We start from the raw sequence: 55498 nt of genomic DNA on the forward strand, positions 1-55498 counted from the left end.
CCCCCGCAACCCCCTCCAACAACTCCCGCGCCGAATCCGCCCCCGGCCGCAACTCCGCCCGCTTCTCCAGCAGTTGCCGCAGAACGGGCCCGAGCCGCCCCGCCCGCCGGGGTTCCGGCAAGGGCTCGGAGACGATCGCCGTGAGGGTGGAGTACGTGGACGTGCGGCGGAACGGGGACGCGCCCTCGACCGCCGCGTACAAGGTCGCGCCCAAGGCCCAGACGTCCGACGCCGGGCCCGGGTCCGCGCCCTGCGCCCGTTCGGGGGCCAAGTAGTCCAGGGAGCCGATGAGTTCGCCGCTCCGTGTGAGGTGGGTGGCGGAGCCGTCGCCCGGGTCGTCCATCGTCGCGATGTCGAAGTCCGTGAGGACGACGCGGCCCGAGCGGTCCAGGAGGATGTTGCCGGGCTTCACATCGCGGTGCAGGACGCCGACGGCGTGGGCCGCGGCCAGCGCCTCCATCACCTTCGCGCCGATCCCGGCCGCCTCGCGCGGATCGATCGGGCCGCGCTCCGCCAACACGTCGTCCAGGGACGGGCCGTCGATCAACTCCATGACGATCAGCGGGCGTCCGTCGACCTCCGCGATGTCGTGCACGGCGACCACGCCGGGATGGCGGATCCGCGCCGCCGCCCGCGCCTCGCGCTGCATCCGCAGGCGCAGGTCGGCCAGTTCGGGTCCGTGGGCGTCGGTGAAGGTGCGCAGTTCCTTGACGGCGACCTCGCGGCCGAGGACCTCGTCGACGGCCCGCCAGACGACGCCCATGCCGCCACGCCCGAGTCGGTCCACGACGCGATAGCGCCCGGCCAGCAATCGGTCGACCCCGTCCACGCGTCCGCTCTCCCCCGAAGGCACCGCCCGCTCCGTTCCTGTGGCACATCCATGAACGCCGTACAGCCTACGGGGCGGCGGTGACAACAGAAGCCGGCGCCAACACCTGTGACAGGTCCGCTACTTGGCGGATGCCGTCAGGTCACCCCGGCGCGGTGCCGCGAAGCCCTCCAGGTCCATCCGGGTCAGCCCGGTCGCCCTGGCCACCTCGGCGATGTCGAGGGCGCCGCAGTCCAGGCCGCGCAGCAGATAGCCGCTGAGTGCCTTGGCGGTGGCGGGCTCGTCCATGACGTCGCCGCCGGCGTGGTTGGCGTAGCGGGAGAGGCGGGCGGCTGCCTGCTCGAAGCCCTCGCGGTAGAAGGCGAAGACGGCCGCGTAGCGGGTGGGGATGTGGCCGGGGTGCATGTCCCAGCCCTGGTAGTAGGCGCGGGACAGGGCGCGCCGGGTGAGGCCGTAGTGGAGCCGCCAGGCGTCGTGGACCTTGGCCGTGGGGCCGACGGGAAGGACGTTCGTCGAGCCGTCCGAGACACGCACCCCCGTCCCCGCCGCGGCGACCTGCATGATCGCCTTGGCGTGGTCGGCGGCCGGGTGGTCGCTGGCCTGGTAGGCGGCGGAGACGCCGAGGCAGGCGCTGTAGTCGAAGGTGCCGTAGTGCAGGCCGGTGGCGCGGCCCTCGGCGGCCTGGATCATGCGGGCGACGGTCGCCGTGCCGTCGGTGGCGAGGATCGACTGGCTGGTCTCGATCTGGATCTCGAAGCCGATCCGGCCCCGCTCCAGCCCGCGCGCCTCCTCGAAGGCCTCCAGGAGGCGCACCATCGCGGTGACCTGCTCGGCGTACGTGACCTTGGGCAGGGTCAGGACCAGCCCGTCGGGCAGCCCGCCTGCCTCCATGAGTCCGGTCAGGAAGATGTCGAGGGTGCGGATGCCGCGGTCGCGCACCGGCGCCTCCATGCACTTCATCCGGATGCCCATGTACGGCGCCGCCGTGCCCTTCTCGTACGCCTCGGTGATCAGGCGGGCCGCGCGGGCGGCGGCCTCATCCTCCTCGGCGTCGGGGCGGGGGCCATAGCCGTCCTCGAAGTCGACGCGCAGGTCCTCGATGGGCTCGCGCTCCAACTTGGCCCGCACGCGCGCGTGGACGGGCTCCGCGAGGTCGTCGGAGAGGCCGAGGACGGCGGCGAAGGAGGCCGCGTCGGGGGCGTGCTCGTCGAGCGCGGCCAGCGCCCGGTCGCCCCAGGTGCGGATCGTGTCGGCGGCGAAGGCGTCACCGGGGACGTAGACCGTGTGGACGGGCTGGCGGGTGCCGGGGTCGCCGGGGTAGCGGCGCTCCAGTTCGGCGTCGACCGGTGCCAGGGAGGCGCTGATCTCCTCGCTGACCGCGCCCGCGAGGCTCGTCGCCACCTTCTCCTGCTCGCCGTGACCCATTCCCACACCCTCCAGTTTTCCGCTCTACGGAATCAACAATCCGTAGAGCGAAGTTATCCGTGGAGCTTCCCGCCGGTCAACACCCTGTCCACGCCGTGAACCCGGGCGTTCACTGCCGCCCCGAGGCCCTCTTCCGTCCAGCCCTTCGCCCCTTCATCCTGACTCGCAAGGGGAGGGGACGCACATGCCGACTGTCAGGACGGTTACCCGTCGCGCGGGACTCACCACACTGGTCGCGGCCGCCGTCGCCCTGCCACTGATCGGAACCGTACGCTCCGGCGCCGTCCGGAACGAGATCCGCCTGCTGGACGTCATGACGTTCAACCTGCGTTTCGCGAGTACCGACGAGCCCAACAGCTGGAAGGTCCGCCGCCCGGTGATGCGCGATCTGCTGCTCCGCGCGGCCCCCGACATCATCGGCACCCAGGAGGGCCTCTACGCGCAGCTCCAGGACATCAAGGAGGACCTGGCGCCGCACTACGACTGGATCGGCGGCGGCCGCAAGGGCGGCAGCTTCGACGAGGAGACGGCGATCTTCTACGACACCCGCCGCCTCGCCCCCGTCGAGTACGACCAGTTCTGGCTCTCCGACACGCCCGCCGTGATCGGGTCGAACACCTGGGGCGGCGCCCACCCGCGCATCGCCACCTGGATCCGCTTCCGCGATCTCGGGGACGGCAAGCGGGAGTTCTACGTCCTCAACACCCACCTGGACAACGCGAGTCAGTACGCACGCGAGCGTGCCGCCACGCTCATCGCCGAACGCATCGCCACCCTGGACAGCTCCCTGCCGCTCGTGGTGACCGGCGACTTCAACACCGCCGCGTACACCACCTCGGTCTACTCCACGATGCTGGACGCGGGCGCGGGCCTCAGGGACACCTGGGACGCGGCGGCCGCGCGGGGGCAGCTCTACGGCAGCTTCCACGGTTACCGCGCGCTCGTGCCGGGCGGTCCGCGCATCGACTGGATCCTGGTCACCCCGGGAGTCACCGTGCGCCGGACGGCCCTCAACACCTTCTCCGAGAACAGCCAGTTCCCGAGCGACCATCTGCCCGTGCAGTCGACCATCAGCCTGGGATGAACGAAGGCTCCCGCGACCACATGGGTCACGGGAGCCTCGTACGGCCTGAAAGGCATCGGCCAGAGATCAGCCCTTGCGGGAGTTGACCTCTTCGGTGAGCTGCGGGACGACGTCGAAGAGGTCGCCGACCACGCCGTAGTCGACGAGGTCGAAGATCGGGGCCTCGGCGTCCTTGTTGACGGCCACGATCGTCTTCGAGGTCTGCATGCCCGCGCGGTGCTGGATCGCGCCGGAGATGCCGTTGGCGATGTACAGCTGCGGGGACACGCTCTTGCCGGTCTGGCCGACCTGGTTGGAGTGCGGGTACCAGCCGGCGTCGACGGCGGCACGCGAGGCGCCGACGGCCGCGCCGAGGGAGTCGGCGAGAGCTTCGATGATCGCGAAGTTGTCCGCGCCGTTCACACCGCGGCCACCGGAGACGACGATCGCGGCCTCGGTCAGCTCCGGGCGGCCGGTCGACTCGCGGGGGGTGCGCGCGGTGACCTTGGTGCCGGTGGCCTTGTCCGAGAAGGTGACCGCGAGGGCCTCGACGGTGCCGGCGGCCGGGGCGGCCTCCACGGCGGCCGAGTTCGGCTTCACGGTGATGACCGGGGTGCCCTTGGAGACACGGGTCTTGGTGGTGAAGGAGGCGGCGAACACCGACTGCGTGGCCACCGGGCCCTCGGCACCGGCCTCCAGGTCGGTGGCGTCGGTGATGATGCCGGAGCCGATGCGCACCGCGAGGCGGGCGGCGATCTCCTTGCCCTCGGCGGAGGACGGCACCAGGACGGCGGCCGGGGAGACGGCCTCGTAGGCCGCCTGGAGGGCGTCGACCTTCGGTACGACGAGGTAGTCGGCGTACTCGGCGGCGTCGTGGGTGAGGACCTTCACCGCGCCGTGCTCGGCGAGCGCGGCGGCGGTGTTCTCGGCACCGGGGCCGAGGGCGACCGCGACGGGCTCGCCGATACGGCGGGCCAGGGTCAGCAGCTCCAGGGTGGGCTTGCGGACGGCACCGTCCACGTGGTCGACGTAGACGAGAACTTCAGCCATGGGAATGGTCTCCTGCGTGCTTGCGAAGTCTGGAAGTCTGAGGGGCGGTAAGCGAGTTGGGCCTTGACCCGGGGGCCTTAAATGAACTTCTGGCCCGCGAGGAACTCGGCGAGCTGCTTGCCGCCCTCGCCCTCGTCCTTGACGATCGTGCCGGCGGTGCGCGCGGGGCGCTGGGCCGCGGAGTCGACAGCCGTCCAAGCGCCTTCGAGGCCGACCTCGTCGGTGTCGATCTCCAGGTCGGAGAGGTCCCAGGCCTGAACCGGCTTCTTCTTGGCGGCCATGATGCCCTTGAAGGACGGGTAACGCGCCTCGCCCGACTGGTCGGTGACGGACACGACGGCCGGCAGGGACGCCTCGAGCTGCTCGCTGGCGGTGTCGCCGTCACGGCGGCCCTTGACGACGCCGTCCGCGACGGAGACCTCGGAGAGCAGCGTGACCTGCGGGACGCCCAGGCGCTCGGCCAGCAGGGCGGGGATCACACCGGCGGTGCCGTCGGTGGAGGCCATGCCGGAGACGACCAGGTCGAAGCCGGCCTTCTCGATCGCCTTGGCCAGCACCAGGGAGGTGCCGATGACGTCGGTGCCGTGCAGGTCGTCGTCCTCGACGTGGATCGCCTTGTCGGCGCCCATGGACAGCGCCTTGCGCAGGGCGTCCTTGGCGTCCTCCGGGCCCACGGTCAGGACGGTGATCTCCACGTCGTCGTCCGAGTTCTCGGAGATCTGCAGCGCCTGCTCGACCGCGTACTCGTCGAGCTCGGAGAGCAGACCGTCCACGTCGTCCCGGTCGACGGTCAGGTCATCGGCGAAGTGCCGGTCGCCAGTGGCGTCGGGCACGTACTTCACAGTGACAACGATCCTCAAGCTCACGCCGGCTCTCCTACTGCATCGTCATTTTCGGCTGCCTACTTCCAGGCAGCATAGGCGCCCTGAACGGCCGTTCCCGGTGGGGGCGACCGGTGCTCCGAGCGAAATATTACTCGCCAGTACGCACTCCTACGCTCCCCCAAGGGGTGCCCGCTAAGCAAGCGCTTTGAACTGTGACCTGTGCAACGCAGCGTAATCGGAACTCGACGCTTCCGCAGGGTGGCCCGTCACCCACCCGGAGTGGCCTCAGTCACGCAGCCCGTTGAAGCGGCCCTGGTGGTAGAGGAGCGGGCGGCCGGAGCCCGCGGGGTCGCCGAGGACGACCTCGGCCAGCACGATGCGGTGGTCCCCGGCGGGCACGCGCGCGACGACCCGGCACACCAGCCAGGCGAGCACGTCGTCGAGGACCGGCACACCCTCGGGACCCTCGCGCCAGACGGTGGGCTCCCCGAACCGGTCGGCGCCGCTGCGGGCGAAGGTGGCGGCCAACTGCTCCTGGTGCTCGCCGAGTATGTGGACACCCACATGGTCGGCCCCGGATATCGCGGGCCAGCTGGAGGCGCCGGTGCTGATCCCGAAGGACAGCATCGGGGGCTGCGCGGAGACGGAGCTGAGCGAGGTGGCGGTGAAGCCGACCGGGCCGTTCTCACCGCGCGCGGTGATCACCGCCACACCGGCCGCGTGCTGCCGGAAGACGGAACGCAGCAGGTCGGGAGAGGCGTGCTGAGGGGAACGGGTGCCGAGGTCGGGCGTGGCCGTCATGGAACTGTCCTTCTGCCGAGGGGACGAGCGGGGTCCGTCGCTGCTCAACAGCCCGGACAGCGCGCGCTCGCGGTGCGGGCCAGGTCGACGTGCACCCGCCCGTAGAGAAGGAGTTCCGAAGGCATACGGTCAGGCTGACGATAGGTGGTGCGCACAGTCAAGTACGTTCCGATATATGGGAGATGACTCACCGTCGTCGTCACGACCGTCAGACCGCCTCCCCCAGAGCCGCGATGACATCCGCCTTGCGGGGGAGGCCGGTGGCACGCCGTACGACCCGCCCGTCGGCGTCGAGAACCAGCACGGTGGGGGTCTTCAGGATGTCGAGTTCCCGTACGAGGTCCAGGTGGTCCTCGGCGTCGATCTCGATGTGATGGACACCGGGGACCATGCCGGCCACCTCACCCAGCACCCGGCGCGTGGCCCGGCAGGGCGCGCAGAAGGCGCTGGAGAACTGCACCAGGGTGGCCTTCTCGCCGAGGTCGCCGCCCAGCTCCGCGGCGCCGAGCCGTTTTCCGCCGTCGCGCCCACGCACGCGTACTCTCCCGCTCCGCCGCCGATGCAGCACTCCGTAGGCGCTCGCCGCCGCGAGCACCACCACGCACACCACAAGTCCGCTCATCGACCCTTCCAGCGTTCACGAGACTGCAAAGATTCCCGGCACCACGAATCCTTTCCGTTGCGGAATCCTTGATTCATGGACATCGACGTAAGAGGACCGCGTTTCGGAGCGGCCCTGACGACCGTGGTACTGGCGGTCGTGCTGATCACCGGCAGCTTCTGGCTGCTGGCCTGGCAGACCCTGGCGTTCGCACTGGGCGCGGCGGGGGGCGTGGGCCGTTCGCCGTACGGCTGGCTGTTCCGGAAGGCCGTACGGCCCCGGATCGGGCCGCCGACCGAGTTCGAGTCACCGGAGCCGCCGCGGTTCGCGCAGGCGGTCGGGCTGATCTTCGCCGGGGTGGGTCTGGTCGGTTTCGGCCTGGGTCCCGACTGGCTCGGGCTCGCGGCGACGGGGGCCGCGCTGGCGGCCGCGTTCCTCAATGCCGCGTTCGGGTACTGCCTGGGGTGCGAGATGTACCTGCTCGTGCGTCGGGTGGCGGTACGCGCACAGTAAAGGCCGCTTAAAAGGCCGAGGTGGATCAAGCGATCGACGTGACGAGGATCTCGCCGTTCTGCGGCACGAGGACTGGCCACTCGTTCGTTCTTGGGGCACGATCTGCGCAATGCCGTAAACCTACGGCTGCGTAGCTTTCCCGCCCGGAGAACCCCTTCCAGGCAGAGAGAAGGGTCCACCCCGTCCATGGCTGAGCTTGTCTACCGCCCCGTCATCGGTCTCGCCCAAACGCTGTTCAAGGCCTGGGACCTCAAGATCGACTGCAAGGGGTCGGAGAACATTCCGCGCTCGGGCGGCGCCGTGCTGGTCAGCAACCACATCAGCTACCTGGACTTCATCTTCGACGGTCTGGCCACCCTGCCGCAGAAGCGCCTCGTGCGCTTCATGGCGAAGGAGTCGGTGTTCCGGCACAAGATCTCGGGTCCGCTGATGCGCGGCATGAAGCACATCCCGGTGGACCGCAAGCAGGGCGAGACCGCGTACCAGCACGCGCTGGAGTCGCTGCGGTCCGGGGAGATCGTCGGCGTCTTCCCCGAGGCGACGATCTCCCAGTCCTTCACCCTGAAGAGCTTCAAGTCCGGTGCGGCGCGCATGGCCCAGGAGGCCGGCGTCCCGCTGATCCCGATGGCACTGTGGGGCACTCAGCGCCTGTGGACCAAGGGCCACCCGAAGAACTTCAAGCGCAGCCACACCCCGATCACCATCCGGGTCGGCGAGCCGGTGGAGGCCCCCCAGGACCAGTACGCGGGCGCGATCACCCGCCGACTGCGCGAGCGCGTCCAGGAGCTGCTCGAAGCCGCCCAACGCGCCTATCCGGTACGGCCCAAGGGCCCGGACGACACGTGGTGGATGCCGGCCCATCTCGGCGGCACGGCACCGACCCCCGAAGAGGTCAAGGCGGCCGAGGCGCGCTGAATCGTCACGCCGGGGCGTGGACGGTGATCCGCGCCCCGGGGCTGAACTTCTCGAGCAGCTCGGCCAGTTCGGCGCCCGCACGCTCGACCTCGGCGACGGGCATCGGCGCCAGACTCTCCAGCAGGAAGACGGCGGAGGCGGTTTCCTCCGTGAGCCTGGTGCGCGGCCCCTGCCGCCAGTTCCAGCGGCGGCACGTGACACCGGCCGCGTCGCGCCACACGACCTCACCCGCGTCGGGATGTTCGACGACCTCCTCGCCGCCCGCGACGGTCACGAACTCCTCGTCCCCGGCGGCCCGTTGAAGGGTCATCGCACCCTGGATACGGTCGGTGTCCTCTCCCCCGACGGGGATCAAGTGGGCGACGCTGATGGCGTTGTAGAGGTCGACCAGCACGTTGATCCGGGGCAGCCCGCCGTCGGAAAGCGCCCTCTTGGCCAGCGCCTCAGCCGAGTTGCGGGTCCGTGACGGCTTCGACCCGAACGCCGTGTACACCTCGCGCCAGGCCACCATGTGCGGATCCTCGTGCGGCGCGCGCCCGTCCAGCCGTACGGCCAGTCGGCGGGCCGCGTCGTCGAGGAGCGCCGAACTCGCGTCGGTGCTCGGCCCGTTGACCAGTCCGGTCGCCTCGATCGCCACGTGGGTGAACCCGGGGGCGAGGGCGCGGACTTCGTCGGACACAGTAAGGGTGAGGGTCATGGTCTGCCTCAGAGTGCGGTCGGGAGTGTCTGCCACAGGTGCGGCCGGTCGGTGGCGACCTTGAGGGCACTCAGCACGACCGGGTGTGGTTCAGCGTACAGGACCGGATAGTCCAGCTCATTGAACTCTGGATCGGGTACGAAGGCCAACCGCTCGCCGTCGAGGGAGAACTGTGCGTCCACGCCCGGCTTGTTGCCGCGCGGATCCTGCCGGTGCCAGGCCCCGTTGAACCGCACGGCGACCAACCCGTGGACCACATCGAACTTCTGATAGCAGAACGCCGTAGGAATGTCCTCGGCCCGCAGCAACGCGGCCAGCGCGTGCGCCTTCGCGTAGCAGATGCCGGTGCCCTGCTCCAGGACGTCGGAGGCCCGCCAGGTGACGCGCGGATCGCCGGAATCCTGCGAGTGCGGGATGGTGTCGCGGACGAACTCGAACGCGAGGCGTGCATAGCCATACGAGTCCGTGGCGCTTTTGGCGAGACGTGCGGCCGTCTCCCGTACGAGGGGATGGTCATGGTCGATGACCTCGTCAGCGGCCAAGTAGGCGGACAGGTCGGGGGTGTTCTGGATCAGCTCCATGACCGCAGAGCATAGGAAAGCGATCACCCGAGAGTCAATGACTTTTCAGGCAATCGCATACCTATGCACAGAGGGACTTGGAGTCGGTGGGCCTAGCGGGCCATCTCCTCCTTGAGCGCCGCCACGAACGCGTCCACGTCGTCCTCGGTCGTGTCGAAGCCGCACATCCAGCGGACGTCGCCGGCGGCCTCGTCCCAGAAGTAGAAGCGGAAGCGCTGCTGAAGGCGCTCGCTCACGTCGTGCGGGAGGCGGGCGAAGACGCCGTTGGCCTGCACCGGGTAGAGGATCTCCACACCGTGCACCGCGCGCACGCCCTCGGCGAGGCGCTGGGCCATCTCGTTGGCGTGGCGGGCGTTGCGCAGCCACAGGTCCTTGGCGAGCAGCGCCTCCAACTGCACTGATACGAAGCGCATCTTGGAGGCGAGCTGCATGGACAGCTTGCGCAGGTGCTTCATGTGGCTGACGGCGTCCTGGTTGATGACGACGACCGCCTCGCCGAACAGCGCACCGTTCTTGGTGCCCCCGAGGGAGAGGATGTCGACGCCGACCGCGTTGGTGAACGTCCGCATCGGGACGTCCAGGGAGGCGGCCGCGTTGGCTATCCGGGAACCGTCGAGGTGCACCTTCATGCCGTGGGCGTGGGCGTGGTCGCAGATCGCGCGGATCTCGTCGGGCGTGTAGAGGGTGCCGAGTTCGGTGCTCTGGGTGATCGAGACGACCTGCGGCATCGCGCGGTGCTCGTCGTCCCAGCCGTAGGCCTGCTTGTCGATCAGTTCGGGCGTGAGCTTGCCGTCCGGGGTGGAGACCGTGAGGAGCTTCAGCCCGCCCATGCGCTCGGGGGCGCCGCCCTCGTCGACGTTGATGTGGGCGCTCTCCGCGCAGATGACCGCGCCCCAGCGGTCGGTGACCGCCTGGAGCGCGACGACGTTGGCGCCGGTGCCGTTGAAGACCGGGAAGGCCTCGGCCGTAGCCCCGAAGTGGCTGCGGATGATGCCCTGGAGGTGGTCGGTGTAGTCGTCCTCGCCGTACGCGACCTGATGGCCGCCGTTGGCGAGGGCCAGGGCTGCGAGCACCTCGGGGTGGGCGCCGGCGTAGTTGTCGCTGGCGAAGCCGCGGATCTCCGGGTCGTGATGGCGACGGGCGTCGGTCTTCGGAGGGTTCACGGCTTCTCGGTCAGCCACAGACGGTTTCCGTTCACTTCGGCGGCGGGCTTGTCCCAGACGCCGGCGATGGCCTCGGCGAGGTCCTTGACGTCGGTGAAGCCCGCGAACTTCGCGTTGGGGCGTTCGGCGCGCATCGCGTCGTGCACCAGCGCCTTGACCACCATGACGGCGGCCGCGGAGCTGGGCCCGTCCTCGCCGCCCGCCTTGCGGTAGCCGTCGGCCATCGCGAGGGTCCACGCCTCGGCGGCGGCCTTCGAGGCGGAGTACGCCGCGTTGCCCGCCGTGGGCTTGCTGGCGCCCGCCGCGCTGATCAGCAGGTAGCGGCCGCGGTCGCTGCGCTCCAGGCCGTCGTAGAAGGCCAGGGAGGTGTGCTGGACGGTGCGGATGAGCAGCTTCTCCAGCAGGTCCCAGTCGGCGAGGTCGGTGTCGGTGAAGGACGCGCTGCCGCGCCAGCCGCCGACGAGGTGGACCAGGCCGTCGACGCGGCCGAAGTCCTTCTCGATGTGCTCGGCCCAGTCGCGGGTCGCCTGCGGGTCGAGCAGGTCGACGGTGTCCCCGACGACCGTGGCGCCGCCGTGCGCGTAGCGGGCCGCGTCCACGGCCTCCGCCAGACGTTCGGGATGCGCGTCCGCGCCGACGACGGTCGCGCCCGCCTCGGCCAGCCGCAGCAGCACGGCACGCCCGGCGGGCCCGCCCGCTCCGGCCACCGCGATCACCGCGCCGTTGAGCGCCCCGTTCCCCATGGTCCTCGCCTCCTGAGCCAGTTCTGTGGTGCGGCCGCTCACGCGGCGATCCGCTCGGCGCTCTCCGCCGTGATGCCCCGGGTCGACGCGATCACGTTCTTCAGCTTCTTGGAGAGAGCCTCATAGAACATGCTCAGCGGAAACTCGTCCGGAAGCACGTCATCCACGAGTTTCCGCGGCGGCTGGCTCAGGTCGAGGGCGTCCGGACCCTTGGCCCACTTGGAGCCCGGGTGCGGGGCGAGATAGGTCGCGACCAGCTCGTAGGCCTTGAACCAGTGGACGAGCTTGGGGCGGTCGATGCCCGCGCGGTAGAGGTCCTCGATCTCGGCGCACAGCTGGTTGGTGACCTCGGGGGCGCGCCGCCAGTCGATGTGCAGCTTGTTGTCGGTCCAGCGGACGACGTCGTGCTTGTGCAGGTAGGCGAAGAGGAGCTGGCCGCCGAGTCCGTCGTAGTTGCGGACGCGCTCGCCGGTGACCGGGAAGCGGAACATGCGGTCGCAGAGGACCGCGTACTGCACGTCACGGGCCTGCGGAACGCCGTCGGCCTCCAGCTTCACGGCCTCCTTGAAGGCGGTGAGGTCGCAGCGCAGCTCCTCCAGGCCGTACATCCAGAACGGCTGGCGCTGCTTGATCATGAACGGGTCGAAGGGCAGGTCGCCGTGGCTGTGGGTGCGGTCGTGGACCATGTCCCACAGGACGAAGGCCTCCTCGCAGCGCTTCTGGTCGTCGACCATCGTGGCGACGTCCTCGGGCAGTCGCATGCCCAGGATGTCTACGGCGGCCTCGGTGACCCGGCGGAAGCGGGCGGCCTCGCGGTCGCAGAAGATGCCGCCCCAGGAGAACCGTTCCGGCGCCTGCCGTACGGCGATGGTCTCCGGGAAGAGCACGGCAGAGTTGGTGTCGTAGCCGGACGTGAAGTCCTCGAAGGTGATGCCGCAGAACAGCGGGTTGTCGTAGCGGCTCGCCTCCAGCTCGGCCAGCCAGTCGGGCCAGACCATGCGCAGGACGACCGCTTCGAGGTTGCGGTCCGGGTTGCCGTTCTGCGTGTACATCGGGAAGAGCGCCAGGTGCTGGAGTCCGTCCCGGCGGTTCGCGGCGGGCTGGAAGGCCAGCAGCGAGTCGAGGAAGTCGGGCACCTGGAAGCCGTCGTCGGCCCACTGCACCAGATCCCTGACCAGGGCGGCGTGGTAGGCCGCGTCATGCGGGAGCAGCGGGGAGAGCTCCTCGACGGCGTCCGTCACGCGGCGCACGGCGGACTCGGCCTCCGCGCGGCCCGGGGCACCCTCGGCCGCGAAGTCGATCGACCCGTCCTTCGACTGCCATGGCCGGATCCGCTCCACGGCATCCTTGAGCACGGGCCACGCCGGATGCTCCACCACCCTGGTCACGGGAGGAAGCCGCTCCTCGAAACCCACCTGCACAAGAATTTCCGTCATGTCCCATCCTCCACGGGAGAACCTCGCGTATGGACACCGTATGCGTTCATGGTTTCCCCTAGCAAGGCGGGCCCAGCAAATTATCCTGCGCCTCCTATCCGTCACCGCCCTTTTTCCTGCCGGACACAAAGAAGGCGATTACTTCCGCCGTGGCGGGGTAGGCAGACGGATGCCTATGACCTAGGGACACCGAGGGCCGGTTTCGGTCAATGGCCGCCGGACTCGCCCACGGCAGAGTGACGACAACGGGCAGTCCGCTCCCGGCATTCCCCGTCCGTCGCCCCCAATCCCCGTGTACGCGCGGGTACATCGCCGGGCCCGGCCATTAGGCTGCGGATCTGCCGCGTGGACGCCGGTGTCCGGCCGCGCCCACGCGCGCGTGCCGAGCCGCCGTCGACGGAAGCGAGTTGAACCTTGAACTTCCTTACCATCGGTCACCGCGGAGTCATGGGTCTCGAACCCGAGAACACTCTCCGTTCCTTCGTCGCCGCCGAGCAGGCCGGCCTCGATGTCATCGAACTCGATCTGCATCTGAGCAAGGACGGCGCCCTCGTCGTCATGCACGACGCCGACGTGGACCGTACGACCGACGGGACCGGTCCGACCGCCGAGCGGACCCTCGGCGAGCTGCGCACCCTGGACGCTGGCCGCGGCGAGCGCGTGCCCGTCTTCGAAGAGGTACTGGACGCGGTCGGGTCGCCGATCCAGGCCGAGATCAAGGACCTTGCGGCGGCACGGGCGCTGGCCGAGGTCATGCACCGGCGGAACCTGGTCGAGCGGGTCGAGGTGTCCTCGTTCCACGACGAGGCGATCGCCGAGATCGCCCGCCTGGTGCCCGGCGTACGCACCGCGCTGATCGCCAGCCGCTTCGGCCCCGACGTGGTGGAACGCGCCACCGAGGCCGGTGCCGAGACGGTCTGTCTCAACATCCGCAGGCTGACCCTGGAGGTCGTCGAGGCCGCCCGCAAGGCGGACCTGAAGATCATCGGCTGGGTGGTCAACACACAGGACCAGCTGCGGCTCGTACGGGCCCTGGGGCTGGACGGCGCGACCACCGACTACCCGGAGATCAAACGCACCGGCCGCTTCACGGCGTAGCAGGCTGAACAACCTTAGGAATCAGGCGAGTTCCTTGACCAGCAGCTCGAACTGAAGGTCGTCGCGCTGCGGAATGCCGAACCGCTCGTCGCCGTACGGGAACGGGGTCATCCGGCCCGTACGGCGATAGCCGCGGCGCTCGTACCAGGCGATCAGGTCGTTCCGTACGGAGATCACGGTCATGTGCATCTCCCGCACACCCCAGGTCTCCCGGGCCGCGCGCTCCGCCTCCGCGATGATCACCTTGCCGAGACCGGCGCCCTGGAGCTGCGGGCTGACGGCGAACATCCCGAAGTAGGCGTGCGCGCCCCGGTGTTCGAGCTGACAACAGGCCACCACGCTGCCCTCGCGCTCGACGGTCAGCAGCCGGCTGTCCGGCGACTTGATGACCGCCAGCACGCCCTCGGGATCGGTCCGCTGCCCTTCGAGGATGTCCGCCTCGGTGGTCCAGCCGGCCCGGCTGTCGTCACCCCGGTAGGCCGACTCGATCAGCACGACGAGGGCGTCCACATCGGCGTCGGTGGCGTCGCGGAAGGTCAGTCCGGTGGCGGCGGTGTCCATGGTGCACAACTCCGATCAGGGCGCGGCTCAGGCAGAGACGAGGGTAACGCGGCCCCGGAGGCTAGGGCCTGTCCGGCGGATCAGGTCGCAGGAAGACAGCGGTACCTGATCGGTGCCGGTGAGCGGTGCGTGGTGCGTGCAGCTGCAAGGCGGAGGAGGGAGGCGACGCGGAGCGTCGGCGACCGACGACAACGCCGCAGATGTGCGTGCCACGCCCCGCGTCTGCGACAGGATCCGCCGGACAGGCCCTAGGCTCCGGCCGCATGGTGCACGTACTGAGCAGCCGCATCCTGCTGCGCCCCACCGATCCCGAGCGGTCCCGCGCCTTCTACGGCGAGCAACTGGGCCTGCCCGTCTACCGCGAGTTCGGCACGGGCCCGGAACGCGGGACCGTCTACTTCCTCGGCGGCGGCTTCCTGGAGGTCTCCGGGCGCTCCGCCACCCCGCCCTCCCCCGCCGTACAGCTGTGGTTGCAGGTCGCGGACGCGGGGGCCGCGCACGAGGAACTGCGGGCGAAGGGGGTCGAGATCGTGCGGCCGCCGGTGAAGGAGCCCTGGGGGCTGGTGGAGATGTGGATCTCGGATCCGGACGGGACACGGATCGTGATGGTGGAGGTACCGGCGGACCATCCGCTGAGGTACCGGCCGGGAATCTAGGTCTACGGCGGTCAGGGCGCCCTCCTCCCTGCCGGATGGCCGGGGTCGCGGCCCGGGCTTAGCGTGCTGGGAGGGGAGCTTTCTGCGGAAGGAACGCCATGAAGCTCGACAGGCCGGTGACCGGTGGGCCCTGCTGGACCGAGCTCGGGACCAGTGATCTGGAGGCGGCCAAGCGGTTCTACTCGGACGTGTTCGGCTGGCGTCCGGAGACCGATCCCCGGCCGGAGGCGGGCGGTTACACGGTCGCGCACATCGGGGACGCGGCGGTCGCCGCGCTGACACCGCTGTTCCAGGAGTCGCAGCCGGTGGCGTGGAACGTGTCGTTCGCGGTGGCGGACGCCGACGCGACGGCCGAGGCGGTGCGGACGGAGGGCGGGACCCTCCTGATGGAACCGATCGACGTGTTCGACATCGGGCGCTTCGCGGTCGCCCTCGACCCGGGCGGCGCCGCGTTCCAGATGTGGCAGGCGCGGACCTTCCCGGGCGCCGGGCTGTTCAACGCGCCCGGCGCGCTGGGCTGGGTGGAGCTGCTGACGCGGGCACCGGAACGGGCGCGGACCTTCTACACGACGGTGTTCGGCTGGACCGTCCGCCCCTCGGAGCACTACCCGCAATGGGGCATCGACGGCGCCGACTTCGGCGGCATGATGACGATGGACGCGAAGTTCCCACCGGAGGTGCCGCCGCACTGGCTGCCGTACTTCGCCGTGTCGGACGTCGAGGCCACCGCCGCGTCGGCGACGGACGCCGGTGGCGCGGTCCTCATGGAGCCGGCGTCCATCGGCGACGTGCGGCGGATCGCGGTGCTGCGGGATCCGCAGGGGGCGATGTTCGGGGTGTACGCGGAGAGTGGGGAGGGCTGAGGCGGTGCCTCGCCCGCGGGACGCCATCTTGCGTTGAAGTGCGCTCCAGCTCCTAACGTCGTCCGCACGACCTGCCTGAAGGGGAACTGATCGTGCGGTACACACTGTTCGGCAACACCGGTCTGCGCGTGAGCGAGCTGAGCCTCGGCACCATGGTCATGGGCGACGACCCCGCCTACGGCTCCGACAAGGAGACCAGCGCCAGGCTCCTGGACGCCTACGCCGACGCGGGCGGCAACTTCGTCGACACCGCGGACATCTACTCGGGTGGCGAGTCCGAGCGCATCCTCGGTGAACTGCTCGAAGGACGGCGCGAGGAGTTCGTGCTGGCCAGCAAGTACACGTGCGGGACCCGCGCGGGGGACGTCAACGCGGCCGGCAATCACCGCAAGAACCTGGTGCGGTCGGTGGAGGCGAGCCTGGACCGGCTGCGCACGGACCGGCTCGACGTCCTGTGGGTGCACGCCCGTGACAACTTCACCCCGGTCGACCAGGTGATGCGGGCGCTCGATGACCTCGTCCGCGGCGGCAAGGTGCTGTACGTCGGCGTCTCGGACTGGCCCGCGTGGGAGATCGCTCAGGCCAACACGCTTGCGGAGCTGAGGGGTTGGACCGCGTTCGCCGGTTCGCAGCTGCGCTACAACCTGCTGGAGCGGACGCCGGAGCGTGAACTGCTGCCGCAGGCCCGGGCGTTCGACCAGGCGGTGCTGGCCTGGGCGCCCCTGGCGGCCGGGAAGCTCACCGGCAAGTACCGCCTGGGTGAGGCGGGCCGGCTCGACAGCTGGGGCGACAAGCCGAACCCGCGCGAAGAGGACGTCATCACCGCCGTCCTGGAGATCGCCGAGCAGGGCGGCTGGAGTCCGGCCCAGGTCGCACTGGCCTGGCTGCTGGGCCGGCCCGGCAACGTCGTCCCCATCGTCGCGGCCACCAAGGAGCACCAGCTCGCCGACAACCTCGCCTGCGTCGATGTCCGCCTCGACGCCGACGCCGTCGCCCGACTCGACGAGGTGAGCGCCGTGACGCTCGGCTTCCCGCACGACTTCGTACGGGAGCCGGCCGTCGTCCAGACCATCTACGGCGACCGGTGGGCCGACATCGACGACCGGCGGTCCGGCCACCGCCGTACGGTGACCGAGGTTCTCTAGCGCCTCGACGTCCGGTGCGCCGTCAGGCCAGCGCTGTCACCGTCACTCGGTCGATCACCGGGGCGTACGCGGAGCGTTGGCCGTACTGGTTCCTGGAGTGCCCGTCGTGGTCCGGGAGTTCGTCGGCGGTGAAGGTGAGGGTGTTGGTGCCCTGGTCGAGGGTGACGGGGACGGAGAGGTCGTGGAAGTTGTTGAAGTGGAAGGTGGTGGGGAACAGGACTCGGTGCGGGGCGGCCCCGTTGACCGCGATGTCCGCGTGGCGGCAGACCGGGTCCGGGTTGTAGTGGGTGGCGGGTGCCTGCTCGCCGTTGGAGTAGCGGATCGTGAGCGCGTGGCGGCCGGCCCGCTCCGCCGTCACGGTGAGCGTGAGGGCGTTCGCGGGGCCGCCGCCGATGCCGTCGACGGACTTGCCGCCCGTGGCGAACGTGTGGGCGCCGGTGGTCCTGGCGCTGCCGGTCGTCGTGCCTTCCTCGGCCGGGTGCGTCGAGGTGGGGAGGAGGCCGCGTGAAGGGCCTACCTGGAGGCGGTCCAGGACGAGTTGGTCCGAGGCGCCGGTGACGGTGATCTTGTTGATGCCTGACATGAGGAACAGGGGCATGGAGGATCGTTCAACAATCCTCATGTCACCTCCGTCGATCATCCCCACGTTCTCGCCGTTGATCACCCCCACGTTCTCGCCGTTGATCGTCAACTCGCCCTCCCCGGGGCCGATCCGGTCGATGGTCACGGCCGCCTCCCTGTCCTCCGCCGCGTGCACCCAGAAGGTGGCGGTGCCGCCCCTCGGCAGTACGACGACACCGGGACCCGAGGCTCCGGACCACCCGTAGTCGACGCGAGCACCACCCCCCAGGGCCGCGAACTCCGCGTCGTACAGCGCGGGTGCGGTCACCCGGTCGTCGCGCAGGGCGAGGTCGAGCCGGTCGACGACCGCGTCGCCCCGCGTGACACCGAGGTCGGGGTCCTGGGCGGCGAGGGTGATGGTGTGCGCGCCGGCGGTCAGTTCGACCCGGGTGTCGGTGTGGCCCCACACCGCCCACTTGTAGCCGAGCGGCAGCCGGAGTTCCCGCGGGTGCCGGCCGTCGACGCGGAGGAAGACATTGGTGGGGCCCTGCTCGCGCACCGCGTCGGCCAGGTTGTGGGAGTTGGCGAAGACACGTACGTCGTACGTCCCGTCCGCCGGGACCTCCACGGAGAACACGAGCACGCCGTCGGAGCCGGTCCGGAGTCCGCCCACGTGGTAACCGGTCGAGCCCGCGAACCTGTCGACGTCGGACGGGGACCCCTCGGGCCCGCTCAGGGAGTGGCCGTCACCGATGTAGGCCGCGTCCTCCGCCTGGTACGAGCGCCGCCAGCCGGTCGAAGGCGGCAGCGCTACGGCACCCTTGCCGCCCGGGGACAGGATCACCTGGTACGCCGACATCTCCTCCAGGTCCGTCAGACGCACCGTCACTTTGCCGTCAGCCACGGGGAGTTCGCGATCGGCGAGCCTCAACGGCTGGGCGGAGGCCCCGACTTGACCCGTCCAAGGGATCTCAAGGAGCCGGGCATGGACCGTCGTACCGAAGATTTCAGAGTCGACGTGCTCGAACACGACGTCCGCGGAGCCGCCCGCGCCCCCGAGCAGCACCCGCGCCTGCCGCTTGGCACGGTCGAGCGCGGCGACGCCCTGCAATGTGTACTGGACGTTGGGGTGGGGCGCGGTGACCTGGACGGTGTGGCCCGTGAACTGCCCGTAGGCGTTGAACAGCCACCACTGGCCGTTGCCCTTGTTGGCCTCTACCACCGAGTCGTTGAGGTTGCCGTCGATGTTCCAGTACGCCATGTCAGCGTCGACCTTGGACTCCTCGATCGCGGCGATCCACTGGATCATCTGGCCCGGGACTGACAAGTGGTAGTTGTGGGCGTACTCGTTGATGTTGACGGGCAGCGGACCGATGCCCAACTCCCTTTCCAGCGCACGGTACTTGGCGACGCTCGTGCGGATCTCGTCGGGCGAGGACAGCTCGTGCCAGGTGATGACGTCGGGCAGTACGTCCTCGGACTTGGCGAACTCCAGGAAGCCCCTGACCTCGTCGTACAGGAGGCAGGTGTTGGGGCCGGCGATGCGGGCGCCGGGGTCGAGTTCCCTGATGAGGCGGTGGATGTCCCGCCAGGCGGTGAAGTAGTGGGCCGGGTCGGTGCGCCAGGAGACCTGGTCGTAGCCCCACTCTCCCGTGCCGAACATGTTGCCCTCGGGTTCGTTGAACGGGACGTACACGACATGGGACTTGTACGCGCCGAGGGTCAGCACCTGCTCCACCTGGCGGCGGACGCGGGCCGTGAAGCCGGCGAGGCGTTCGGCTCCGGTGTCGCCGGGCCATTCGTAGGGGAAGCCGCGGTAGATGTCGGTCATGTAGACGTAGACGTCCTTGCCGCCCGCCTCGACGAAGGGGCGCAGGATCTCCAGGGCGTCGGCGCCCGGATGCTGGGTGCCGTCCTGGGCCTTGGTGGAGACCGTGCGGACGTACATGCCTTCGACGGCGTTGCGGCTGGGGACGCCGTCGCCGTACAGGCCGTAGAGCGTGCCGCTCGCGCCGCCGTGGAAGGGGCCCGTGTCGGCGCCGAGGTCGATGGTGAGGTTCCCGGAGGTGGGCGCGGCGGAGGCTGCGGCTGCCACGGCATCAATCCCTTGTTCGACATGTCGTACGTCAGTCGGCGTCCCGAACCGGCTTGATCGAACGTAGGGAGATCACGCGACTCGCGTCAACGGTCCGTCGGCGCGCGCGTACGACGGCTCAGACGCGCAGCATGCCCAGTCGACCTTCCAGCTGGACCAGCAACTCGCCGAGCAGGGTGGCGAGTTCGCCCTGTCCGGGGGTGTCGAGACCGGAGAGCACGGTCGTCTCGTAGGCGAGTTGTTCGGGCAGGATCGCGTCGACGAGGTCGCGGCCGGTGTCCGTGAGGCGGACGTGGGCGACGCGGCGGTCGCGGGTGTCGCCCCGGCGCTCGACCAGCCCGCGTTCGGTCAGCAGCTTGAGGCGTTTGGTGACGGCGGCGCCCGAGGAGAAGGTCTCCCGGGTCAGCTCGCTCGGCGTCAGCTCGTGCCCGGTGCGGCGGAGCGCGCCGAGCAGGTCGAACTCGGGGCGGGTGAGCCCGGCCCGGCGCAGCGGCGCGTCCTCGGCCTGCTGGAGCAGGGCCGCGCATCGGTTGATCCGGCCGATGATCTCCATCGGGCCGGTGTCGAGGTCGGGGTGCACGGTCTGCCACTGCCCGACCACGGCGGCGACGGTGTCGCGCCGGGTCGCACTCGGAGGGGCCTGGCGGGCCGCGCCGTCCCCGTCAACCGGCCGTCCGTTCATTGCCGTCATCCCCGTACGCCCTCCGTCTTTCCGCCCGTGCGCCGATCCACGGTCGGCCAGGAGTGCGACTCCCGGCGTCGTACCGTCGCGGCGAGCGTACGGTGTCCGGACTGTTCGGCGAGCACGACCCGCTCCTGCGGCAGGGCGCGTTGCCACCACTCGCCGGACGCGGCGTCGGCGGTGGCACGCAGTTCGACCAGCGCGGCGGCGAGCGCGCGGTGGGCGGATTCCAGGGTCCCGCGCGCGGGAGCCTGCTCCGCGAGAAGGCGCGCGGCCCGCTCGCGGGCCCGTTCCACCGCGGTCAGCGCCTCCTCGATACGGTCGGTCGCGCGCCGGTTGGTGACGACGGCCGCGGCGACGAGGCCGACCAGCGCGCCGACGAGGGTGTCGACGACCCGCTCGGCGATCAGCTCACCGGGCTGCTGCGTCCGCGCGAACTCCGTGATGAGCAGCGCCATCGGGGTCACACAGACGCTGCCGAGCCAGTAGTTGCGGCCGATCAGCGCCTCGGCCCCGAAGTTGAAGGCGAGGCAGCACAGCACGAGGGCCGCCGGGTGCGCGTGGGCGAGCGGGGCGACCACGGCGAAGACCAGTACCCCGGCGAGGTTGCCGACGACCCGTTGCACACCCCGGCCCCAGGTGAGGGTGATGTTGGCCTGGTAGAGGGAGGCCGCGGTGACGAGGGCCCAGTACGGCCGGCCGACACCGAGGGCGAGGGAGACGTATCCGGCGAGCGCACAGCCGAGCGCCGTACGCAGCACGAGGGGGGTGAGCGGACCGAGCCTGGTCCACAACGGGCGGGCGGGGGCGGCGAGTTCGGCATCCACGCCGAGGAGCTCGTCCACGGCGCCCGCCGGGACGTCGGCCTGCGGGACCGGACCCCTGCCGCGCAGTTCGCGGGCCCAGGTGCGCAGCCGCTCCGGATCGGCGTCGGCGGGCGCGGCGAGCGCGACCTCGGCACGGACGACGAGGCGTTCGAGGGCGCGTCGGGGTGGGGTGCGGGTGCCGGTGGCGAGGAGGGACTGCCAGGCGGCGTGGACGGCGGCGGCTGCTGCGGCACGCGCGCGTGGGTGGTCGTCATCGGCACGCGCGCGTGCATGGCTCTTTCCGGTGCCCTGTGTGGCGGCGTACATGGCGGCGGCGTCGAGGGCGTGGGCGGTGGCGCGGCGTTCGGGGCCGTAGGGGCGGACGAGTGCGGGGGCCATGCCGACGAGCCATGCCCAGACGCCCGCGGCGGCGGCGAGCGCGAGGTGACCGGGGACCTGGCCGAGCGTCTGCGGTGCGAAGAGCGACGCGGAGCTGATGAAGGTGAGGACCACGTTGCCGGGCGGGCCGATCCGGGTCGCGTCGCACAGTCCCTTCTGTACGGCGGCCAGGGCGGCGCCGACCGTGACCAGCACGACGGCGTTCGTGGTGAGGGAGGCCGTGACGAGCGCGACGGCGAGACCGGCGATCATCCCGAGCACCACCCAGACCAGGGCGCGGGCCCGGGCGGCGTAGGGCTTGTTGTGGGCGTAGAGCGCGCACAAGGAGCCGGCCATCGTGTACATCGCCAGGTCGAGGCGGCCGAGGGCCAGCAGGGTCAGGTTGGGCGGGGCGACCGAGGCGACCGCGCTGAGCGCGGGTTTGAACCAGATGTCGGAGGGCCGGCCGAGGCGCAGCACGCCGGTGAGCGGGAGGCGTCGGACGCGCGGGGTGGGGGCGGGGGTCGCACTGCTCATGGGACATAAGATTAGCAGGTGTTTTACTCATGAAACATTTTCGCCGGGCATGCCTCAAGGGCGCCACCGACCTGCCGCGCGCCGCCGAGTGCTCCCCGTGTACACCGTTGCGCTCGATTGCGCCCCGTGCGGCACGGGCATCCTGTGACCGAACGTCGACGGAGAGCGATATCCGAGGCGGAACGGGGGACGCGCGTGCATGGTGGACCGGCTTCGCCCGGCTGGCTGTTGGTCGCGCTGTGCGCGGCGACCGGCGCCTACTGCCTGCTGCGGATGCGCAGCCCCGTCGAGGAACAGCGCCGGGCCGCGGGCGGCGAGGCGCTGATGGGCTTCGGCATGGCCGCGATGGCCGTACCCGCGGCGGTGTTCACACCGCCGTCGTGGGCGTGGCCCGGTTACGCGGCGGTGTTCGGCGCGGCGGCGCTGCGCGCCCTGTGGTCGGCGCGCAGGAGCCCGCACCATGTGCACCACCTGCTGGGCACGGCGGCCATGGTCTACATGGCACTCGCGATGGCCGCCTCGCCCGCGCACCACCACGACCACGGCGACTCCGGAGTCCCGCTCGTGACGGGCGTGCTGCTCCTCTACTTCGTGGGCTACGTACTGCTGTCGGGCATCCGGCTGGTGCCCGCCGCCGGAGCGGTCACGGGCGCGGGCACCGGCGCGGCCGTCGGTACCGGGAGCGTCGGCTGGGGCGACCGGCCGGAGTTGGCGCGGGCGTGCCGGCTGTCGATGGGGATCGGCATGGTGGCGATGCTGCTGACGCTCTGACGCCCCGAGGTGCCGAGGTGCCGAGGTGCCGAGATGCCGAGATGTGAGCCGGGGCGCGGTTGTACGAAATCGTGGTCTGCGTCACTTTGCCGTGACAAGCCGTACCCCTGATCACCGCGGCGCTCATAGGGTGCTCCCATGATGGTCCCCGCGGCACTGTTGCTGCTCGGCGCCCTGGCCGCCGTAGTCGCCCCACGGCTGCTCGCCCGGGCCGGCTGGGCGGACCATGAGCCGGTGGTCGCGCTGTGGGTGTGGCAGTGCGTGGTGGTGGCCGTGCTCCTGTGCTGCGCCCTCTCGATGACGCTCAGCGCCGCCGCCGCGTGGCAGGCGGTGCGCGGCCATGTGTTCGCCAGCGCCCCGCATGCGGTCGTGGATGCCTATCCCCTTGTGGCGAACGGGCCTTGGGCCGCCACGACCGCGGTGGCCCTCGCGTGCGGCGGGGCGTGGACCGCGGCGATGCTGGTCCGTGAGGTCGTACGGGCTCGGGCGCGACGCCGGCTGCGGAGGGCCGAACTCCTCGTGCGCGCCCCGGTGTTGCCCGGCGAGGAGCCCGGTGCCGAGCCGCTGGTCATCCTGGAGGGAGAGCGGCCGGACGCTTGGTGGATGTCCGGCACCGCACCCCAACTGGTCATCACCACGGCCGCGTTGCGACGCCTAAAGGGGCGGCAACTGGACTCGCTGCTCGCGCACGAGCAGGGGCACGCACAGGCCCGGCACGACTGGCTGCTGCACTGCTCGGGCGCGCTCGCCAACGGGTTTCCGCAGGTCCCGGTATTCGCCGCGTTCCGGGACGAGATGCACCGGCTGGTCGAACTCGCCGCCGACGACATGGCCTCCCGGCGTTTCGGCCGCCTCACGACCGCGCTCGCACTGGTCGAACTCAACGAGGACCGCGGGGTGTTCGGGCCATGCCCGACTCCGCACGCCCATGTCCCGCAGCGGGTGCACCGGTTGCTCACTCCCCCGGACCGCCTCACGGCGATGCGCCGCCTGGACCTGACCGCGACGGCGGCGCTGGTGCCGGTGGTTCCGGTACTGGTGGCGTTCGTGCCGGGGTTGCGGGCACTCGGCTGAGGAAGGGCCCGCAGGGCCGAAGTGGGGGCGAGGAGGATGTCGCCCCGGGGCGGGGTTGGCTCCGCGCACCGCGAGTCGGCGAGGATCACTCCATGCACTACCCGCCCCGCCCGACGCTTCGACAGACCGGCATCGCCCTCGCCCTGTGCTCCGCGCTGCTCCTCACCCTCGTCGCGGTGGAGTGGCATCCGCTGATCGACGTCGACGAGCGGATCGCCCGGACCACGCATCGCTGGGCGGTCGAGGATCACGGCCTGACGCATGCGTTCCGCATCCTGACGGACTGGGTCTGGGACCCGCTGACCATGCGCCTTGTGTGTGCGGCCGCCATGGTGTGGCTGGTCTGGCGGCGCTCGGCATGGTGGACGGCTCTGTGGCTGGCGACCACATGTGCGCTGGGCACACTGTTGCAGCAGGCCCTGAAGGCGCTGGTCGACCGCCCCCGCCCGGTATGGCCCGACCCCGTCGACTCGGCCCACTACGCCGCCTTCCCCTCGGGACACGCCATGACCGCCACGGTGGTCTGCGGCCTGCTGCTGTGGCTGCTCCACGACTACGGCACCGGGCGCGTTGTGTGGCGTACAGCCATGACTCTGGCCGTGATCTCCGTGGTGGGTGTGGGACTGACCCGTGTGTGGCTGGGCGTGCACTGGCCGTCGGACGTGGTGGGCGGGTGGCTTCTGGGGGCGCTCGTGGTGGCGGTGGCCGTAGGGACGTACGAACGGTGGCGGGTGTGAGCGCGGCCGGGCGGCGGCACGGCTACGTCGGACCGCCGGAGTTGCCGGCCGCCGTGCGGCCGGGTGCGGAGGGCCGGGTCGTACGGTCGGCCGGGGACCTGAACGCCTGGCTGGCCGGGCAGGAGACGGCCGAGCTGGCCGAACCCTTCACCTACGTCGTCGGGCTGGACGGGTTGCTGCGGCTCGCGCCGCGCCGGAGTGAGCATGTGGCGTGTGCCGGGGGCGCCGATGTGCTGGGTGCGGGCGAGATGGGATTCGAGCGGGCGACGGGGTTCTGGGTCGTCCGGGAGGTCAGCAACCTGTCCACCGGTTACTGTCCGCACCTCGGCTCGTGGCATGCGGTGGCCCGCGCGCTCGACCTGGCCGGCATCGGCCGCCCTGCGGGTTTCACGCACGCCGTGGTGTTCCGGCGCTGCGTACCGTGCCGGGAGATCAACATCGTGCGCGAGGGCGATTTCGTCTGCGTGTTCTGCGGAAGCGGTCTCCCCGCCGAGTGGAATGTCGCTGCGTAAGATCACCGCATGAATGCCGTCCTCTTCGACTTCTCCGGAACCCTCTTCCGCATCGAGTCAACCGAGTCCTGGCTGCGAGCCGTGTTGCGCGAGACCGGGATCGCGCTGCCCGAACCGGAGTTGGTCGAGGCGGCGCGGGCGCTGGAGTCGGCCGGGGCGATGCCGGGCGGGGCGCAGCCGGAGCGACTGCCCGAGGAGTTCGCCGAGATGTGGGCGATCCGGGACGAGAGTTCCGCGCTGCACCGGGCCGCGTACACCGGCGTCTCACGCCAAGTCCCGCTCCCCGACCCGGCGTTGCACGACGCGCTGTACGAACGGCACATGACGCCGGCCGCTTGGACGCCGTACCCGGACACGGAGGACGTGCTGCGGACCCTGCACGAGCACGGGATCGGCGTGGGTGTGGTCAGCAACATCGGTTGGGATCTGCGGCCGGTGTTCCGCGAGCACGGGCTCGACGCGTACGTGGAAGCGTACGTCCTGTCGTACGAACACGGCATCCAGAAGCCGGACCCGCGGCTGTTCGCGGTCGCCTGCGAGACCCTCGGTGTCGACCCGAAGGACGTGCTGATGGTCGGCGACGACCGGCGGGCGGACGGCGGAGCGGCGGCTCTGGGGTGCGGGGTGCACTTCGTGGACCACCGGCCGGTGACGGAGCGGCCGGACAGTCTGCGGCCAGTGCTTGAGCTGGCCGGGCGGGGACAGGGCGGGCCTCGGGGCTGACCCGGTCAGTACGCGGGACCGCCCTCGGAGCAGTAGGCGGAGCATCCTCGGAGCAATCGTCAATTACAGATTGACGGTTGAGCATCGTCAATTTAAAGTTGACGCATGAGCCCACTCGACATCAGCCTCGCCGATCTGATCGCCCGCCTCGACGAGGAGCTCCCCGACACCGACGCACTGGCTCGCATCAGCGAAGCGCGACTGCGCGCCCAGACCCTGTCCGACCTCGGCGACCAGCTCATCGACCACTACGTCAGCAAGGCCAAGCAGGTCGGCGCGTCGTGGACCGAGATCGGCGACGCCATCGGAGTGTCCAAGCAGGCCGCCCAACAGCGGCACGCACCCGGCCCCTTCGAGCGGTACACCAACCTGAACCGGCACAGCATCGTGCTGGCACAGGAGGCCGCCCGAACGCACAAGCACGACTCCATCGGCACCGAACACCTCCTGCTCGGCCTCCTCGGCGAACCGCGAGGCCTGGCGTACGAGGTGCTGGTGGCGAAGACCGAGTCGGAGCAGCGCGTCCGCGACGCGATCACGGAGGCGTTGCCGCCGGCCGGGGAGAAGACGCTGCGGGGGCACATCGCCTTCCGACCGGAGAGCAAGGAGGCCATCGAACAGGCGCGCCGCGCGGCGGCCGACCTGGGCCACGACTGGGTCGGCACGGAACACACGCTGCTGGGCCTGATCCGCGTCGAGGAGAGCCCGGCCGCGCGGATCCTCCGCAACCTCGGCTTCACGCCGGACGAGTTGCGGGAGACGGTCAAGGCCGAGATCGCCAACAGGCTTGCCGGGCGCGGCAAGTAGCGACGAAGCGATCAGCAGTTCAGCAGTTCAGCAGTTCAGCAGCAGGGCGAAACGATCAGCGGTCGCGCCGGACCGGGCCGACGCGGCCTCCGCACCCCTCAGCCCACGCCGACGCACATCACCCCACGTCGGCTCACCCCTGATAGCCCTCGACCTCGGACTCCGGCCGCGCCCGCGCCTCGTCCGGGTTCTCCCCGAACTCCACCTTGGCGCGGCGCTGGCGCAACAGGTCCCAGCACTGGTCGAGTTCGCGTTCCAGTTGCCCGAGGCGCTGGTGCTCCGTAGTGCTGTCGATCGTGCCGGACGCGAGGGCCTCCCGGAGCTTGCGCTCGTCGTCGACCATCTCGTTGATCCGCGCGAAGATCTGCTGGTCCTGCTCCATGCCCGTGCGCCTCCTCGGCTCGACACCCGTGCCCACTCTAGGGACGGTTCACGTGCCGTGCGACAGATGTGCGAGAAGGCGGCGCCGGGCGCCGGGTCAAAGGTCGCCCAGGGAAACCATTGGGGTGAAAAGGAGCCGCCCGCCTGAGACGATCCCCCGCGTCGCCCCAGACGGACGGCAGCATGCGCCAGGCCCCCTCGACGGGGGACCCGGACGTCCTGAGTATAGTTGGCTGATAGCCAGTCAACGCAGGAGTTACAGCATGTCCCCGCGAAGCGCCTCGGTCAATGAAGAGTTGCGACGGCGTTCCCGGGAACGGCTCCTCCAGGCGGCCGTCGAGCTGGTCAGTGAGCGTGGGTACGACGCCACGACCTTGGGCGACATCGCGGACCGGGCCGGTTCGGCGCGCGGACTGGTGTCGTACTACTTCCCCGGAAAACGCCAGCTCGTCCAGTCCGCCGTGCACCGCCTGATGCACCGCACCCTGGAGGAGGCCCTGGAGCGCGAGCCCCGGACCGACGACGGGCGGGAGCGGATGGCGCGGGCCATCGACGCGATCCTGGGCCTCGCACACGACCGGCCGGTGCTGATGCGCCAGCACATGGCGGGACTTCTCCAGGGCGAGGGCTTCGTGCAGTGCCCGGAGCAGCGGCGCCTGTCCGAGCTGCTCGGGCAGACGATCGCACGGTACGGATCGGGGAACGTCCCCTCCGACTACCCGATGCTGCGCGCCCTGCTCATGGGCGCGGTCTACGCGGCGCTCGTGCCGGGGGTGCCGATGTCGATTCCGGTACTGCGTACCGAGTTGTTCCAACGGTACGGGCTCGACCGGGAGTTGGGGGTCCCGCCGGAAGCCCGCGCGCGGGCCGGAGCGGCCGACACGGACCTGTCGCGGTTCTTCGCGACGGACGACAGGACGACGCCCACACCTGCGCCCGCGCCCACACCCATACCTACGCCCGCGCCCACGCCCGAGAGTTCGGCCGACGACCGGCCGACCGAGCCCTCCGACGCGTAACGGCCGTACTCAGCGCCGGGCGTGACGAGGTGTCAGAAACCCGGCGTCCCGTGCCTGCGAGATGAGCCGGAGGGACCGGCGCCGACTGTGCCCGGTCGCGCACATCACCGCGAGGACGGGATCAACTCCCTCTTCCTGCGCGGCGCGATACTCCTGGGCGATCTGCCACCGCCCCTCGATGCCGCGCGGCCAGGCCGGCCGTGCCCGGCGCGCTCCGCCCGACTCCGCCCCCTCCGACTCGGGTTGCAGCCCGCACGCCTCGAAGAGCGGTCCCTCGATCCAGTCGGCAAGCACCGTCAAGTCGTCGAGGGACAGGGCGGGTTGGGCCCGTACATCCTCGACGGAGACGTTCTGCTCGCACACCACGGCGAGTGCGTCGACCCGGGCGCCGTCGGGGAAGGCCAGCCGGACATGGAACCACGAGGTGGCGCCGTCGTGCTCCTGAACTTCCCACGCGGGCCACACGGACACCGCACCGTCCGCCGGGGAGCGATCGGAAAGATTAACAAAGGATGCTTCTAGCACATACGCAACGTAACCGCATGATCACATTCCATACGAACGGACACGCGCGCCCCCGGCGCGTACGAGTGCGTTCGGCACCCTGTCAGCGGAGCACCCGTGGTGCGATCCTGGAGGTGTCAGTGATCTGGCGAATCAGCGATCTCCTGTGTGCCTGACGGGTGAGGAGTTCCGCCGTGCTGCGTGTCGCCGTCGTCGGCTCCGGGCCGAGCGGGGTCTACACCGCCCAGAGTCTGGTCCAGTTGGAGCCTGGGGTGCTGGTCGACGTCCTGGACCGGCTGCCGTGCCCGTACGGTCTGGTGCGCTACGGCGTGGCACCGGACCACGAGAAGATCAAGTCGTTGCAGAACAATCTGCGGGCGGTCCTGGAGCACGGGCGGGTGCGGTTCCTCGGCGGGGTGCTCGTGGGGCCCGGCGGGCTGCCGGCCGCCCGGCTGCGGGAGTTGTACGACGCGGTCGTGTACTGCGTGGGCGCCGCCACCGACCGGCACCTGGGCATCCCCGGCGAGGAGCTGCCGGGCAGCTGGTCGGCGACCGAGTTCGTGTCCTGGTACAGCGCCCACCCGGACTCCACCGTCGATGGTTTCGTGCTCGGCGCGAGGACGGCCGTCGTCATCGGCGTGGGCAATGTCGCGGTGGACGTCACACGGATGCTGGCGCGCGGCACGGCCGAGCTCAGCCGTACCGACATCCCGCAGGCCGCGCTCACCGCACTCGCCGCCAGCGGGATCACGGACATCCACATGGTCGGTCGGCGCGGCCCCTCGCAGGCCCGCTTCACCACGAAGGAGCTGCGTGAACTGGGCGGGCTCCCGGACACCGAAGTGACCGTGGATCCGGCCGAGTTGGCGCTCGACCCGGACTGTCTCGACCTCTCCGCGCTGCCCGGCGCCCAGCGCCGCAACGTGGAGGCGCTTCGCGGCTGGGCCACGCTCGCTCCCCGGGGCGCCCCACGCCGTATCCACCTCCGCTTCTTCCTCCGTCCCGTCGAACTCCTCGCCGACGCGGGGCGGGTGGGCGCCGTCCGCTTCGAACGCACGGCGCCGGACGGGCGCGGCGGAGTGGTCGGCACCGGCCAATTCGAGGAGATCGAGGCGCAGTTGGTGCTGCGCTCGGTCGGCTATCGCGGAGTGCCGCTGGACGGGCTGCCGTTCGACGCCGAGCACGGCACCGTGCCGCACCGGGCCGGCCGTGTCGTACGCGAAGGGCGGGCCGTACCCGGTGAGTACGTGGCCGGCTGGATCAAGCGGGGCCCGACCGGAGTCATCGGCACCAACCGCCCGGACGCCAAGGAGACGGTGACGTCCCTGCTCGCGGACGCCTCCCTCCTCGCAGCGAAGGAACCCTCCGAGGATCCCCTCGCCGCACTGCGCGCCGAAGGGATCGAGCCGGTCGAGTGGGCCGGATGGGAGGCCATCGAGCGGGCCGAGGCGGAGCTGGGAGCCTCGCTCGGGCGGGGCGGTGTGGTCAAACTGCCGGACTGGGATGCCTTGCTGGCGGCGGTACGTGGGGCCCGCACATAGCCATACGCGGGGCGCACACATAGCAGCTGGGTAAGACACACGGCGGCAACAACCCAGAAATCAACAAACTGTTCAAGGCGCCTACGGTCTCGAACTGTTCGCACGTTCCTCCTCTCTCCGCCGCTCAGGAGTGCCCATGGCCACGACCACACCCGTGCATCCCGTCGACGAGGTCCCACCCGTACGGCAACTGGCCGCCTTCGGGCTCCAGCACGTGCTCGCGATGTACGCGGGCGCGGTGGCGGTGCCGCTGATCGTGGGCGGGGCGATGAAGCTGTCGGCCGCCGATCTGGCGTATCTGATCACCGCGGACCTGCTGGTGTGCGGGATAGCGACGCTCATCCAGTGCATAGGTTTCTGGCGGTTCGGCGTGCGGCTGCCGATCATGCAGGGCTGTACGTTCGCCGCGGTGTCGCCGATGGTGCTCATCGGCACGACGGGCGGCGGACTGCCCGCGATCTACGGCTCCGTGATCATCGCGGGGCTCGCCATCGCGCTCCTGGCCCCCGTCTTCGGCAGGCTGCTGCGCTTCTTCCCGCCGCTGGTCACGGGCACGGTGATCCTGATCATCGGTCTGTCGCTGCTTCCGGCGGCGGGCAACTGGGCGGCCGGCGGGCAGGGCGCGAAGGACTTCGGTGAGCCGAAGAACATCGCGCTCGCCGCGTTCGTCCTCGCGGTCGTCCTCGGTGTGCAGCGGTTCGCACCCGCCTTCCTGAGCCGGATCGCGGTGCTGATCGGCATGGCCGTGGGGCTGGTGGCCGCGGTGGTGTTCGGGTTCACGGACTTCAGCGGGGTCGGGGACGCCGACTGGGTCGGCATCAGCACGCCGTTCCACTTCGGTACGCCCACCTTCCACGCCTCGGCGATCGTGTCCATGCTCGTGGTGGCGCTGGTGACGATGACCGAGACGACCGGTGACCTGATCGCGGTCGGCGAGATGACCGACCGCAAGATCGAGCCGCGCTCGCTCGCCGACGGTCTGCGCGCCGACGGCCTCTCCACCGTCCTCGGCGGCATCTTCAACACCTTCCCGTACACGGCCTACGCCCAGAACGTCGGCCTCGTCGGCATGACCCGGGTCCGCAGCCGCTGGGTCGTGGCCGTGGCCGGCGGCATCCTCGTCGTCCTCGGTCTGCTGCCCAAGCTGGGCGCGGTCGTCGCGGCGATACCGGCGCCGGTCCTCGGCGGCGCGGGTCTCGTCATGTTCGGCACGGTCGCCGCGAGCGGTCTGCGCACCCTGACCCAGGTCGACTTCAAGGACAACCACAACCTCACCGTCGTCGCCGTCTCGGTGGCCGTGGGTGTGCTCCCGGTGGGGGTGCCGACGATCTACGCCCAGTTCCCGGACTGGTTCCAGACGGTGATGAACAGCGGCATCAGCGCGGGCTGCCTGACGGCGATCGTACTGAACCTGCTCTTCAACCACCTTCCGTCGAAGGGGAGTTCACCGGCAACCAGCACCGAGGCTCCTGCCGGCGCTGTCGCGGAGGAGCCGGTCGTCTAGACGAATGAGTCCGATGTCGGGGCCGGTGCGCGAGCTTGAGGAGAGGGCGCTCAAGATCATGTTGCGACGCAAGACCTGAATACCCTCTCTCGGCAGGCTCAGGGGTAGAGGCCGGCCCGGAAGGCGAACGAGACGAGTTGCGCTCGATCACGTGCGCCGACCTTCGTCATGGCCCGCACCGCATGCGTCTTCACGGTGAACGGCGACACGAACATCTGGGCCGCGATCTCGTCGTTGCCGAGACCGCTCGCGACGAGAACGACCACGTCCCGCTCCCTGGGTGTCAGCGCGTCGAAGCGTCGCAGCAGTTCCTGGTCGATCACCGGGGGCGGACTGTCGGTCATGTGACCGATGAGCGCGGCCGTCGCGGCGGCCGACAGCGCACCGCCACCGCCGACGACCTCGGTGATTCCGGCGACGAGTTCAGCGGGGCTCACGGTCTTGCTCAGGAAACCGTTGGCGCCCGCGCGAAGGGCGGCGAGAACGATGTCGTCCTGATCAAAAGTGGTCAGCACGATCACTCGCATCTTCTCGGGTGGGTGCTCTTTGCGGATCCGGCGGGTGGCTTCGACACCGTCGATGCCGGGCATCCGGATGTCCATCAGGACCAGGTCGACGGGGTGGTCCCGGAGGAAGGGGACGACCTGGAGTCCATCGGAGAGGTCACCCGCGACAACGAGATGTGGGTCGAGCCGGAGCATCGCTTTGATGCCGGCCCTTATCTCGTCCTGGTCGTCGACGATCAGAATCCGGGTCATCAGACGACGGCTCCCAGGGGGCTGAACTCCGCATGGACCCGGAATCGCCCGTCGTCACTGTCGATCGTCAGCCGCCCGCTGGAGGACTCGACGCGTTCACGCATCCCCACGAGTCCGAGTCCACTGCCCGAGCCGGAGCCGTGCAGTGCGTGACCGACGCGGTTCTCCACGGTGACGCAGATCCTGCCGTCGCGCTCGCGCACAACCACCGTTGCCGCCCCTTCTCCATGCCGGTAGGCATTCGTGAGTGCTTCCTGAACGACCCGGTAGACCGTCACGCCGACGCTGGGCTCCACGAAACCGGCGGGGATGTCGATGGAGGGACGGACGTCGAGGCCGATGCTCTCGAAAGAGGCGACAAGGCCTTCCAGGCCACTGAGCGCCGGGGTCGGCCGGAGCGCCTCGTCGTCGGAGATGTTGTCTCCGAGGCGGAGGAGGGCAAGGATCCGTTGCGTCTCGACGACGACGGTACGGGCGCTGGACCTGGCTGAGACGAGGGCCTGCCGGGAGGACTCGGCGTCTTGGGGCAGCCCGATCTCCGCGGCACCGAGATGCATGCTCAGCATCGCGACCTGGTGGCCGATGACGTCGTGGAGGTCCCGGGCGATGCGGAGTCGTTCCTCGGTCACCCGTCGGGTGGCTTCGATCTCCCGGGTGGCGATGGCGCTCTCGGCCCGTTCCTCCAGGGTGCGCCAGTGCTCTCGATGGATGCGCAGCGCGGCCCCTGTCGCGCCTCCTGCTATGGCTGAGAAGAGTGCGGCGGCTCCCACGATCGCGCCGCCACGGAATCCTCCCAGCGTCATGAACGCCCCCAGGAAGAACGCCGCCACGATGCCGGTTCCGACCAGCGGCTGCTTCCCCTTGAGGGTGATCGAGAACAGCACGAGCACCGCGATCATCCACACCGACAGGGGGTCGTGGCCCACCGCTGTGACGGCGAAGGACGCCGCGCTCGTCACGACCAGTCCTGCCCACGGCCTCCGCCATGAGAGGGCGACACCGGCACCGGCGAGGAGCACGGAGAGGGCCGTCGGCCAGTCCGACCCTCGCAGGATCACTGCCACGATCTGGCCGGTGAACACCAGCGCGGCCACCGCATAGGCGATGAGGTGCAGCGCCTCGGGGCGGCGGACCCACAGGGGTGCCACGGGCCCGTCCTGATTGTTGTGCGCCTTGGCCATGCCCTGATTCTCTTCCATGTGTGCTGCGGCCGTGTACTTCGAATGATGTAGACGGCGGGCCCGGTCCGGGCGATGGGGACGGCAGAACTCATTCGATTCGAAGTGGATGGCAGAACTACTTCGTTCGAAGTACGCGGCCCCGCCCGAGGCCGCTGAGACTCCTCATCGAGGCGACCGTCTCACACCATCACGATCACAAAACGGGACACCCGATGACTCAGACCACCGTGACTTCCAGCACGACCACGACCTCGACGACGCTCTCCGGGCTCCGATCGCTCTACCTGATCCGAGTCGCCTTCTCCCTGGTCTGGGTGGCACTCGTCGTCACGACCTCCGCCTCGCTCGTGTCGACGGACAAGCCCACAGTGATCGCGGCCGTGCTGCTCGTCATCTACCCCCTGTGGGACGTCGTCGCCACGCTCCTCGAGGGTCGCATGGCCGGCACCGGCTCCACGGACCGCGTCGGTACCACCAACATGGCTCTCGGCCTCGCCGCCACCGCCGGGATGATCATCGCCGTCTTCTCCACCATCGGGACGACCCTGCTCGTGTTCGGCATCTGGGCCCTCCTTTCCGGAGCGATCCAGCTCGTCGTGGCGATCCGGCGCCGACGCGCCGTCGGTGCCCAGTGGCCCATGTTCATCAGCGGCGGCCTGTCCGTCCTCGCCGGTGCCTCCTTCGCCGCCATGTCCGCCTCGGCGACGAGCAGCCTGTCCACCATCGCCGGATACTCGGCCTTCGGTGCCTTCTGGTTCCTCGTCTCCGTCATCGCCCTGAGCATCCGCAGCCGACGCGAACAGCGCTGACGGCGTCTTCCGCTTCGACAAGACCATCGCCGCGAACAAGGCTCTCAAAGCGCTGCTTGCCAACGGTGATCAGTGGTCGTACGCGATCAGGGAGCGGGTCACCGGGGCGCTGGTCTGCGGTTGTGCCAGATCGCAGCGGTCATCGCGAGGATGCGCTGGGCGACCCGGATGGCGACGCCCTCGAAGGTCCGGCCGCCCTGTTGTTCCAGGTCGAGCTGGCCTTTGAGGGAGGCGTTGACGGATCCGATGAGCTGGCGGACCTCTTGAGAGCATGGGTTCGCCATAGCGGACCTTCTCCCGCTTGCGGGACGGCCGCGGTAGCTCGACGCCCTGCCCGGCGAGGTCCTGCTCGAACACCTTGCCCGCGAAGCCCTTGTCGGAGATGAGCAGGATGCCCTCGCGTTCGGTGACCAGGTCGGCATCGGTCTCCAGCATCGAGGCCAGGACTTCGCGTTCGCCGATCTTCGGGTTGGCCGGCGCCCACACGATGGGCATGCCGGTCGGGGTGCAGACCAGATAGAGGCGCAGGCCCCAGAAGAACCGCGAGTGGGAGGCGCAGTAGCCGTACCCGGCCCACCCGGCGAGGTCCGAACGTCGGATCGTCGGGCGGGACATCCCGCACGGCACTGGCGTGGAGTCGACGATCCAGTGGTTGCAGGGCTTGCGCCACGGCACGGCAGACGAACTCCGAGTCGGTCAGCAGCGGCGGCGGCCGTCCCATCCACCGGGTCCCTCCGATCTCGTCGTCGATCTTCACGTACAGCGCGGTCAAGAGGGTATTCAGGTCTTGCGTCGCAACATGATCTTGAGCGCCCTCTCTTCAAGCTCGCGCACCGGCCCCGACATCGGACTCATTCGTCCAGGGTCCGTCCGGTGGGATCCTGTCGCGGGCGCGGGGCGTGGCACGCACCCCCGTCCTAAGCACGTGGGCCCCAGCGGAGTTGCCGTCGGTCGCCGACTCCTCCATTCTCGGCGCCCACAACGGCAACAGCTGATCTCAACGTCCCTCCCGCCTCACAGCCGCAGGCACGACGCCCCGCTCACCGGCGCCGATCAGGCACCACCGATGCCCTACGGCCCGATCAGCGCAGCAGTCCAGCAGGGACCGTCGCGGCCAGCACGCCGTACCCCGCCGGATTGAGATGGAGCCAGTCGCCGACCTGGAGGGCCGGGAGCAGGCGGCGCGGGTCGGCGGGGTCGCGTACGGCGCGGTCGAAGTCGAGGACCGCGTCGAAGCAACCGGCCGTGCGGATCCAGGAGTTGACCACCTGGCGGGAGGACTCGCGTTCGCCCGCCGGGTCGTCGTAGGTGTTGCCGCCGAAGGGGAGCAGGGTCGCGCCGCAGACGCGGATGCCCTGCGCGTGGGCGCGGACGACGATCTGGCCGTAGGCGGCCAACAGGTCCTCCGTGACCTGGTGTTGGGCGGCGGGGGTCGCGTCGGCGGTGCCGATGTCGTTGACGCCCTCGAAGACGATGAGGCGGGTGACTCCGCTGCGGGAGAGGACGTCCCGGTCGAGGCGGGCGAGGACGTTGGGGCCGAGGCCGTCATTGAGGACGCGGTTGCCGCCGGCGGCCTGGTTCAGGATCGCCACGGCCGCGGTGTCGGGGCGGGTGCGGAGGCGGTCGTAGAGCTGGTCGGGCCAGCGGTCGTTGGCGTTGGTCGTGGAGCCTCGGCCGTCGGTGAGCGAGTCGCCCAGGATGGCTACGGCCGTGGTGGCGCGCGGGGCCAGGACCTCGACGTCGCTCAGCAGATACCAGTGGTCGACCGGGGTCGCCCCGGGCAGCAGGTCCTGGTCCTCGGTGTGGTCACCGGTGCGGAGGTACGACGTCGTACGCGAGCCCGGGTGCGAGGTGAGGGCGAGCGAGGGCTGGCCCGTCACCAGGTAGGTCGTCACGGTGAGGACGGACGCGGGGCGCAGGTCCAAGTCCAGTGGGTCGGAGACCAGTTGGGCGCCGACGGGGACGGTCGCGGATCCGCGTCCGGCGAAGGTGACCGGTCTGCTGCTGCCGGCGACGATCGCGCTCGCTCCCGCCCTGCCGTCCTGTGGGAGGGCCAGCGTCACGGCGGTGAGCGGGAGCGGGGTGTCGCCGTAGGCGTTGGAGAAGCGCAGGCGCAGCTTTCGGCCCCCGGCGGTGACGCGGAGTGTCTGGCGCAGGGTGGTGTCGACGAGGACCGACCTGGTTCCGGTGAAGGGCGCGGGTGGCAGGTTGCCGGGCTCGGTGAGCTGGGGCATCGCCGTCCAGGTGTTCACCCAGTGCGTGACGGGCGGGGCCGAACTCCCCTCGGCGCGTGCGGAGTTGGTGGCGACCAGGGCCGACAGTGCCGTCGTTGTCGTGGCGACGATCACTGTCCGTCTCGTTGGCTGCACGGAACCGGCCTTCCTCTGGCGGGAGTTGGGGGCGAGGGTGCGTGCCGGAGGTGTCGGGCACGCACCCGGAGACGGGGTCAACCGACCGTGCAGGCCGTCCCGTTGAGCGTGTAGGCCGTCGGCGCCGCGCTGTTGCCGGTGTGGTTCGCCTGGTAGCCGATGGTCACGCTCGCGTTGGGGGCGATCGTGCCGTCATAGGAGGCGTTGGTGGCCGTTACCGTGCCGGATGCCGGTGCGTAGGTGGCGCCCCAGCCGTTGGTGATGGTCTGGCCGGTGGGCAGGGTGAAGCCGAGCTGCCAGCCATTGACCGCGCTCGTGCCGGTGTTGGTGAGCGTCACGGAGGCGGTGAGGCCGGTGTTCCAGGCGCTGGTCGTGACGGTCACCTTGCAGGGGCCGGTCGAGGGCGGGGGTGTGCCGCCGCCGCCGGTCAGGCCGAAGAAGGTCAGGACGCGGGCGCCCATGCCGTAGGTGTAGAGGTTGTGGGTGACGCCCTGGAGGCTGATCGCCTCGACAGGGGCCCGGTCACCGGTGGCGCCGTAGCGGGTGCGGGTCCAGCCGGTCGCCGGGGTGTCGGTGGCGGCCGGGGTCTGACTGACGCCCTGCACGTTCGTCCACTGCTTGATCTCTTCCCCGAAGTTGGGGTAGCGCAGGATGTCGTCCGCGGTGCCGTGCCACAGCTGCATGCGGGGGCGCGGGCCGGTGTAGCCGGGGTCGGCGCCCCGGACCAAGTCGCCCCATGCCTGCGGGGTTTGGATCACGGTTCCGTTCGCGCAGGCCGTGTTCCACTCGGAGCCGTCGGTGGTGGCGAAGCAGCCGAACGGTACGCCGGCGAAGGCGGCGCCCGCCGCGAACACGTCGGGGTAGTCGCCGAGCAGGACGTTCGTCATCATCGCGCCGGAGGAGATGCCCAGGGCGAAGACGCGGGAGGTGTCGGCGGAGTAGGTGCCGGCCACCCAGTCGACCATGGACTTGATGCCGACCGGGTCGCTGCCGCCGTCGCGGTGCAGGGCCTGGGGCGAGGAGACATCGAAGCACTTGCTGGCCCGGGTGACCGACGGGTAGACGACGATGAAGCCCAACTGGTCGGCGAGCGAGGCGTATTCGGTGCCGGAGTACATCGCCGGACCCGATCCCCCGCAGTAGTGCACGGCCACGACGATCGCCGGGTGCGCGGTGACGGCGGCTGGGACGTACACGTACATCTGGAGGTTGCTGGGGTTGGTGCCGAAGCTGGTGACCTCGGTGAGGGTGGCGGCGGGGACGGCCTCGGTGCGGGCGGCGGCCGGGGGCGCGACGAGCGCCAGGGCCGCGAGTAACGGCACCAGTGCTCCGAAGAGGGCGACGAGTACCGAACGCGGCGGTTTTCTCGATGACTTGAGGGTGTCGGCGGCTGTGGGGCGCACGTCATCGTCCCTTCCTGATCGCGGCTCGTGCGGCATCTTTCGGGGAGAACAGTCGGCATCGTGACATGGACATGGGTGCCATGGAAGCGCTCCCACGCTTCGAATAGTTTCTGCACAAGCGTTGACTAGAAAGCGCTTGCACCCTACGTTCCGTTCAGAAGTGTGACCGCGCGATCATTCATGGTGCACATCGTTCACGTACACGATCACCCCATTCCCCCGGAAGGGACGCACCCGCATGCGTACTCGCCCCCCACATCCACCTCCACGACGATCAGCTCTGGCGGCGACCGCTCTCGCCGTAGCGGCTGCGCTCGCGCTCCCCCAGTCCGCGTCGGCGGCCGACGCCTCGCCGGTCGGTTTCGGTGCCGGGACGACCGGTGGCGGCAGCGCCACGGCGGTCACGGTGTCGACGCTGGACGCCTTCAAGTCGGCTGTCACCGGCAGCGGTTCGAAGGTCGTCAAGGTCAACGGCCTGATCTCGCTGAGCGGTCAGGTCGACATCGGGTCCAACACGACGGTGCTGGGCGTCGGTTCGGCATCCGGATTCACCGGTGGCGGACTGCGTCTGAAGAAGGTGACCAACGTCGTCGTCCGCAACCTGAACATCAGCAAGCCGGTCGCGCCGGCCGACGGCATCACCGTGCAGGCCTCGACGAAGGTGTGGATCGACCACAACGCCTTCTCGTCCGACCTCGACCACGGCAAGGACTACTACGACGGCCTGCTCGACATCAGCCACGCCTCCGACTACGTCACCGTCTCCTGGAACACCTTCAAGAACCACTACAAGGGTTCGCTCGTCGGCCACAGCGACAACAACGCGAGCGAGGACACCGGGCATCTGCGGGTGACGTACCACCACAACTGGTTCGACCAGGTCAACTCCCGTATCCCCAGCCTGCGTTTCGGCACCGGGCACTTCTACGACAACTACGTCGTCGGCGCCGAGACGGCCGTGCACTCGCGCATGGGCGCCCAGATGCTCGTCCAGAACAACGTCTTCCGGGACACCGAAGTCGCCGTCACGACGAACCGGGACAGCGACGTGGACGGCTACGCCAACCTCAGCGGCAACGACCTCGGCGGAGCCGCCACCGAGATCTCGCAGGCCGGCACGTTCACCAGCCCGCCGTACAGCTACACCGCCGAGCCCGCCTCGACCGTCGTCGCCTCGGTGACCGCGGGCGCGGGCACCGGAAAGCTCTGACCACTCCCCCACCTCGGAGAAGGAATCGGGACATGACTTCTTCCGCACGATCACGTGTGCTCACCGGCGCACTGACCGCCTTCGGTCTCTCCATTGGCATGATCATGGCATCCGGCACCCTCTCGCCGGCCAGCGCCGCCACCTGGCCCACCGCGAGCGGCAGTCAGGCGGTGACCTCGACGATCTCGGTCTCGGGCACCAAGGACTACGGGTTGCTGCGCCTGTACGGCAGCGGCGACCTGGGCACGGGCGGCCAGGACGAGGACCAGGGACCCATCCTGGAACTGGCCCCCGGTGCCGTCGTCAAGAACGTCATCATCGGCTCGCCCGCCGCCGACGGCATCCACTGCCTGGGCAGTTGCACGCTACAGAACGTCTGGTGGGAGGACGTCGGCGAGGACGCGGCGACCTTCCTGGGCTCCTCGTCGTCCAACGTGTACACCGTCTCCGGCGGTGGCGCGAAGGAGGCGAGCGACAAGGTGTTCCAGTTCAACGGTGCCGGGACGCTCAACGTCTCCAACTTCGCGGCGCAGACCTTCGGTACGTTCGTCCGCTCGTGCGGCAACTGCAAGACGCAGTACAAGCGCACGATCAACCTCAACACCATCGAGGCGACCTACAAGGGCAGCCGGATCGTCGGCATCAACACCAACTACGGTGACAGCGCGACCCTGAAGGGCATCACGATCGTCGGGGACACCAGCAAGAAGATGATCCCCTGCCAGAAGTACATCGGGAACAACACGGGCGCGGAGCCGACGACCAACGGCACGGGCGCGGACGGCACTTACTGCCGTTACTCCACCTCCGACATCACCTACCGGTAGACCGGGCGCACCAGCTTCAGCGCGGATGATCTCGCACACTGCCCTCTTCACGCGCTCTGAGCAGTACCAATAGCGGATCCACTACTGGCTCGCACAGCAGTAGAGGGGGCCGTCATCCGGCCACGGACGGCGGCCCTCACAGCCTCAGGGATTCTCAGGGGGTTTCGGCATGCGTATGGGGACTTATGGCGACAAATCGCGTGACTACGACCGTCGCGCAGACCAGGCGCTGGTCGCCGTCTACAACCTGGCCAAGGCTGGTGGCGGGCACAGTGGCGATGCAGTCGAGCCTGCATACCGAGACCAGCGAAGCCGGAGTCGTACCGGAAGCTCGTGCCTTACCCCAGGGACGGCTGTCCACGTGCACTACGTCGGTGAGCGGCAGGAGCTCATGAACTCGACGTGGCTGTGCAGCAGCGATCTTGGAGAGCGCGCCGGCTTTCGGCCGATGCGTCGAGCTCCGCACGTTGCTTCTCGTCCAGCCCGGTGAGCGACAGATGATCACGCTCGCCCGGTGTGAGCCGCGTGAGGTCGAGCCCGGACCCGGGCAGCATGGTCACGCCTCCGAGGCGGCCCCGTTGCGCGGTCACCGGCAGACCGGCGTCACGGAGCCAGTTCAGGTCCCGGGTGATGGTGCGAAGGGACACCCCGAGCGCCGAGGCGAGTTCCTGTGTGGTCACGGCACCCCTCGATCCAAGGAGCAGCATCAGGGAGAAGAAGCGGTCCGGGGTCACCCACCGATTTTTTCAGGAATTGCGACACGATGCGGCGCATATCCCGGTCAGGCTGGCGAATGCGTACCTACGACCTGGGAAAAGGAACAACCATGACCACATCCGTCGTGTCCATCGTCTACGTGAACGACGCTCCCGCCGCAGCTCGCTTCTACGGCGAACTCCTCGGACTGAGCCCCTCGTTCGAGACTCTGGGATACATCACCTTCGGCCTCGGGCCAGGCGCTGGCCTCGGTGTGTGGTCCGGCCAGTTCGAGGATCTGTCACCGGACGTCCCGCGCACCGGTGAGGTCTGCCTGGCCATCGACGGTGGACCCGACGAGCTCAACGCGATCTTTGAGCAGTGGAATTCCAAGGGGGTCACGATCCTGCACGAGCCTCATGACGCGGGGTTCGGGCTGACCTTCCTCGCAGCCGATCCTGACGGGAACCGCATCCGCGTCGCACCGCGGGACTGAGGGCTGCGGCCGTGAGCGCCATCAACGTCGTCGGCCACATCGAGAAGACCGACGGAGCAGTCCGCCTCCATCTCGGCCCCAGGCGGTCAGCCCGGCCGCCCGATCAGTGTCTGGGCCATGGGCGAACGTCTCCGCGAACCCGGTATCCGGCCTGCCGAGACCCGCTCAACTACCCTGTCCCAGCTCGCCACCGAGCTGCCCGCCACGGTCCTCGCCCGCAGCCTCCGCATCGATATCACCATCGCCGTGAAGCGGCAGCGAGCCGCTGTCGGAGACTGGGCGGCATGCGCAGCCAAGATCAGTCGCCGGAAGAAGGATTCATGAGGGTATCGCTGACGGTCGCACAGTTCCCCATCACCTGGGACGTTGAGCGGAATGTGGAGTTGATCTCCGAGGTCCTGGCCGAAGCCCGGCCCGACGACATCGTCGTCCTGCCCGAGGGCGCGCTGTCAGGTTACGGGCCCGACCTCTCCGTCCTCGGCGACCTCGACACTCTGGCTCTGGCGCACGCCGCAGACCGTGTTGCCGACCTGGCACAGCGGCACGCGGTCCATCTGTTCTGCGGCACGTTGCTCTTCGAGCAGGGAGTCTGGAGCAACGCCGCCGTCTACTTCTCACCCAACGGCGGGAGGTGGATCTACCGGAAGATCAACCTGGCGATGCACGAACGCGGCCGACTGGAAGCGGGGACCGACCTCTCCCCCCTTTCCATCCCGATGGCCGGCGGGCAGGTCACCTTCGGCGTCCAGATCTGCCGGGAGATCCGCCTCCCCGAGCAATGGCAGCACCTTGCCGGCAGCGGAGCGCAGGCGTTCATCTATCTCACCCACGCCGCAAATACAGCCGAGCCGGCCGGGGTGTGGAGAAGCCATCTCATCAGCCGCGCGGCGGAGAACCAGCGGTTCGTCCTTGCGGCGAACGTCGCGGATCCTCACCAGCACTGCCCCAGCATGGTCATCTCGCCGCGAGGAGAGGTCCTGGCCGAGGTGACCTCCGGCGACACCGCCGTCATCAGATCCACCATCGATCTTGACCAGTCCGGCAATTGGTACCTCGGCCAGCGGCGGCAAGACCTGCTGAGGCTGTCCTACGAAGGACAGGGCAGATCGATATAGACGGTGCGAAGGGCAGCTGCCCACAGGATCACAGCCGCCCGTACCGCGCGCCCCGCGCGCCCTTCCCGCAACGACCGTCCACCGGCTGACACCGGTCAAGAACCGCTGAGGGCGCCTGCCGGCACCAAGGCTTGACACTATTTCGAGGCGGCCAATTCGGCGTCCCTCTTCTGCAGAGCTTCGTCCGCCAGGCGGCCGATGTGTTCCGCCAGCACATGCACCGGCTGCTGCCCGTCGAGGATGTGGTAATCCGGGCTCGCTCCCCACTCCTGGCCCAGGAAGATGTCCCTGACTCTCGACATCCGATCGTGGTCCACTTCCTCCCAACGGGGCCTGTCGCCTCGGCTTCGGATTCTGTCGACCGCCAGTTCGGCGGGGATGTCCAAGTACACCGTCAGTTGGGGTTCCGGTAGATATCTGTTGAGCTGGATGATCCATTCCACATCAGGGATACCTCTGGCGACCATCCACGCGTATGAGCTGTACACATAGCGATCGGATATGACAACTCCGCCGTCCCGCATCCACGGCAGCATGGCCGTGCGCATATGACGCAGCCGGTCCATCGCGCTGAACAGTACGAGTTCCGGGACCACGTCAACCATGTCCGTTTCGGACAGTCGCTCCTGGAGAAAATCGTTGAGGGTCGGATCGTCGCGAAAATGCGCCGTGACGGGGCGGGTCCGGTGTACGGTCCGCTTGGCTGAAAGACGCTTCTCCAGAAGTTTCGACTGGGTGGTCTTGCCGGATCCGTCCAGTCCGCAGAGTGCGATCAGCGCACCGTTCGCCGGGACCTTCCAGCGCTCGTCATTCATGGGACGATACCTCCTCTTCCAGCTGATGTACGTCGGCGCCAAGAGCGCGCAGAGAACCCAACAAGTCGCCGTGGCCTCGTCGCAGGTGATATCCGCCATGAATGGTCGAGTATCCGTCCGCCACGAGCGCGGCAAGCATGTAAGCGACGACGCACCGGATATCCTCGCCGACCACTTCGGCGGCCTTGAGAGGCGTCGCCCCCGTTACCGTGATGGCGCGACCTCGCGCGCTCAGCCGCGCACCGAAGCTGCGCAGCCCCTCGACATGGCTCGCCCTGAGCTCATGCACGCCTTCATGAATATGGGTGATTCCGGCCATCTGCGTGGCAAGGACCGTGCCTTGCGGTTGCAGGTCCGTCGGGAAACCAGGATGAGGGGAAGTCGTAATACTGTGGTCACAGTCGTTTTCGCCAGGGCGCGACCCCATGGTGACCGTACAGCCGTCGGCACCTGATTCGATCCTGGCACCCGCCGAACGCAACAGTGACCAGAATTCCTCCGGCAGGTTCTCTTGCGAGAAGCCGAGGAGGGTCACCGAACCGCCGGTCAGCGCAGCTCCTATGGCAAGAGTTCCCGCTTCAAGACGGTCAGGAGGGAGCACCTGGCGCGTACCCGATACATCGGTCCTGCCGGCGACTTCGATGGCGCCGTCGAAGCGGTGCCGCGTAGCGATGCCACAGCCGTTCAGAAAGGAGATGACGTGCTCGACTTCCGGCTCAGGGCTCGGCTTTGTGATCAGCGAGGTCCCTTGCGCACGAGACGCCAGCAGCAGCGCCGTGATCGTCACGCCGAGGCTCGGCCCATTCCTGGTATCCGCCGAGAACTTGAACGGGGAAGGCCGGCCGCGACCGAGCCGTGCGGTCAGGACGGCACCGTCTTTCTCGACAGTGGCGCCGGCCGCCTCCATTGCCGCCACATGCCGGTCGATGGGACGCGGGCAGAAGGCGTCCCCGCCGGGGAGAGGAAATCGTACCCGTCCCTCCTTGGCAAGAATGGCAGCCGCCAGGGAGGGTGTTATACGCAGACGACGTCCAAGGTCCGTGGGGATAATCGGATACCGTGTCTGCGAGTTGAAGAAGAACTCGAAATTACGGCCGTTGAGCTGGGCCTGATGGCCAAGTTCGTGCGCTATGTGCGCGACCGTCTCGATGTCCAGGATCGATGGAACATTGGCCAGTGATACTCGACCATCAGCGATGAATGCTGCCGCCGCCAGCAGAACGGCACACCCCTTCGCCCCCTGAATTCCAATCCTTCCCTCAAGTCGGCTTCCACCCAGAATTTGCACCGGAGGATGCGGTAACATTTTCCCTCCCTCGCCATGGCGCAACCAGGCACGAACTTCATCCCGGCCTTGTCGCGCGATTCGACCGAATTTCCCGACAAGGGAAGATTCATCATGCGGAAAGAATGTGCGGCTTTTCGGGCGACTCTTCAGGCCAGGGTTATGTGCCGATCCCACAGGGTCAGTGCACCGTTGGCCGTCCACAGCCGGTCGTTGGAATAGTTCAGGCTCGCCGACCGCAAGTCCCGGAAAACCCGTTCCAGCGGGATCGGGGACTGCGCCGAATACCCCACCGAGAGCCCCGCAAGATCGATCATGCGGTCCGTCGCGCGGAACGACAGCTCCGACGCGGCCAGCTTCAGCGTGTTGAGGTGGATCTGCATCACCTGCGGGGACACCTTGCCGGCGCCCTCGCGCAACTCGGCCACTTCGCCCGTGACCCGCTGCAGATAGGCGTGCACCAGCTCCAAGTCGAAGCGGATCCGGGCCAGTCGTTCACGTACCAGATCGGACGACAGTGACGGCCCTCCCTTTCGCCGGGAGCCGCGCAGATGACCGACCAGCTCCGCGAAGGCCTGGCGAGCAGCGCCCAACCAGCAAGCGGACAGGCCCAGGTGGGCCAATGGAATGGCGGATTCCGAGGCGATGGCGCGGAACGCACCGGGGCCGCCGACAACGTGGTGCTCGGGAACCGTGCCGGAGATCCGGAGGGACACGTTGTCCATGGCTCGCATGCCAAGGGTGTCCCAGTCGCCGGAGCTCTCGATCGCCACCTGGCCCCGTGCGGCGTACACCAGCGACACTTCGTGCACCGAGGTGTCCTCGCCCGCGCGCATGGTGATGAGGAACCCGTCCGCGTACTCGCCGCCGGAGACGACCGGCGCCAGACGGTCGAGGTGTACACCGTTCACGTCCGGGGTGATCGGGGCATGGGCTGTGATGAAGCTCCAGTTGTTGGCCGCCTCCGTGGTTACCGACGCCAGGTACGTGTCGCCTCGGGCGACGGACGGGAGCAGTTCGTCCTTGAGTGCGTCGGCGCCGTAGCGGATCACGGCGTCGACCTGTTGGCAGTGCATGGCCCAGATGGATGCCGTGCTGAGACAGGCGCCCGCCAGCCGCTGAGCCACGGCGACGAAGTCCGGTAGCCCGGCGCCCCGGCCGCCGTACTCCGCGGGCACCAGAAGACCCAGCAACCCCGCCTTCCTGATCACGTCCATGCTGGCGGCGGGGAACACGGCCTGTTTGTCGGCGTGGCCGGCGTGCTCCCGCAGTACATCGAGCACTTCGGCGATCGGCAGGCCGTACTCGCTGTCGAGCGTCGTCATGCCTGCTGCTCCGTTCGCAGTGTCTGCACGGCCTGCCAGAGACTGGCGGGGGTGGCGAAGGTGCTGGGCAGCAGCAGGCTGTCCGGGATCTCGACGGCGTACGTCGACTCCAACTGCAACAGCAGCTCGACGGTGGCCATCGAGTCCAGGCCCACGGCCGCGAGATCCTGCTGCGGCAGGAGCACGGTGTCCGCGGGGAGCGAGCGCAGCAGGGGGCGGAGTACAAGCTCAAAAGAGGAGTCCCAGGGGGGAGTCATATCCGTGATCCTTCCGATGCTGTCAGCGCGACGGGGGTCAGCCGCAACTGGCGGGTGTCGATGGTCCGGTGGCCGTCGAGGACCACCTCGGCGGCCACCGGATGGCTGAGAAAACCCAGCAGGCTCGCGGACAGGCCGTAGGCACCGGTATTGGGGATGCTCAGCACGTCCCCCGGTTCGACCGGGCCGATGACGGCGGCCCTGCTGAGCACGTCGAGGGGGGTGCACAGCGGTCCGACCAGGCTCACCGGCTCGTCCTGCGGTGTGCCGACGTGTTCGGGTTCGGCTCCCGGAGCGAGGATCCGCCCCAGCCCCGCCATTCCCCCCAGTACATGAGTCCCGGCGTCCAGCACGGCATACGTTCTGCCGCCGCTGCGTTTGACGTCCAGCACCGTGGTCAGCAGGGTGCCGCAGGCGGCGGTCAGGTACCGACCCGCCTCGAACGCGATGACCGGGCGGCCATCCCGCCAGCCGGGCAGCTGCCTGTCCAACTCGGCGGAGAGCGATCCGCGCAGTCCCAGGTAGTCGGGCAGCGGCCCCGGCTTGGCGAACGGCGCGGCGAAGCCGCCGCCCAGGTCGACCAGGGACGGCTCGAACCCTGTGCGTCTCATCAGTTCGGCCACTGTCGCGACGCTGCCTTCGAACTCCCGGTGCAGCGCCGACGGGTCGGCGATGTTGGTGGCGGGGAACAGGTGGAAGCCGGACGGCCGTGTCGCGTCATCCGCCTCGAACAGCTCCGGCAGGGTGCCCAGTTGGTCGGCGTCGATACCGAACTGCGACGGGGTGCCCGTCATCCGGAGCCCCACCCCACCTGCTTGGGCGGTGGTGGCGTTGACCCGCACCAGGTACTCCGCACAAGCTCCGTGCGCCCGTGCGGCCGCAGCCAGCCTGGTCCGCTCGGCGGCCGACTCGACGGAGTACCGGCGCACGCCGGCGCCGACGGCTTCGCGAAGGGCGGCATCCGTCTTGCCCGGACCGGTGAAGAGGATCTCCGCCGCAGGGGTACCGGCGGTCAGCGCGGCGGCGAGTTCGCCGGTCGAGCTCACTTCCGCGCGGATGCCCAGCGACGTCAGCTCCCGTACCAGGACGGGGTGCGGGTTGGCCTTCAGCGAGTAATAGAGGTGGGCCTGCTCGGGGATGCTGCGCAACAGGGCCTTGGCTGCCTCCCGCACCGCCTCCAGCCGGTAGACGTACAGCGGGGTGCCGAACCGGTCCGCCCGCTTCGTCATTTCGTCGTGGACGTCTTCAGGGATTCCCACAGACGCTTCTTATCCACCTTTCCATGAGCTGTCTGAGGCAGCCGGTCCAGGACCCAGCAACGGTCGGGAACCTTGCTTGCCTCCAGCCGCTCGAACAGGCACCGCAGCACGTCTTCCGCGCTGTGCTCCGTGGCGACCCACAGGTGCAACTCGCCGTCCGGGCCCGGAGGTCGCACGGCGGCCTGTGTCACTCCAGGGACGTCCAGGGCGGCGGCCTCGATCTCCGCCGTGCTGGTGCGCATCCCCCGTCGTTTGAAGATCTCGTCCCCGCGCCCGACGACAGTCAGCCTGTGGGCCTCGTCCAGAGATCCGAGGTCGCCGGTGAACAGAGCCCGTTCGCCGGTGACCGGATGCGAGCGGTAGCGCTCGGCGGTGGCCCCGGGGGCACGCCAATAGCCGTCCATCAGATGCGGACCACGCACCACGATCTGACCGCACTGACCTGCGGGGAGGATCGCACCGTCCTCGCCCACGATGTCCACCTGTGTGCCGGTCAGCGCAGTGCCGGCGCTGCGGGGCGATTCAAAGTCGCTGTCCGGCTCGGCGATGGTGATCCGCTTGCACTCCGTCATGCCGTACATGCGGATGACCGCAGCGCCGGGGAAGGCGGTTCGCAGCTGAGCCGCCGTTCCCGAGGTCAGTTCGGCGCCGGTGTTGGTCAGCAGTCGCAGTGGCGGCAGAGCCCGTCCGCGCCGGGCGAGCTTCAACAGCAGCGCCGCGAGCGCCGGCACGAGTGGCAGCACCGTGGCGCCGTACTCATGGGCGAACTTGAGTACCGCGGGCTCGGACTGGCGGCCGGTCACCGCGAGCGTGGCGTGGGCGTGCGTGCACAGGAAGGCCTGGTAGAGGCCGTAGTCGAAGGTGAACGGCAGTCGGCAGTAGACGACGTCGTCCGACCGATAGCCCAGCCGTTCCGCTATCGCTTGCACGGCGAACGCGACCTGTCGGTGGCGGCAGACGACGGCCTTGGGGTGCGAGGTGGAGCCGGAGGTGTACATGAACAGCGCCATGTCCTCGGCGTTGGCCTCGTCCACCGTCTCAGGGGTGGCAGGCAGCCGTTCGCACAGCCGTGCCACATCGACCTGCCGCGAGTCCCCCGCGAGGGGGTTTCCCGTCTCCGTGACGATCACCGCCGGATCACAGTCCTCGACGAGCGAGCGGAGCTGGTAGAGGCGAGCGTCCGGGCTCACCGGCACGAATACCGCTCCGGAGCGCAGCGCGCCGTACATGAGCCCGATCAGTTGACGGGAGTTGGGCAGGCAGCACAGCACCCGGTCGCCGCGGCCCACCCCACGCTCCCTCAGCCAAGCAGCCACCGAACGACTGAAGCGGTCCAGCTCGCGGTAGTCCCATGAACCGCTCTCGTCGCGTACGGCGAGCGCGTCGGGGCATTCCTGGGCAGCCCGGGCCAAGGCCTGGTGCACCAGCACGGTGTCCTCCCTTTCCTTCCTCAGGTCCGCGGTAGCTGGACGGTGTCCCGCAGCGCCTTGCCCCGGCCGATGTCGAACAGGCGGTGCCAGAACGGCTCCTGCCAGCGGCGGGCCTCGCCGTCCATGGCCCCGTACTCGTCCAGGTAGTCGAGGGGCACGTGACACAACGCGGCCAGTTCGGCGTCAGGGACGTAGTCCGGGTAGAGCTGGGCGGCGTAGTACATCGCGTAGTAGACGACGGCCTCGGCTCCGTACTGTCGGGCACGCTCCCGCACGGCGGGCCACAGTCCCTGCTCCGTGAGCTGCCGGCAGGCCAGCGCGATGTCGAGGAACTTGAGGATCTGCAGGTCGAAGCCCGCCGCGATGTAGTAGCGGCTGGTGGCCTCCTTGTGCAGATGGGAGCACAGGTCTATGAACTGGTCCGGAGGCGCCAGGGCCGACCCGGTCGTACCGCACACCGACACCTCGATACGGCGGTCCAGCAGTTCGGCCGTCGTCACCGCGGCGCCGGAACTCTGGAAAATGTCCAGGCACACGTCGACGTTGAACGACTCGATGAAGTCGCGGTGCGTGATCTTCACATAGGGCAGCTCGTTCTTCAGGTTCAGCCGCCAGTAGGCACGGGTCCTGCGGCTGAACTCCTTCACCTCCTGCCCGTCGGTGTCGACCCAGCCTTGTGCATAGCCCAGGGCGCCGAGCAGTTCTCCGGCGGCCATCGCGTCGGTACGGTCGATGAGCAGGTCGAGATCGCTCATCGGACGCAGGGCGGGGTTGCGGTACAGGTGCTCGGCGATCAGCGGGCCTTTGCGTACGGCGTAACGCAGACCGGAGGACTCGAAGCAGCGGATGACCTGCCCGAACTCCTCGAACAGTCCGGCGTTCCGCTCCCTGTTGGCCACATGGCCGCTCTCGAAGATCTGCGGGTGGGGGATGCGCCGCGTCCGCCCGTCGCCCTGGAACAGCCGGTACGTGATGATGTGGTGTCCCACCAGCGGAAACACCTTGTGTCTCAGCGCCCGCTCGATGAACAGGCCCCAGTCGAGGTCCTCTCCGACGGAATCGATCAACTGCTTGACCTCAGTGACCTCGTCGACCGTCAAGGACGGTCGGCTGAGTGCGAGAAGAAGCCGGAACTCGGCCCGCTCAGGCAGAGATGTCGTGGCCATCGGAATGTCACCACCGAATCGATGAGAAGCCGCTCGATCACGAACAGCGCGTCGCGGATGTCGTCCGGGCAGGGAGGGGCACGTAGGAGCACATGTGACACGCGCTCTCGTCAGGGTCCGGCCGAGGCCACTGGAGAGAGGGAGGCGGCGAGCGCTTCGCGGTCCGTCTTGCCGCGTTCGTTCACCGGAAGCTGGTCGAGCACGACGTATCGGCTGGGAACCATGTACGCGGGCAACTCATCGCGCAGTTCGCCCTCCAGGCGGGCCGAGTCCAGATCCGAGCCGGCGCAGAAGGCGACGAGGCCGCGGGCGGCCCCTTCGCCGAGAGAGACAACGACGGCATTCTCCACTCCGGGCAGCGCGCGCAGGTGCTGTTCGATCTCCGCCGGCTCGATGCGGTAGCCGCGGATCTTGATCTGGTGGTCGGTACGCCCCAGGTAGAGCAGCCCGGCACGGCCGCTCCGGCGGACCAGGTCACCCGTGCGGTACCACCGTCGGCCGTCGCGGTGCAGGAAGCGGCCCTCGTCGTCCATGGGATCGAGATAGCCGGAGAACATCTGCGGCCCGGTTACGCACAATTCTCCTTGCTCCGGGGCAGGCTCGTCGGACTCCGCCAGCAGGATCCCCTCAAGGCCGGCGAAGAGTTCCCCGATGGGCACGATGCCGTGGGCTCCCTCCTCCGTGCGTTCCGGGTCCCAGCGGTAGGCCGTGCAGGCGATCGTCAACTCGGTGGGGCCGTACAGGTTCTCCACCACGGAACCGGAGGCCGCGCGCTGCCAGACCGCCGCGTCGGCGGCAAGCAGCGGTTCCCCGCAGAACAGGCTCCAGCGCAGCGAGGGCATGCTGCCCGGGGCCAACGCGCCCGACCGCCGCGCCAGTGGGATCGCGCCGGGGACGGAGAACCAGACGGTCAGGCCCTCTCTCTCCACCACCCGTGCCACCCGGGCGAGCGCCGCGGAGTGCACGTATACCAACGTCCCGCCGGACGACCAGGCCGCGAACAGGTCGAAGAAGGCGAGGTCGAAGGTGAGGCTGAAGGTCTGGCTGAAGACGTCACGAGCTGTCAGTCCATAGCGCTCGCACACACACGCCAGGAAGTGGCAGGTACTCGCATGGGTCACCGGGACCGCCTTGGGCCGGCCGGTGGACCCCGAGGTGAACATGACGTAGGCGGTCCTGTTCGGGCCCTCTGGACCGGTCGGCACGACGTGCCCGCTGATGAGCGAGGTCGGATCGGACTCGGGCGCGTACAACGACGGCAGGGAGCACAGCGCCGCCACGTCCTTGGCCTTCGCAGCCCCTGCCTCGTCCACGATCAACGCGTCCAACGGCTGGTCGCACAACAGACGGACAAGCCGCCCGGACGGCGTGTCCGGCGTGAACGGGACAACCGCGGCGCCCGCGCACAGTGCCGCCAGTACGGCGGTGTACCCGGTGAGCGTCCGGTCGCAGAGCACACCGATGAACTGGGGCGTGCCGGCGGGATGAGCGGTACGCAGGACCGCCGCCCACCTCTCGGCGGTCCCGATCAGCTCGCCGTAGGAGACGCTGAGCGAACCGATCCGCAGAGCTTCCTTGTTCGGGGCACGACGGGCACTGCGGCGCACCAACTCCTCCAGCCGCAACGCCGGATCACCGTCATCGGGCTCGACCGGGCTCATTCTCGCGAAGAGAGGGGGAGGTGTCGTCATCCCGCATCCTTTCTGAGGAAACCGTGAGGCGGCCGCCCGTGCGGGGCGGGTGTACCCGTTCGATCGCCGCACCGGCGCCGGGATAGGGCCGCCCGAGGGCACGGGCCCCGGGTGGGGAATGGCTTGGCCGACGCGGTCGGCGGGAGTGCCGATGCGGTCGGCGGGAATGGGTCGCACGCGGTTCTTCGCCATGCGTGGCACACCGTCGCGTACCACTGGTGCGCCGAACCCGAACCCGAACACGACGCGGTCGGCTCGGGCAGGGGCTCCGGGGCGGCCGCCGGACGCAGCCGTTCTACCGCGGCAAGGTCCGCCGGGACACGGTGGATCAGGGCGAGGCGATGCGACACGGCCGCGCAGAAGGCGCCGAGTCCGGCCTCGTCGAGACGGAAGTGGCAGGCCCTGGTCCGGATGGTGTCCGTGCGCCGCGCGCCATGCGACGTCGAGCGCCCTCACGATGATGAAAGCGTCACCCGCCGCGTTCGCTGTCGCGCGGGCCGGACCGTGCACGCGCCGCAGGTCGTAGGCGTCGTCGGGAGTCGGCACCCGCAGATCGATCCAGTCGATGTCCCGCAGCGACTCATCGGGACACCACGTCCGCAGCGCCACCCCGGTCGTGAGCGTGATCGACACACCGGTGGCAACAGCGAGGTCGGTCACGACGTCGGGCTGGTCGGCCACGCCCGCGATCCTGGTTCGCCGCGCGGCCGGCGGTTGCGCGGCGGCAGGGACGAGCACGATCCGCGGCGCCGCGACTGCGCGGCCGAGGTCGGTGGCCGGGGCGGGTGCGCCGATACCGCGAAGGTCCGCGGCAAGGTGGTCGTCGAATGATTTCCTGAAGGCCATCAAGACGACTCCTTCTGCCGCTCGCGGGTCTGATGGGAGCTTTTCTGCATTCTTCCGCCAGGTCGGCCGGAAGGCACAATTTTCATCTCACGGAAAAACTCCCGGGGCCGGGTCGCATCATCCTGGGCGACGCCTCTTGGGCTGTCAATGCCGCCCTCTGCGGTTTCATATTTCCCGGAGGTAAAAAGATCGGGAAGTCGAACGTCACACGACCAGAGCTGTTGACTCCCCCGACGCGGAGCTCCCAGGATACGGCTGGCCAAGGGCGGCTTTCTTTCCGCCCTACGGAAAGATTTCACCCGGCGCAGGATCGAAGGAGCTCCACCGACCCCGATCACAGGGAGACCTCATGGCAAAGAGCGAACACGTCACTGCGCCACAGCCGAGTACACACCCGCAAGTCACCTCGCTCACGGATATCGACCGCTACGCGAGGAAAGCGATAGTGGCCTCGGCGTCGGGCTACGCAATGGACGGCTTCGACCTACTCATCCTGAGCTTCTCGATGGCCGCGATCTCCTCGGATTTCGGAATCTCCAAGGCTGCCGCCGCCTCCCTTACCACCGCCACCCTGTGGGGGGCGGTACTGGGCGGAATCGTCTTCGGGGTTCTCGCCGACAAACTGGGCCGAGTGCGGATGCTCACCTGGTCGATTCTGCTGTTCGCCATATGCACCGGTCTTTGCGCGGTGGCTCAGGACTTCACGCTTCTCACAGTGCTCCGCTTCATGGCGGGAGTGGGTCTCGGCGGTGAGTTCGGAATAGGAATGGCCCTGGCTGCGGAGGCCTGGCCGAGCCGGCTTCGGGCTCGGGCCACGGCGCTCGTGGGTCTGGGCTGGCAGTTCGGGGTGCTCGTGGCGGCCCTCTGCTCGCCGTTCATCATCGACCACTGGGGCTGGCGTGGCCTTTTCGCACTGGGTGTACTGCCGGCCCTGGGCGCCTTCTTCATCCGCCGGGGCATCGGCGAGCCCCCCAGCTTCGAGCAGCGCAAGGAGCGTCCCATCGCCGGCTGGCGGGAACAGCTGCGCCGCCTCGGCCGGGACCGCACCACGCTCAAGGCCACGTTGGGCATTCTGGTGCTCTGTTCGGTGCAGAACTTCGGCTACTACGGCATCATGACGTGGCTGCCCACCTATCTCGCCACCGACTTCGGCTACAGCTTGACCAGGTCCGGGCTGTGGACCTCCGTCACCGTCCTCGGCATGGCTTGCGGCATCTTCTGTTTCGGCCAGGTCGCCGACCGCCTCGGGCGACGGCCGGCGTTCTGGGCCTACCAACTCGGCGCCGCCGTGAGCGTGCTCGTGTACAGCCAACTGACCAGTTCGACGGGACTCCTCATCGGCGGTGCGGTGATGGGCTTCTTCGTCAACGGCATGCTCGGTGGCCTCGGTGCCCTTATGGCGGAGGTCTATCCCACCGACATCCGCGCGACGGCGGAGAACGTGCTGTTCAACATCGGCCGCGCGGTCGGCGGTCTGGCGCCCATGACGATCGCCTTCATCTCCACGGAACACGGCTTCTCGCCGGCCATCGCGTTGCTCGCCGCGCTCTACGTCCTGGACGCCGCGGTCATGCCGCTCATCCCGGAGCGCAGAGGATCCCAGCTGGCCTGAGCTCCGAAGAGTGCGTGCGCACGAATCGGCACAGGAGAGCAGCCCTGTCGACTCGACGAGGTTCCGCGATCTTGTGGTCACCTTCGGTCCGTACGCGGATGATGTTCGCGACACATTCGAGGCAATCTCGACGCCGGCTCCAGAAATTGTCCCTACGGACTTCGCTGACATGTCCCGCGGAAACGTCCGGCTAGCGCTTCCCGCTCAGGCACACTCCCACTCCCGATCTCGACCCGCCGCGACCTACTGGCGGTCGTTCCAAAACCTCGTAAGGACCGGAGGGGGACCTCATGCCGATCCACGGTGTGCTTTTCGACGTGGACGACACCCTGTTCGACTACTCGACCGCGGAGGAGGTCGGCCTGCTCGCCCATCTACGGGCGGAAGGGCTACTCGACCGGTTCCCGGACCACGCCGCGGCGGTCGCGCTCTGGCGGAAGATCATGGAAACGCAGTACGGCCGCTTCCTCGACGGCGATCTCACCTTCACCGGACAACAGCGTGAACGCGCCCGGCAGTTCCTCTCGGACTCCGGGCAGGCCACACACGCCGGTCTGTCGGATGACGAAGCCTCTGTCTGGTTCTCGCGATACGAGGCCCACCGCGACGCCGCCGGGACGGCGTTCCCCGACGCCGAGCCCGTTCTCAGGAAACTTGCACCCGGCTACCGCCTCGGCATCGTCTCCAACTCCTCCGCCGACCACCAGCGTCACAAACTCGACGCTGTCGGCCTGCTGCCCTACTTCGGCGACAGGCTGGTGTGCTCCGAGCAACTCGGCGCGGCCAAGCCCGCGCCGAGCATCTTCCTCGCGGGCTGCGCGAAGATCGGGCTTCAGCCGCACGAAGTGGCCTACGTCGGAGACAAGTACATCGTCGACGCCGTGGGAGCACACGAAGCAGGGCTGCGCGCGTACTGGCTCGACCGGGCGAACACAGGCTCCGGCAGGACCGTCGGCGATGGCATTCACGTCATCCACTCACTTGACGAACTCCCCTCCGCACTCACCGTCTGAGGCCTGCCCACGCCATGCCGACGTCCTGACGATCTCGCTCCTCCTCGACAACAGCCGACCAGTACACCTGCGCCCTCCGCCGGCGACGACACCGTCACCGACCTCCTCGGTCCCCGCGGCTGTCCCCTCACTCTGGAGTGACAACACCGGCTGGGACTAGGAAACGCAAGGCCTACGTTTCGAGCGCCGTGTGCGCTCCGGCGTGGCCGGCCGTCTCGAACGCCTCCCACATCGCCGCGTACTTGCCGGCCTCGGCGAGCAATTCCTCGTGCCGCCCGGCCTCGATGATCCGGCCGGCATCGAGCACGATGATGCGGTCCGCGGCCCGGGCCGTCTGCA

The 55498-nt window shown here is 69.2% G+C and carries 56 protein-coding genes and 1 pseudogene (1 of these 57 cut by a window edge); 25 read left to right on the plus strand and 32 right to left on the minus strand.

All coding sequences use genetic code 11. The annotated features are described in order from the left end of the window. Both ACNFOC_RS01005 and ACNFOC_RS01010 read right to left on the minus strand, forming a co-directional pair. Positions 1 to 853: serine/threonine-protein kinase (locus ACNFOC_RS01005; RefSeq protein WP_416955578.1), on the minus strand; the 853-nt coding region annotated here is incomplete at its 3' end. Positions 854 to 949: 96 nt separating this feature from the next. Next, entirely contained in the window at positions 950 to 2254 is a 1305-nt protein-coding gene (locus ACNFOC_RS01010; protein ID WP_416955580.1) for a DUF6986 family protein, read from the minus strand. Positions 2255 to 2438: 184 nt separating this feature from the next. On the opposite strand from ACNFOC_RS01010, the gene ACNFOC_RS01015 reads away from it, so the two are divergent. After that, the gene (locus ACNFOC_RS01015) at positions 2439 to 3338 is read left to right on the plus strand and encodes an endonuclease/exonuclease/phosphatase family protein (RefSeq protein ID WP_416955582.1); all 900 of its coding nucleotides are present in this window, start codon (positions 2439 to 2441) and stop codon (positions 3336 to 3338) included. A gap of 66 nt (positions 3339 to 3404) precedes the next feature. Here the strand turns inward: ACNFOC_RS01015 and ACNFOC_RS01020 are convergent, their stop codons facing one another. The 4 genes from ACNFOC_RS01020 to ACNFOC_RS01035 form a co-directional block, all read right to left on the minus strand. Continuing rightward, the gene (locus ACNFOC_RS01020; protein WP_416955584.1) at positions 3405 to 4367 is read right to left on the minus strand and encodes an electron transfer flavoprotein subunit alpha/FixB family protein; all 963 of its coding nucleotides are present in this window, start codon (positions 4365 to 4367) and stop codon (positions 3405 to 3407) included. Positions 4368 to 4444: 77 nt separating this feature from the next. Next, entirely contained in the window at positions 4445 to 5233 is a 789-nt protein-coding gene (locus tag ACNFOC_RS01025) for an electron transfer flavoprotein subunit beta/FixA family protein (RefSeq protein ID WP_262062823.1), read from the minus strand. A gap of 243 nt (positions 5234 to 5476) precedes the next feature. Next, complete coding sequence (locus ACNFOC_RS01030; RefSeq protein ID WP_416955587.1) at positions 5477 to 5992, minus strand: flavin reductase family protein; 516 nt, start codon at positions 5990 to 5992, stop codon at positions 5477 to 5479. Positions 5993 to 6200: 208 nt separating this feature from the next. Beyond that, complete coding sequence (locus ACNFOC_RS01035) at positions 6201 to 6614, minus strand: TlpA family protein disulfide reductase (protein ID WP_416955589.1); 414 nt, start codon at positions 6612 to 6614, stop codon at positions 6201 to 6203. A gap of 75 nt (positions 6615 to 6689) precedes the next feature. Between ACNFOC_RS01035 and ACNFOC_RS01040 the strand changes: the two genes are divergently transcribed. Together ACNFOC_RS01040 and ACNFOC_RS01045 are read left to right on the plus strand one after the other, a co-directional pair. Beyond that, on the plus strand, positions 6690 to 7106 hold the full coding sequence (locus tag ACNFOC_RS01040) for a DUF4395 domain-containing protein (protein WP_416955591.1): 417 nt from the start codon (positions 6690 to 6692) through the stop codon (positions 7104 to 7106). A gap of 186 nt (positions 7107 to 7292) precedes the next feature. Continuing rightward, positions 7293 to 8021 carry a lysophospholipid acyltransferase family protein gene (locus tag ACNFOC_RS01045; protein WP_416955593.1) on the plus strand — a complete coding sequence of 243 codons (729 nt, stop codon included), beginning with the start codon at positions 7293 to 7295 and terminating at the stop codon, positions 8019 to 8021. Positions 8022 to 8025: 4 nt separating this feature from the next. On the opposite strand, the gene ACNFOC_RS01050 is transcribed toward ACNFOC_RS01045, so the two are convergent. The 5 genes from ACNFOC_RS01050 to ACNFOC_RS01070 form a co-directional block, all read right to left on the minus strand. After that, on the minus strand, positions 8026 to 8718 hold the full coding sequence (locus tag ACNFOC_RS01050; protein WP_416955595.1) for a B3/B4 domain-containing protein: 693 nt from the start codon (positions 8716 to 8718) through the stop codon (positions 8026 to 8028). Between the two features lie 8 nt (positions 8719 to 8726). Beyond that, positions 8727 to 9299: a transglutaminase domain-containing protein gene (locus ACNFOC_RS01055; RefSeq protein ID WP_416955596.1), complete on the minus strand. Its 573-nt coding sequence runs from the start codon at positions 9297 to 9299 to the stop codon at positions 8727 to 8729. Positions 9300 to 9391: 92 nt separating this feature from the next. Next, positions 9392 to 10462: a threonine aldolase family protein gene (locus ACNFOC_RS01060; protein WP_416955598.1), complete on the minus strand. Its 1071-nt coding sequence runs from the start codon at positions 10460 to 10462 to the stop codon at positions 9392 to 9394. After that, positions 10459 to 11205: an SDR family NAD(P)-dependent oxidoreductase gene (locus ACNFOC_RS01065; protein ID WP_416955600.1), complete on the minus strand. Its 747-nt coding sequence runs from the start codon at positions 11203 to 11205 to the stop codon at positions 10459 to 10461. Before ACNFOC_RS01065 ends, ACNFOC_RS01060 begins: the two co-directional genes overlap by 4 nt. Before the next feature lie 38 nt (positions 11206 to 11243). Beyond that, positions 11244 to 12641, minus strand: coding sequence for a DUF6421 family protein (locus ACNFOC_RS01070; RefSeq protein WP_416955602.1), 1398 nt, complete (start codon positions 12639 to 12641; stop codon positions 11244 to 11246). Positions 12642 to 13055: 414 nt separating this feature from the next. Here ACNFOC_RS01070 and ACNFOC_RS01075 point away from each other — a divergent pair, with 414 nt between their 5' ends. After that, the gene (locus ACNFOC_RS01075; protein ID WP_416955604.1) at positions 13056 to 13739 is read left to right on the plus strand and encodes a glycerophosphodiester phosphodiesterase; all 684 of its coding nucleotides are present in this window, start codon (positions 13056 to 13058) and stop codon (positions 13737 to 13739) included. Positions 13740 to 13760: 21 nt separating this feature from the next. On the opposite strand, the gene ACNFOC_RS01080 is transcribed toward ACNFOC_RS01075, so the two are convergent. After that, the gene (locus ACNFOC_RS01080) at positions 13761 to 14300 is read right to left on the minus strand and encodes a GNAT family N-acetyltransferase (RefSeq protein ID WP_416955606.1); all 540 of its coding nucleotides are present in this window, start codon (positions 14298 to 14300) and stop codon (positions 13761 to 13763) included. A gap of 263 nt (positions 14301 to 14563) precedes the next feature. On the opposite strand from ACNFOC_RS01080, the gene ACNFOC_RS01085 reads away from it, so the two are divergent. From ACNFOC_RS01085 to ACNFOC_RS01095, 3 genes are all read left to right on the plus strand, one after another. Then, positions 14564 to 14956 carry a VOC family protein gene (locus tag ACNFOC_RS01085; protein WP_416955608.1) on the plus strand — a complete coding sequence of 131 codons (393 nt, stop codon included), beginning with the start codon at positions 14564 to 14566 and terminating at the stop codon, positions 14954 to 14956. Between the two features lie 98 nt (positions 14957 to 15054). Further along, complete coding sequence (locus tag ACNFOC_RS01090; RefSeq protein WP_416955610.1) at positions 15055 to 15819, plus strand: VOC family protein; 765 nt, start codon at positions 15055 to 15057, stop codon at positions 15817 to 15819. Positions 15820 to 15911: 92 nt separating this feature from the next. Continuing rightward, the gene (locus ACNFOC_RS01095; protein WP_416955611.1) at positions 15912 to 16964 is read left to right on the plus strand and encodes an aldo/keto reductase; all 1053 of its coding nucleotides are present in this window, start codon (positions 15912 to 15914) and stop codon (positions 16962 to 16964) included. A 22-nt stretch (positions 16965 to 16986) separates the two neighbouring features. Here the strand turns inward: ACNFOC_RS01095 and ACNFOC_RS01100 are convergent, their stop codons facing one another. The 3 genes from ACNFOC_RS01100 to ACNFOC_RS01110 form a co-directional block, all read right to left on the minus strand. Continuing rightward, positions 16987 to 19620 carry a cellulosome protein gene (locus ACNFOC_RS01100; RefSeq protein WP_416955613.1) on the minus strand — a complete coding sequence of 878 codons (2634 nt, stop codon included), beginning with the start codon at positions 19618 to 19620 and terminating at the stop codon, positions 16987 to 16989. Positions 19621 to 19738: 118 nt separating this feature from the next. Then, positions 19739 to 20311, minus strand: a complete 573-nt coding sequence (locus tag ACNFOC_RS01105) for a MarR family winged helix-turn-helix transcriptional regulator (protein WP_416955614.1) — start codon at positions 20309 to 20311, stop codon at positions 19739 to 19741. Next, on the minus strand, positions 20308 to 22023 hold the full coding sequence (locus tag ACNFOC_RS01110; RefSeq protein WP_416955616.1) for an FUSC family protein: 1716 nt from the start codon (positions 22021 to 22023) through the stop codon (positions 20308 to 20310). The genes ACNFOC_RS01105 and ACNFOC_RS01110 overlap by 4 nt, the downstream gene beginning before the upstream one ends. Before the next feature lie 195 nt (positions 22024 to 22218). On the opposite strand from ACNFOC_RS01110, the gene ACNFOC_RS01115 reads away from it, so the two are divergent. The 6 genes from ACNFOC_RS01115 (at position 22219) to ACNFOC_RS01140 (ending at position 26647) form a co-directional block, all read left to right on the plus strand. Beyond that, a complete protein-coding gene (locus ACNFOC_RS01115) occupies positions 22219 to 22794 on the plus strand; it encodes a DUF5134 domain-containing protein (RefSeq protein ID WP_416955618.1) in 576 nt (191 codons plus the stop codon). 138 nt (positions 22795 to 22932) lie between these two features. After that, positions 22933 to 23868 (plus strand): M56 family metallopeptidase, encoded by a 936-nt coding sequence (locus tag ACNFOC_RS01120; RefSeq protein WP_416955619.1) that lies wholly within the window; start codon positions 22933 to 22935, stop codon positions 23866 to 23868. A gap of 92 nt (positions 23869 to 23960) precedes the next feature. Then, complete coding sequence (locus ACNFOC_RS01125) at positions 23961 to 24605, plus strand: phosphatase PAP2 family protein (RefSeq protein WP_416955620.1); 645 nt, start codon at positions 23961 to 23963, stop codon at positions 24603 to 24605. Next, on the plus strand, positions 24593 to 25117 hold the full coding sequence (locus ACNFOC_RS01130; RefSeq protein ID WP_416955622.1) for a hypothetical protein: 525 nt from the start codon (positions 24593 to 24595) through the stop codon (positions 25115 to 25117). Before ACNFOC_RS01125 ends, ACNFOC_RS01130 begins: the two co-directional genes overlap by 13 nt. A gap of 9 nt (positions 25118 to 25126) precedes the next feature. Beyond that, positions 25127 to 25840: an HAD family hydrolase gene (locus ACNFOC_RS01135; RefSeq protein WP_416955624.1), complete on the plus strand. Its 714-nt coding sequence runs from the start codon at positions 25127 to 25129 to the stop codon at positions 25838 to 25840. 105 nt (positions 25841 to 25945) lie between these two features. Further along, a complete protein-coding gene (locus ACNFOC_RS01140) occupies positions 25946 to 26647 on the plus strand; it encodes a Clp protease N-terminal domain-containing protein (protein WP_416955626.1) in 702 nt (233 codons plus the stop codon). 133 nt (positions 26648 to 26780) lie between these two features. Here the strand turns inward: ACNFOC_RS01140 and ACNFOC_RS01145 are convergent, their stop codons facing one another. Continuing rightward, a complete protein-coding gene (locus tag ACNFOC_RS01145) occupies positions 26781 to 27029 on the minus strand; it encodes a DUF2630 family protein (RefSeq protein ID WP_416955628.1) in 249 nt (82 codons plus the stop codon). A gap of 262 nt (positions 27030 to 27291) precedes the next feature. Here ACNFOC_RS01145 and ACNFOC_RS01150 point away from each other — a divergent pair, with 262 nt between their 5' ends. After that, complete coding sequence (locus ACNFOC_RS01150) at positions 27292 to 28047, plus strand: TetR/AcrR family transcriptional regulator (protein ID WP_416955630.1); 756 nt, start codon at positions 27292 to 27294, stop codon at positions 28045 to 28047. A 9-nt stretch (positions 28048 to 28056) separates the two neighbouring features. Here the strand turns inward: ACNFOC_RS01150 and ACNFOC_RS01155 are convergent, their stop codons facing one another. Continuing rightward, positions 28057 to 28518 (minus strand): DUF6214 family protein, encoded by a 462-nt coding sequence (locus tag ACNFOC_RS01155; protein WP_416955631.1) that lies wholly within the window; start codon positions 28516 to 28518, stop codon positions 28057 to 28059. Between the two features lie 227 nt (positions 28519 to 28745). On the opposite strand from ACNFOC_RS01155, the gene ACNFOC_RS01160 reads away from it, so the two are divergent. Next, positions 28746 to 30092: an FAD-dependent oxidoreductase gene (locus ACNFOC_RS01160; protein WP_416955633.1), complete on the plus strand. Its 1347-nt coding sequence runs from the start codon at positions 28746 to 28748 to the stop codon at positions 30090 to 30092. Positions 30093 to 30228: 136 nt separating this feature from the next. Next, entirely contained in the window at positions 30229 to 31596 is a 1368-nt protein-coding gene (locus tag ACNFOC_RS01165) for a nucleobase:cation symporter-2 family protein (RefSeq protein ID WP_416955635.1), read from the plus strand. A gap of 98 nt (positions 31597 to 31694) precedes the next feature. Here ACNFOC_RS01165 and ACNFOC_RS01170 read toward each other — a convergent pair whose 3' ends face one another. Further along, on the minus strand, positions 31695 to 32354 hold the full coding sequence (locus ACNFOC_RS01170; RefSeq protein WP_416955637.1) for a response regulator transcription factor: 660 nt from the start codon (positions 32352 to 32354) through the stop codon (positions 31695 to 31697). Continuing rightward, complete coding sequence (locus tag ACNFOC_RS01175) at positions 32354 to 33535, minus strand: sensor histidine kinase (RefSeq protein WP_416955639.1); 1182 nt, start codon at positions 33533 to 33535, stop codon at positions 32354 to 32356. Before ACNFOC_RS01175 ends, ACNFOC_RS01170 begins: the two co-directional genes overlap by 1 nt. 212 nt (positions 33536 to 33747) lie before the next feature. Here ACNFOC_RS01175 and ACNFOC_RS01180 point away from each other — a divergent pair, with 212 nt between their 5' ends. Beyond that, complete coding sequence (locus tag ACNFOC_RS01180; protein WP_416955641.1) at positions 33748 to 34344, plus strand: DUF308 domain-containing protein; 597 nt, start codon at positions 33748 to 33750, stop codon at positions 34342 to 34344. A gap of 69 nt (positions 34345 to 34413) precedes the next feature. Here the strand turns inward: ACNFOC_RS01180 and ACNFOC_RS01185 are convergent. The 3 genes and pseudogenes from ACNFOC_RS01185 to ACNFOC_RS01195 all read right to left on the minus strand — a co-directional run bounded on the left by ACNFOC_RS01185 (position 34414) and on the right by ACNFOC_RS01195 (position 38116). Next, positions 34414 to 35128: pseudogene (locus ACNFOC_RS01185) on the minus strand (transposase family protein). Between the two features lie 298 nt (positions 35129 to 35426). Continuing rightward, on the minus strand, positions 35427 to 36713 hold the full coding sequence (locus ACNFOC_RS01190) for an SGNH/GDSL hydrolase family protein (RefSeq protein ID WP_416955643.1): 1287 nt from the start codon (positions 36711 to 36713) through the stop codon (positions 35427 to 35429). 77 nt (positions 36714 to 36790) lie between these two features. Beyond that, positions 36791 to 38116: an extracellular catalytic domain type 1 short-chain-length polyhydroxyalkanoate depolymerase gene (locus ACNFOC_RS01195; RefSeq protein WP_416955645.1), complete on the minus strand. Its 1326-nt coding sequence runs from the start codon at positions 38114 to 38116 to the stop codon at positions 36791 to 36793. 238 nt (positions 38117 to 38354) lie between these two features. Between ACNFOC_RS01195 and ACNFOC_RS01200 the strand changes: the two genes are divergently transcribed. Together ACNFOC_RS01200 and ACNFOC_RS01205 are read left to right on the plus strand one after the other, a co-directional pair. Then, complete coding sequence (locus tag ACNFOC_RS01200) at positions 38355 to 39326, plus strand: pectate lyase family protein (RefSeq protein ID WP_416955647.1); 972 nt, start codon at positions 38355 to 38357, stop codon at positions 39324 to 39326. Between the two features lie 32 nt (positions 39327 to 39358). Then, positions 39359 to 40153, plus strand: a complete 795-nt coding sequence (locus tag ACNFOC_RS01205) for a pectate lyase (protein ID WP_416955649.1) — start codon at positions 39359 to 39361, stop codon at positions 40151 to 40153. Positions 40154 to 40542: 389 nt separating this feature from the next. Here the strand turns inward: ACNFOC_RS01205 and ACNFOC_RS01210 are convergent, their stop codons facing one another. Then, a complete protein-coding gene (locus ACNFOC_RS01210) occupies positions 40543 to 40887 on the minus strand; it encodes a helix-turn-helix transcriptional regulator (RefSeq protein ID WP_416955651.1) in 345 nt (114 codons plus the stop codon). 92 nt (positions 40888 to 40979) lie between these two features. On the opposite strand from ACNFOC_RS01210, the gene ACNFOC_RS01215 reads away from it, so the two are divergent. From ACNFOC_RS01215 to ACNFOC_RS01225, 3 genes are all read left to right on the plus strand, one after another. Then, positions 40980 to 41345 (plus strand): VOC family protein, encoded by a 366-nt coding sequence (locus ACNFOC_RS01215; RefSeq protein WP_416955653.1) that lies wholly within the window; start codon positions 40980 to 40982, stop codon positions 41343 to 41345. Between the two features lie 117 nt (positions 41346 to 41462). Beyond that, positions 41463 to 41669, plus strand: a complete 207-nt coding sequence (locus ACNFOC_RS01220; RefSeq protein ID WP_416955655.1) for a hypothetical protein — start codon at positions 41463 to 41465, stop codon at positions 41667 to 41669. After that, on the plus strand, positions 41666 to 42460 hold the full coding sequence (locus tag ACNFOC_RS01225) for a carbon-nitrogen hydrolase family protein (protein WP_416955657.1): 795 nt from the start codon (positions 41666 to 41668) through the stop codon (positions 42458 to 42460). Before ACNFOC_RS01220 ends, ACNFOC_RS01225 begins: the two co-directional genes overlap by 4 nt. Before the next feature lie 137 nt (positions 42461 to 42597). Here ACNFOC_RS01225 and tmk read toward each other — a convergent pair whose 3' ends face one another. The 8 genes from tmk to ACNFOC_RS01265 all read right to left on the minus strand — a co-directional run bounded on the left by tmk (position 42598) and on the right by ACNFOC_RS01265 (position 51688). Further along, a complete protein-coding gene (gene tmk, locus ACNFOC_RS01230; RefSeq protein ID WP_416955659.1) occupies positions 42598 to 43275 on the minus strand; it encodes a dTMP kinase in 678 nt (225 codons plus the stop codon). After that, positions 43268 to 44581 carry a UDP-N-acetylglucosamine 1-carboxyvinyltransferase gene (locus ACNFOC_RS01235; protein WP_416955661.1) on the minus strand — a complete coding sequence of 438 codons (1314 nt, stop codon included), beginning with the start codon at positions 44579 to 44581 and terminating at the stop codon, positions 43268 to 43270. The genes tmk and ACNFOC_RS01235 overlap by 8 nt, the downstream gene beginning before the upstream one ends. A gap of 128 nt (positions 44582 to 44709) precedes the next feature. After that, positions 44710 to 45885: an acyl-CoA dehydrogenase family protein gene (locus ACNFOC_RS01240; RefSeq protein ID WP_416955663.1), complete on the minus strand. Its 1176-nt coding sequence runs from the start codon at positions 45883 to 45885 to the stop codon at positions 44710 to 44712. Then, positions 45882 to 46142 carry a phosphopantetheine-binding protein gene (locus tag ACNFOC_RS01245; protein ID WP_416955665.1) on the minus strand — a complete coding sequence of 87 codons (261 nt, stop codon included), beginning with the start codon at positions 46140 to 46142 and terminating at the stop codon, positions 45882 to 45884. Before ACNFOC_RS01245 ends, ACNFOC_RS01240 begins: the two co-directional genes overlap by 4 nt. Then, positions 46139 to 47401 (minus strand): type III PLP-dependent enzyme domain-containing protein, encoded by a 1263-nt coding sequence (locus tag ACNFOC_RS01250; RefSeq protein ID WP_416955667.1) that lies wholly within the window; start codon positions 47399 to 47401, stop codon positions 46139 to 46141. Before ACNFOC_RS01250 ends, ACNFOC_RS01245 begins: the two co-directional genes overlap by 4 nt. Next, a complete protein-coding gene (locus ACNFOC_RS01255) occupies positions 47368 to 48831 on the minus strand; it encodes a class I adenylate-forming enzyme family protein (RefSeq protein WP_416955669.1) in 1464 nt (487 codons plus the stop codon). The genes ACNFOC_RS01250 and ACNFOC_RS01255 overlap by 34 nt, the downstream gene beginning before the upstream one ends. A 20-nt stretch (positions 48832 to 48851) precedes the next feature. Further along, entirely contained in the window at positions 48852 to 49997 is a 1146-nt protein-coding gene (locus ACNFOC_RS01260; RefSeq protein WP_416955671.1) for a nucleotidyltransferase domain-containing protein, read from the minus strand. A gap of 110 nt (positions 49998 to 50107) precedes the next feature. Next, positions 50108 to 51688, minus strand: coding sequence for an AMP-binding protein (locus tag ACNFOC_RS01265; protein WP_416955672.1), 1581 nt, complete (start codon positions 51686 to 51688; stop codon positions 50108 to 50110). Between the two features lie 504 nt (positions 51689 to 52192). On the opposite strand from ACNFOC_RS01265, the gene ACNFOC_RS01270 reads away from it, so the two are divergent. The 3 genes from ACNFOC_RS01270 (at position 52193) to ACNFOC_RS01280 (ending at position 55159) form a co-directional block, all read left to right on the plus strand. Further along, a complete protein-coding gene (locus ACNFOC_RS01270; protein ID WP_416955674.1) occupies positions 52193 to 52519 on the plus strand; it encodes a hypothetical protein in 327 nt (108 codons plus the stop codon). 364 nt (positions 52520 to 52883) lie between these two features. Continuing rightward, positions 52884 to 54146 carry an MFS transporter gene (locus ACNFOC_RS01275; RefSeq protein WP_416955676.1) on the plus strand — a complete coding sequence of 421 codons (1263 nt, stop codon included), beginning with the start codon at positions 52884 to 52886 and terminating at the stop codon, positions 54144 to 54146. A 290-nt stretch (positions 54147 to 54436) separates the two neighbouring features. After that, positions 54437 to 55159 carry an HAD family hydrolase gene (locus ACNFOC_RS01280; protein ID WP_416955678.1) on the plus strand — a complete coding sequence of 241 codons (723 nt, stop codon included), beginning with the start codon at positions 54437 to 54439 and terminating at the stop codon, positions 55157 to 55159. Between the two features lie 172 nt (positions 55160 to 55331). Here the strand turns inward: ACNFOC_RS01280 and ACNFOC_RS01285 are convergent, their stop codons facing one another. Next, positions 55332 to 55498, minus strand: the 3' portion of a protein-coding gene (locus ACNFOC_RS01285; RefSeq protein WP_416955680.1) for an ABC transporter ATP-binding protein. 3625 nt of this gene lie beyond the right edge of the window; 167 of the gene's 3792 nt are visible here — the last part of the coding sequence; its start codon lies beyond the right edge, outside the window; it ends in the stop codon at positions 55332 to 55334.

Source organism: Streptomyces colwelliae (assembly GCF_048158785.1).
Taxonomy (GTDB): domain Bacteria; phylum Actinomycetota; class Actinomycetes; order Streptomycetales; family Streptomycetaceae; genus Streptomyces.

Bases quoted from the DNA above. Each gene is read 5' to 3' on its own strand.
- ACNFOC_RS01010 (WP_416955580.1), bottom strand. From the start codon at position 2,254: ATGGGTCACGGCGAGCAGGAGAAGGTGGCGACGAGCCTCGCGGGCGCG.
- ACNFOC_RS01015 (WP_416955582.1), top strand. From the start codon at position 2,439: ATGCCGACTGTCAGGACGGTTACCCGTCGCGCGGGACTCACCACACTG.
- ACNFOC_RS01020 (WP_416955584.1), bottom strand. From the start codon at position 4,367: ATGGCTGAAGTTCTCGTCTACGTCGACCACGTGGACGGTGCCGTCCGC.
- ACNFOC_RS01030 (WP_416955587.1), bottom strand. From the start codon at position 5,992: ATGACGGCCACGCCCGACCTCGGCACCCGTTCCCCTCAGCACGCCTCT.
- ACNFOC_RS01035 (WP_416955589.1), bottom strand. From the start codon at position 6,614: ATGAGCGGACTTGTGGTGTGCGTGGTGGTGCTCGCGGCGGCGAGCGCC.
- ACNFOC_RS01040 (WP_416955591.1), top strand. From the start codon at position 6,690: ATGGACATCGACGTAAGAGGACCGCGTTTCGGAGCGGCCCTGACGACC.
- ACNFOC_RS01045 (WP_416955593.1), top strand. From the start codon at position 7,293: ATGGCTGAGCTTGTCTACCGCCCCGTCATCGGTCTCGCCCAAACGCTG.
- ACNFOC_RS01050 (WP_416955595.1), bottom strand. From the start codon at position 8,718: ATGACCCTCACCCTTACTGTGTCCGACGAAGTCCGCGCCCTCGCCCCC.
- ACNFOC_RS01055 (WP_416955596.1), bottom strand. From the start codon at position 9,299: ATGGAGCTGATCCAGAACACCCCCGACCTGTCCGCCTACTTGGCCGCT.
- ACNFOC_RS01065 (WP_416955600.1), bottom strand. From the start codon at position 11,205: ATGGGGAACGGGGCGCTCAACGGCGCGGTGATCGCGGTGGCCGGAGCG.
- ACNFOC_RS01070 (WP_416955602.1), bottom strand. From the start codon at position 12,641: ATGACGGAAATTCTTGTGCAGGTGGGTTTCGAGGAGCGGCTTCCTCCC.
- ACNFOC_RS01080 (WP_416955606.1), bottom strand. From the start codon at position 14,300: ATGGACACCGCCGCCACCGGACTGACCTTCCGCGACGCCACCGACGCC.
- ACNFOC_RS01085 (WP_416955608.1), top strand. From the start codon at position 14,564: ATGGTGCACGTACTGAGCAGCCGCATCCTGCTGCGCCCCACCGATCCC.
- ACNFOC_RS01090 (WP_416955610.1), top strand. From the start codon at position 15,055: ATGAAGCTCGACAGGCCGGTGACCGGTGGGCCCTGCTGGACCGAGCTC.
- ACNFOC_RS01105 (WP_416955614.1), bottom strand. From the start codon at position 20,311: ATGACGGCAATGAACGGACGGCCGGTTGACGGGGACGGCGCGGCCCGC.
- ACNFOC_RS01110 (WP_416955616.1), bottom strand. From the start codon at position 22,023: ATGAGCAGTGCGACCCCCGCCCCCACCCCGCGCGTCCGACGCCTCCCG.
- ACNFOC_RS01120 (WP_416955619.1), top strand. From the start codon at position 22,933: ATGATGGTCCCCGCGGCACTGTTGCTGCTCGGCGCCCTGGCCGCCGTA.
- ACNFOC_RS01125 (WP_416955620.1), top strand. From the start codon at position 23,961: ATGCACTACCCGCCCCGCCCGACGCTTCGACAGACCGGCATCGCCCTC.
- ACNFOC_RS01135 (WP_416955624.1), top strand. From the start codon at position 25,127: ATGAATGCCGTCCTCTTCGACTTCTCCGGAACCCTCTTCCGCATCGAG.
- ACNFOC_RS01140 (WP_416955626.1), top strand. From the start codon at position 25,946: ATGAGCCCACTCGACATCAGCCTCGCCGATCTGATCGCCCGCCTCGAC.
- ACNFOC_RS01145 (WP_416955628.1), bottom strand. From the start codon at position 27,029: ATGGAGCAGGACCAGCAGATCTTCGCGCGGATCAACGAGATGGTCGAC.
- ACNFOC_RS01150 (WP_416955630.1), top strand. From the start codon at position 27,292: ATGTCCCCGCGAAGCGCCTCGGTCAATGAAGAGTTGCGACGGCGTTCC.
- ACNFOC_RS01165 (WP_416955635.1), top strand. From the start codon at position 30,229: ATGGCCACGACCACACCCGTGCATCCCGTCGACGAGGTCCCACCCGTA.
- ACNFOC_RS01170 (WP_416955637.1), bottom strand. From the start codon at position 32,354: ATGACCCGGATTCTGATCGTCGACGACCAGGACGAGATAAGGGCCGGC.
- ACNFOC_RS01175 (WP_416955639.1), bottom strand. From the start codon at position 33,535: ATGGCCAAGGCGCACAACAATCAGGACGGGCCCGTGGCACCCCTGTGG.
- ACNFOC_RS01180 (WP_416955641.1), top strand. From the start codon at position 33,748: ATGACTCAGACCACCGTGACTTCCAGCACGACCACGACCTCGACGACG.
- ACNFOC_RS01200 (WP_416955647.1), top strand. From the start codon at position 38,355: ATGCGTACTCGCCCCCCACATCCACCTCCACGACGATCAGCTCTGGCG.
- ACNFOC_RS01205 (WP_416955649.1), top strand. From the start codon at position 39,359: ATGACTTCTTCCGCACGATCACGTGTGCTCACCGGCGCACTGACCGCC.
- ACNFOC_RS01215 (WP_416955653.1), top strand. From the start codon at position 40,980: ATGACCACATCCGTCGTGTCCATCGTCTACGTGAACGACGCTCCCGCC.
- ACNFOC_RS01220 (WP_416955655.1), top strand. From the start codon at position 41,463: ATGGGCGAACGTCTCCGCGAACCCGGTATCCGGCCTGCCGAGACCCGC.
- ACNFOC_RS01225 (WP_416955657.1), top strand. From the start codon at position 41,666: ATGAGGGTATCGCTGACGGTCGCACAGTTCCCCATCACCTGGGACGTT.
- tmk (WP_416955659.1), bottom strand. From the start codon at position 43,275: ATGAATGACGAGCGCTGGAAGGTCCCGGCGAACGGTGCGCTGATCGCA.
- ACNFOC_RS01235 (WP_416955661.1), bottom strand. From the start codon at position 44,581: ATGTTACCGCATCCTCCGGTGCAAATTCTGGGTGGAAGCCGACTTGAG.
- ACNFOC_RS01240 (WP_416955663.1), bottom strand. From the start codon at position 45,885: ATGACGACGCTCGACAGCGAGTACGGCCTGCCGATCGCCGAAGTGCTC.
- ACNFOC_RS01245 (WP_416955665.1), bottom strand. From the start codon at position 46,142: ATGACTCCCCCCTGGGACTCCTCTTTTGAGCTTGTACTCCGCCCCCTG.
- ACNFOC_RS01260 (WP_416955671.1), bottom strand. From the start codon at position 49,997: ATGGCCACGACATCTCTGCCTGAGCGGGCCGAGTTCCGGCTTCTTCTC.
- ACNFOC_RS01265 (WP_416955672.1), bottom strand. From the start codon at position 51,688: ATGACGACACCTCCCCCTCTCTTCGCGAGAATGAGCCCGGTCGAGCCC.
- ACNFOC_RS01275 (WP_416955676.1), top strand. From the start codon at position 52,884: ATGGCAAAGAGCGAACACGTCACTGCGCCACAGCCGAGTACACACCCG.
- ACNFOC_RS01280 (WP_416955678.1), top strand. From the start codon at position 54,437: ATGCCGATCCACGGTGTGCTTTTCGACGTGGACGACACCCTGTTCGAC.